General features: G+C 72.3%; 44 protein-coding genes (2 of these 44 running past the window's edge). 15 read left to right on the top strand and 29 right to left on the bottom strand.

Features of this window, described 5'->3' with window-relative positions; translation table 11 throughout:
• Positions 1-337 carry the beginning of an RICIN domain-containing protein gene (locus AB0L00_RS18525; RefSeq protein ID WP_364435266.1) on the bottom strand. 1,889 nt of this gene lie to the left of the window's left edge, so only the first 337 of its 2,226 coding nucleotides appear in the window; the start codon lies at positions 335-337; its stop codon lies off the left edge, out of view.
• Positions 338-945: 608 nt separating this feature from the next.
• On the opposite strand from AB0L00_RS18525, the gene AB0L00_RS18520 reads away from it, so the two are divergent.
• Both AB0L00_RS18520 and AB0L00_RS18515 read left to right on the top strand, forming a co-directional pair.
• Positions 946-1,956, top strand: coding sequence for a LacI family DNA-binding transcriptional regulator (locus AB0L00_RS18520; protein WP_364435263.1), 1,011 nt, complete (start codon positions 946-948; stop codon positions 1,954-1,956).
• A gap of 166 nt (positions 1,957-2,122) precedes the next feature.
• Entirely contained in the window at positions 2,123-2,947 is an 825-nt protein-coding gene (locus AB0L00_RS18515; protein ID WP_364435260.1) for a polysaccharide lyase family 7 protein, read from the top strand.
• 19 nt (positions 2,948-2,966) lie between these two features.
• On the opposite strand, the gene AB0L00_RS18510 is transcribed toward AB0L00_RS18515, so the two are convergent.
• Genes AB0L00_RS18510 through AB0L00_RS18500 form a run of 3 tightly spaced genes read right to left on the bottom strand, consistent with a single transcriptional unit; the run spans position 2,967 to position 5,607 of the window.
• On the bottom strand, positions 2,967-3,626 hold the full coding sequence (locus AB0L00_RS18510) for a response regulator transcription factor (RefSeq protein WP_364435257.1): 660 nt from the start codon (positions 3,624-3,626) through the stop codon (positions 2,967-2,969).
• The gene (locus AB0L00_RS18505; RefSeq protein WP_364435254.1) at positions 3,623-4,777 is read right to left on the bottom strand and encodes a histidine kinase; all 1,155 of its coding nucleotides are present in this window, start codon (positions 4,775-4,777) and stop codon (positions 3,623-3,625) included. Before AB0L00_RS18505 ends, AB0L00_RS18510 begins: the two co-directional genes overlap by 4 nt.
• Positions 4,774-5,607, bottom strand: a complete 834-nt coding sequence (locus AB0L00_RS18500; RefSeq protein ID WP_364435251.1) for a type II CAAX endopeptidase family protein — start codon at positions 5,605-5,607, stop codon at positions 4,774-4,776. Before AB0L00_RS18500 ends, AB0L00_RS18505 begins: the two co-directional genes overlap by 4 nt.
• Positions 5,608-5,809: 202 nt before the next feature.
• On the opposite strand from AB0L00_RS18500, the gene AB0L00_RS18495 reads away from it, so the two are divergent.
• Positions 5,810-6,157, top strand: a complete 348-nt coding sequence (locus tag AB0L00_RS18495) for a hypothetical protein (protein ID WP_364435248.1) — start codon at positions 5,810-5,812, stop codon at positions 6,155-6,157.
• Between the two features lie 488 nt (positions 6,158-6,645).
• On the opposite strand, the gene AB0L00_RS18490 is transcribed toward AB0L00_RS18495, so the two are convergent.
• On the bottom strand, positions 6,646-9,768 hold the full coding sequence (locus AB0L00_RS18490; RefSeq protein WP_364435246.1) for a tetratricopeptide repeat protein: 3,123 nt from the start codon (positions 9,766-9,768) through the stop codon (positions 6,646-6,648).
• A 228-nt stretch (positions 9,769-9,996) separates the two neighbouring features.
• Between AB0L00_RS18490 and AB0L00_RS18485 the strand changes: the two genes are divergently transcribed.
• On the top strand, positions 9,997-10,206 hold the full coding sequence (locus tag AB0L00_RS18485) for a DUF397 domain-containing protein (RefSeq protein ID WP_364435243.1): 210 nt from the start codon (positions 9,997-9,999) through the stop codon (positions 10,204-10,206).
• 80 nt (positions 10,207-10,286) lie between these two features.
• On the opposite strand, the gene AB0L00_RS18480 is transcribed toward AB0L00_RS18485, so the two are convergent.
• A complete protein-coding gene (locus tag AB0L00_RS18480; RefSeq protein ID WP_364435240.1) occupies positions 10,287-11,162 on the bottom strand; it encodes a helix-turn-helix transcriptional regulator in 876 nt (291 codons plus the stop codon).
• A 234-nt stretch (positions 11,163-11,396) separates the two neighbouring features.
• Here AB0L00_RS18480 and AB0L00_RS18475 point away from each other — a divergent pair, with 234 nt between their 5' ends.
• Positions 11,397-12,041 carry a hypothetical protein gene (locus AB0L00_RS18475; RefSeq protein ID WP_364435237.1) on the top strand — a complete coding sequence of 215 codons (645 nt, stop codon included), beginning with the start codon at positions 11,397-11,399 and terminating at the stop codon, positions 12,039-12,041.
• Positions 12,042-12,212: 171 nt separating this feature from the next.
• Here AB0L00_RS18475 and AB0L00_RS18470 read toward each other — a convergent pair whose 3' ends face one another.
• From AB0L00_RS18470 to AB0L00_RS18450, 5 genes are all read right to left on the bottom strand, one after another.
• The gene (locus AB0L00_RS18470; RefSeq protein WP_364435234.1) at positions 12,213-13,892 is read right to left on the bottom strand and encodes a helicase-related protein; all 1,680 of its coding nucleotides are present in this window, start codon (positions 13,890-13,892) and stop codon (positions 12,213-12,215) included.
• Positions 13,893-14,028: 136 nt separating this feature from the next.
• On the bottom strand, positions 14,029-15,186 hold the full coding sequence (locus tag AB0L00_RS18465; protein ID WP_364435232.1) for a hypothetical protein: 1,158 nt from the start codon (positions 15,184-15,186) through the stop codon (positions 14,029-14,031).
• A gap of 79 nt (positions 15,187-15,265) precedes the next feature.
• Entirely contained in the window at positions 15,266-15,910 is a 645-nt protein-coding gene (locus AB0L00_RS18460; RefSeq protein WP_364435229.1) for a bifunctional 4-hydroxy-2-oxoglutarate aldolase/2-dehydro-3-deoxy-phosphogluconate aldolase, read from the bottom strand.
• 39 nt (positions 15,911-15,949) lie between these two features.
• Positions 15,950-17,497, bottom strand: coding sequence for a D-aminoacylase (locus AB0L00_RS18455; protein WP_364435227.1), 1,548 nt, complete (start codon positions 17,495-17,497; stop codon positions 15,950-15,952).
• Positions 17,498-17,572: 75 nt separating this feature from the next.
• Positions 17,573-21,499 (bottom strand): nidogen-like domain-containing protein, encoded by a 3,927-nt coding sequence (locus AB0L00_RS18450; protein ID WP_364435225.1) that lies wholly within the window; start codon positions 21,497-21,499, stop codon positions 17,573-17,575.
• Positions 21,500-21,901: 402 nt separating this feature from the next.
• On the opposite strand from AB0L00_RS18450, the gene AB0L00_RS18445 reads away from it, so the two are divergent.
• Positions 21,902-24,373, top strand: a complete 2,472-nt coding sequence (locus AB0L00_RS18445; RefSeq protein ID WP_364435223.1) for a hypothetical protein — start codon at positions 21,902-21,904, stop codon at positions 24,371-24,373.
• A 65-nt stretch (positions 24,374-24,438) separates the two neighbouring features.
• On the opposite strand, the gene AB0L00_RS18440 is transcribed toward AB0L00_RS18445, so the two are convergent.
• Positions 24,439-25,152: a TIGR03943 family protein gene (locus AB0L00_RS18440; RefSeq protein WP_364435221.1), complete on the bottom strand. Its 714-nt coding sequence runs from the start codon at positions 25,150-25,152 to the stop codon at positions 24,439-24,441.
• Positions 25,149-25,907 carry a permease gene (locus AB0L00_RS18435; RefSeq protein ID WP_364435218.1) on the bottom strand — a complete coding sequence of 253 codons (759 nt, stop codon included), beginning with the start codon at positions 25,905-25,907 and terminating at the stop codon, positions 25,149-25,151. Before AB0L00_RS18435 ends, AB0L00_RS18440 begins: the two co-directional genes overlap by 4 nt.
• Positions 25,908-26,025: 118 nt before the next feature.
• Here AB0L00_RS18435 and AB0L00_RS18430 point away from each other — a divergent pair, with 118 nt between their 5' ends.
• On the top strand, positions 26,026-26,379 hold the full coding sequence (locus AB0L00_RS18430; protein ID WP_364435215.1) for an SCO5389 family protein: 354 nt from the start codon (positions 26,026-26,028) through the stop codon (positions 26,377-26,379).
• A 32-nt stretch (positions 26,380-26,411) separates the two neighbouring features.
• Here AB0L00_RS18430 and AB0L00_RS18425 read toward each other — a convergent pair whose 3' ends face one another.
• Genes AB0L00_RS18425 through AB0L00_RS18395 form a run of 7 tightly spaced genes read right to left on the bottom strand, consistent with a single transcriptional unit; the run spans position 26,412 to position 35,712 of the window.
• Entirely contained in the window at positions 26,412-27,452 is a 1,041-nt protein-coding gene (locus AB0L00_RS18425; RefSeq protein ID WP_364435213.1) for a hypothetical protein, read from the bottom strand.
• Positions 27,445-28,071 carry a GAF domain-containing protein gene (locus AB0L00_RS18420; protein WP_364435211.1) on the bottom strand — a complete coding sequence of 209 codons (627 nt, stop codon included), beginning with the start codon at positions 28,069-28,071 and terminating at the stop codon, positions 27,445-27,447. Before AB0L00_RS18420 ends, AB0L00_RS18425 begins: the two co-directional genes overlap by 8 nt.
• The gene (locus AB0L00_RS18415) at positions 28,061-28,933 is read right to left on the bottom strand and encodes a S8 family serine peptidase (RefSeq protein WP_364435208.1); all 873 of its coding nucleotides are present in this window, start codon (positions 28,931-28,933) and stop codon (positions 28,061-28,063) included. The genes AB0L00_RS18420 and AB0L00_RS18415 overlap by 11 nt, the downstream gene beginning before the upstream one ends.
• The gene (locus AB0L00_RS18410; RefSeq protein WP_364435205.1) at positions 28,930-32,196 is read right to left on the bottom strand and encodes an adenylate/guanylate cyclase domain-containing protein; all 3,267 of its coding nucleotides are present in this window, start codon (positions 32,194-32,196) and stop codon (positions 28,930-28,932) included. The genes AB0L00_RS18415 and AB0L00_RS18410 overlap by 4 nt, the downstream gene beginning before the upstream one ends.
• Positions 32,193-33,614 carry an MFS transporter gene (locus tag AB0L00_RS18405; protein WP_364435202.1) on the bottom strand — a complete coding sequence of 474 codons (1,422 nt, stop codon included), beginning with the start codon at positions 33,612-33,614 and terminating at the stop codon, positions 32,193-32,195. The genes AB0L00_RS18410 and AB0L00_RS18405 overlap by 4 nt, the downstream gene beginning before the upstream one ends.
• Complete coding sequence (locus tag AB0L00_RS18400; RefSeq protein ID WP_364435200.1) at positions 33,614-34,525, bottom strand: hypothetical protein; 912 nt, start codon at positions 34,523-34,525, stop codon at positions 33,614-33,616. Before AB0L00_RS18400 ends, AB0L00_RS18405 begins: the two co-directional genes overlap by 1 nt.
• A 2-nt stretch (positions 34,526-34,527) precedes the next feature.
• A complete protein-coding gene (locus tag AB0L00_RS18395; protein ID WP_364435197.1) occupies positions 34,528-35,712 on the bottom strand; it encodes a radical SAM protein in 1,185 nt (394 codons plus the stop codon).
• A gap of 203 nt (positions 35,713-35,915) precedes the next feature.
• Here AB0L00_RS18395 and AB0L00_RS18390 point away from each other — a divergent pair, with 203 nt between their 5' ends.
• Positions 35,916-37,046, top strand: a complete 1,131-nt coding sequence (locus AB0L00_RS18390) for a YcaO-like family protein (protein WP_364435194.1) — start codon at positions 35,916-35,918, stop codon at positions 37,044-37,046.
• Between the two features lie 61 nt (positions 37,047-37,107).
• A complete protein-coding gene (locus AB0L00_RS18385; protein ID WP_364435191.1) occupies positions 37,108-38,478 on the top strand; it encodes a TfuA-like protein in 1,371 nt (456 codons plus the stop codon).
• Here AB0L00_RS18385 and AB0L00_RS18380 read toward each other — a convergent pair.
• The 9 genes from AB0L00_RS18380 to AB0L00_RS18340 all read right to left on the bottom strand — a co-directional run bounded on the left by AB0L00_RS18380 (position 38,418) and on the right by AB0L00_RS18340 (position 46,014).
• Positions 38,418-39,116, bottom strand: a complete 699-nt coding sequence (locus tag AB0L00_RS18380) for a hypothetical protein (protein ID WP_364435188.1) — start codon at positions 39,114-39,116, stop codon at positions 38,418-38,420. The genes AB0L00_RS18385 and AB0L00_RS18380 overlap by 61 nt on opposite strands.
• 1 nt (position 39,117) lies before the next feature.
• Entirely contained in the window at positions 39,118-40,482 is a 1,365-nt protein-coding gene (locus AB0L00_RS18375) for a hypothetical protein (protein WP_364435185.1), read from the bottom strand.
• The gene (locus tag AB0L00_RS18370) at positions 40,479-42,755 is read right to left on the bottom strand and encodes a prolyl oligopeptidase family serine peptidase (RefSeq protein ID WP_364435183.1); all 2,277 of its coding nucleotides are present in this window, start codon (positions 42,753-42,755) and stop codon (positions 40,479-40,481) included. Before AB0L00_RS18370 ends, AB0L00_RS18375 begins: the two co-directional genes overlap by 4 nt.
• A 127-nt stretch (positions 42,756-42,882) precedes the next feature.
• The gene (locus tag AB0L00_RS18365) at positions 42,883-43,005 is read right to left on the bottom strand and encodes a hypothetical protein (protein WP_345351306.1); all 123 of its coding nucleotides are present in this window, start codon (positions 43,003-43,005) and stop codon (positions 42,883-42,885) included.
• A 238-nt stretch (positions 43,006-43,243) separates the two neighbouring features.
• Entirely contained in the window at positions 43,244-43,372 is a 129-nt protein-coding gene (locus AB0L00_RS18360) for a hypothetical protein (RefSeq protein ID WP_364435180.1), read from the bottom strand.
• A 113-nt stretch (positions 43,373-43,485) separates the two neighbouring features.
• The gene (locus AB0L00_RS18355; protein ID WP_364435178.1) at positions 43,486-43,629 is read right to left on the bottom strand and encodes a hypothetical protein; all 144 of its coding nucleotides are present in this window, start codon (positions 43,627-43,629) and stop codon (positions 43,486-43,488) included.
• Between the two features lie 25 nt (positions 43,630-43,654).
• Complete coding sequence (locus AB0L00_RS18350) at positions 43,655-45,451, bottom strand: BTAD domain-containing putative transcriptional regulator (protein WP_364435175.1); 1,797 nt, start codon at positions 45,449-45,451, stop codon at positions 43,655-43,657.
• A 1-nt stretch (position 45,452) separates the two neighbouring features.
• Positions 45,453-45,644 (bottom strand): aroma-sacti cluster domain-containing protein, encoded by a 192-nt coding sequence (locus AB0L00_RS18345; protein WP_364435173.1) that lies wholly within the window; start codon positions 45,642-45,644, stop codon positions 45,453-45,455.
• Complete coding sequence (locus AB0L00_RS18340; RefSeq protein ID WP_364435170.1) at positions 45,634-46,014, bottom strand: helix-turn-helix transcriptional regulator; 381 nt, start codon at positions 46,012-46,014, stop codon at positions 45,634-45,636. Before AB0L00_RS18340 ends, AB0L00_RS18345 begins: the two co-directional genes overlap by 11 nt.
• 864 nt (positions 46,015-46,878) lie before the next feature.
• Here AB0L00_RS18340 and AB0L00_RS18335 point away from each other — a divergent pair.
• From AB0L00_RS18335 to AB0L00_RS18310, 6 genes are all read left to right on the top strand, one after another.
• Positions 46,879-49,137 (top strand): vWA domain-containing protein, encoded by a 2,259-nt coding sequence (locus AB0L00_RS18335; RefSeq protein ID WP_364435168.1) that lies wholly within the window; start codon positions 46,879-46,881, stop codon positions 49,135-49,137.
• Between the two features lie 20 nt (positions 49,138-49,157).
• Entirely contained in the window at positions 49,158-52,277 is a 3,120-nt protein-coding gene (locus AB0L00_RS18330) for a tubulin-like doman-containing protein (protein WP_364435165.1), read from the top strand.
• 64 nt (positions 52,278-52,341) lie between these two features.
• Entirely contained in the window at positions 52,342-54,453 is a 2,112-nt protein-coding gene (locus AB0L00_RS18325) for a hypothetical protein (RefSeq protein ID WP_364435162.1), read from the top strand.
• A gap of 28 nt (positions 54,454-54,481) precedes the next feature.
• The gene (locus AB0L00_RS18320) at positions 54,482-55,546 is read left to right on the top strand and encodes a serine/threonine-protein kinase (RefSeq protein ID WP_364435159.1); all 1,065 of its coding nucleotides are present in this window, start codon (positions 54,482-54,484) and stop codon (positions 55,544-55,546) included.
• A complete protein-coding gene (locus tag AB0L00_RS18315; RefSeq protein ID WP_364435157.1) occupies positions 55,543-57,489 on the top strand; it encodes a hypothetical protein in 1,947 nt (648 codons plus the stop codon). Before AB0L00_RS18320 ends, AB0L00_RS18315 begins: the two co-directional genes overlap by 4 nt.
• 3 nt (positions 57,490-57,492) lie before the next feature.
• A protein-coding gene (locus tag AB0L00_RS18310) for a hypothetical protein (protein ID WP_364435155.1) crosses the window boundary here: on the top strand, positions 57,493-57,671 show its beginning. 1,663 nt of this gene lie beyond the right edge of the window; only the first 179 of its 1,842 coding nucleotides appear in the window; the start codon lies at positions 57,493-57,495; its stop codon lies beyond the right edge, outside the window.

Raw genomic sequence — 57,671 nt, 5'->3', positions numbered from 1 at the left:
TGGCGCCGTCGGCGGTCGAGGGGCCGTCGACGTCGATCGCGGGCTGCGACCCGTTGGAGTTGACGATCACGTAGTAGCCGGCGTCGGCGGCGGTCTTCAGCTGCCACTGCTGGGCGGTGCTGGCGTTGCAGGTGTACTGCTGCACGGCGGTGCCGTTGGCGGTTCCGGCCGCGGCGGCGTCGACGCACTTGCCGCTGTTGGCGCTGACGAAGGTGTAGGGCGTGTTGACCGAGATGGCCGCGGACGCGGGCGCTGCGGCAAGGGCGCACAGTGCGGCGGCCGCCAGCGCGGTCGCCGAGCTCAGCGCGAGCGTGCGCCTACCCGACAGATGTCGCATGGGGATTCCTTCGCTTCGAGGTGGATCGCGGGGATCGCAGCGGAGGCATGGCGGATTCCGTGGGCCCGGCGCGCGCCGGCAGGCACGTGCCGGGCCCCGTCGGGACGGTCCGGTTCCGGTTCGGTCCGTCCGTTGCCGCCGTCGAGGCACGGCGGGGCTCAGGGGTGGGTCAGGCGGAGAGGCTCCGGCCGCGGTGAGCCGTGCGAGGGGATGTGAAGGCGTTACCGCGCGGCAACGGGTGACCTGGTCGAGGCATGCCGGAGCTCCCTGTTCGAGACGGCCCGTCGCGCCAGGCGGACGCCGGCGTCGGCGGGGACGGTCGGGGCCGGACCCCGTCACTGCGTGACGGTCCTCGAAGGTCCGATACGTGCGGTGCCACCGCCGACTACCGACCCGGACGTCGCAGCGGCGGCAACTGGAAGGAAACACCGAACGCAACAACGTGTCAATCAGATGACGGATCTTTTTTCTCGGCGTGAAGAAAGTAGTGTCCTCCTCCTGGACACAGCTCTCGCGCCCTCGGATCATGGGTTAGAGGTGGCATGGGGCCCTCGACTCCCCTCGGGAAAGGAGGCCGCATGTAACGGGCGATGAAAGAGGATCAGCCTGTGCGACAGCGAGCAACCGTCCGGCAGGTCGCCGAGGAGACCGGGCTGTCGATCGCCACCGTCTCCCGCGTGCTCAACGGCCAGGACAACGTCGCCCCGCGCACCCGTGAAGTGGTACTGGAGGCGGCCGGGAGGCTCGGCCGCCGACCGCCGCACCGGCGCTCGCCCGTCATCTACGTCCGTTGCCCGTACGTCCTGAGCGACTACTTCGGCCTCATCGTCTCCTCGATCGCCGAAGCCGCCGCCACCCAGCGGCTGGAAGTGCTCCTCAACGCCGGCGAGTCCGCCCAGCGCACCGACGCGCTGCGCGGCCTGCCCGCACGATCCGGGGTCGGCGGGGCCATCCTCATCCTGCCGCCCGAACCCGCCGACGACCTCGTCCGGCTGCGCGACAGCGGCTTCCCCTTCGTCGTCGTCGACCCCCGCACGACTCCCCCGCGCGACATCGCGGCGGTCTCGGCCGCCCACTTCACCGGGGCCCGCGCGCTCATGTCCCATCTGGTCACCCTCGGACACCGCCGCGTCGGCATCATCGCCGGCCCGCGCGACTGGCTGGTCACCGACGCCCGCACCGCCGGTCATCTCGCCGCACTCGCCGACGTCGGCGTCCTGCCCACCCCGGACCTCATGCGGCACGTCCCCGAGCCCACCGTCGACCACGGCCACCGGGCCGCCGGCGAACTGCTCGACCGGCCCGACCCGCCCACGGCACTGGTCGGCTTCAACGACAAGATGGCCGTCGGCGCCCTGCGCGCCGCCGCCGAGCGCGGCCTGCGGGTGCCGGACGACCTCTCGATCGCCGGCTTCGACGACATCGACCTCAGCCGCGCGACGCACCCGCAGTTGACCACCGTCCGGCAGCCGCTGGCCGAGATGGGCCGCATGGCCGTCACGCTCTACACCCGACTGCTCGACCAGCACGAGCACGAGGCACTCCACGTCGAGCTCGCGACCGAGCTCATCGTCCGCTCCTCCACCGGCCCCGCCGTTGTTCGGGGTCCCGTGGGGTGAGCCCGGCAGTTACTGTTAACTACCTTTACAAAATCTGACCGCGTACTTACCATGGCGTCATCGCCCGAGTCTGACCCCCGTCAGGAGACCGATCCGGCTGCGTTCCCGGTCGCCTTCGGAGCTCCGCGCCGCCGGACAGGCGTGCGCACCGTGAAGGAGAACGCGCGTGACAGCAGCGAACGGCACGACGCGGCGTATCCGGAAGATGATCACCGCGGTCGGCGCCATGGTGATCGCGGCGGCCCTGTCCGGTGTCGTCGGCACCGCGACGGCCCGTACCGCGGCCGCCTCCTCCACCGCGCTCGATCCGAGCGTCCCACCGGGCGGCAACTTCGACCTGTCGGTGTGGGAGCTCCAGCTCCCGATCGGGTCGCCCGGCTCTCCGACCACGATCCCGCCCTCACAGTTGAAGGGCGCGGGCGGGTACACGAACCCCGCGTACTTCTGGACCGACAAGAACGACGGCTCGATGACCTTCTGGGACCCCGAGTCCGGGGTCACCACGCCGAACTCCAACTACCCGCGCTCCGAGCTCCGTGAGATGAACGCCGACGGCAGCGCCGCCGACTGGGCGCTGTCCGGCACCCACCGGCTGTCGGCGAGGCTGCGGATCGTCTCGGTGACCTCGAACGTCTGCGTCGGGCAGATCCACCTCGGCAGCGGCGGCTCCTCGACCAAACCGCTGCTCGAGCTCTACTACCACAGCAACGGGGACATCGTCCTCGGCCTGGAGAACTCCCCCGACGGCGGGCAGACCCTCCACACCCTGGCCAACGTGGCGCTCGGCACCCAGTGGAGCTACGTCATCGCGATCGTCGGCGGCCGGATCCAGATCACCGTCAACGGCAGCACGACCAGCTACCCGATCGCCTCCGGCTTCGGCTCCTACCACCAGTATTTCAAGGCCGGCGACTACAACCAGTCCGCGTCGGACAGCACCAGCAAGGGCGCGAAGGTGAAGTTCTACGCCCTGACCGTGGCGCACGGCTGACCGCATGAGAACTCGGTGATCAGGTCACCAGGCCGTTGCGGTAGGCGTAGACCACCGCCTGCACGCGGTCCCGCAGGTCGAGTTTGGTGAGGATGCGCGACACGTACGTCTTGACGGTCTCCTGGCTGATCACCAGCGTCGCGGCGATCTCGCTGTTGGACAGGCCGCTCGCGATGAGGCGCAGAACCTCCAGTTCGCGCCGGGTGAGCGGAACACCGTCCGGCGTGCCCTCGGCGGGACGGATCCGCGCCGCGTACCTGCCGACGAGCTGCCGGGTCACCTCGGGCGCCAGCAGCGCGGCACCGGTCGCGACGGTGCGGATGCCGTTCAGCAGTTGCGCCGGTGGGGCGTCCTTGAGCAGGAACCCGCTCGCCCCCGCGCGCAGCGCCTCGTACACGTACTCGTCCAGGTTGAACGTCGTCACCACGAGCACCTTGACGGGATCGGCCACCCCGGGCCCGGCCAGCAGGCGGGTCGCCTCGATGCCGTCGAGCACCGGCATCCGTACGTCCATCACCACCAGGTCCGGACTCAGCCGGCGGGCGAGGTCGACCGCGGCGCGCCCGTCCCCGCACTCGCCCACCACCTCCAGATCGGGTTGCGCATCGATGATCGTCGCGAACCCCGTACGGATCAGCGCCTGGTCGTCGCAGACCAGGACCCGAACCGGCGCGGTCACGACGGGCTCCCAGCGGGGATGCGCGCCCGGACGACGAAGCCGCCGCCCGCCCGCCGGTCCGCGCTGAACTCACCGCCCAGGGCGTCGACCCGCTCGCGGAGACCGGCGAGGCCCCGCCCGCTCCCGCCGGGAGAGCCGGCCCGCGAGCCGGAACCATCGGTGCTGACCTGCACGGTGATCTCTCTTTCGCCATAGCGCACATGGACGCCGGTACGGCTCCCGTGGGCGTACTTGAGGGCGTTCGTCAGGGCCTCCTGCACGACCCGATAGGCCACGAACTCCGCGCTGCCGGCCGACTCCGCCGGACTGCCCTCCTCGGTGAACTCCACCGGCTGTCCGGCACTGCGCGTCTGCTCCACGAGCGTGTGAAGTTCGCCGACGGACGGCGTCCTGCCGTCGGTGTCGTGGTCGGGGTTGAGCAGGTCGAGCAGGTGCCGCAGGTCGGTGATGGCCCGCCGCCCGGTGTCGCTGACGGCGCTCAGGGTCGCGTCGAGGCGATCCGGTGCGGCGGTCAGATAGCGCGCCGCCTCGGCCTGCACGACCATCGCCGTCACGTGGTGGGTCACGACGTCGTGGAGTTCGCGGGCGATGCGGGTGCGTTCGGCGGCGCGGGTGGCCTCGGCGACGTGGCGGCGGCGTTCGGCCTCGGCGGCCCGGGTGGCCCGCAGCCAGGACCCGACGCCCCATGCGAAGACCAGCACCAGGTAGAACGTCATGTACTCGCCCGGCCCCTCGGTCCCGCCGAGCCGGCCGAGCGCGACCGCCAGCGGCACGTACGCCGCGGAGAGCAGCACCACGGCGACGCGCCGGTGGCGCTCCAGATGGGCGCCCGCGCTCACCAGCGCGAAGGCCAGTGCCGCGCCCGTGAACGTGTGGTAAGCGCGGAGCTGGTCGAGGGCGAAACCGAGCGAGACCAGGGTGAGACAGGCGGTCGGCCACCGCCGGCGCACGGCGAGCGGGAGACACTCGAGGGCGATGACGACGACGGTCAGCGCGTCGGAGGGGCGGGTCGGCAGGCCGCCGACCTGGGTCTGCTGGTCGCGGAACGCCGGCAGGAACGCCAGGGCGACCATCAGCAGCGCGAACGGGAGATCCCGGACCGTGACGTCACGCCGCCGCCACAGGTCCGGGACGCGCCGGAGGTCGATCACTGGGCGAGCGTAGCGGTCGCGGCGGCGCGGGCGCGGCGCCGGAGAGGGACCAGGTTGCCGCGCCGGTGGGCCAGCCACATGAACACGATCGTCAGCAGCGCGCCGAACAGGACCGAGTACACACTCGCCTCCGGCCCGAACTTGCCGCCGCTGAGCAGGGCCTGGCCCGACGTCACACCGTGCAGCAGCCCCTCCGTCTTGCCGTTGCCGGAGACCTCGGTGCCGAAGATGCCGGCCTCCGCGAAGTTCCAGCCGAAGTGCAGGCCGATCGGCACCCACAGGTTGCGGGTGGCGGCGTAGCAGGCGGCGAGCATGCCGCCGGCCTCGATGGCGATGGCGATGGCGCCCCACAGGCTGGCGTCCTTGTTCAACAGGTGCGACAGGCCGAAGAGCAGGCCGGTCAGTGTCAGCGCCACCCAGGTGCCGGTGCGTTCCTCGACGATCCGGAACAGGACGCCGCGGAACAGCAGCTCCTCCGTCACGGCGGCGGCGGCCATGAAGCCGAACAGCCCGAGCGCACCCATCACCGATCCCCAGCCGTCGACCCGGTAGTCGCCCAGGAAGACGAGGTTCACGATGACGGCCGCGAACATCCCGACGCCGATCAGCAGCCCCCGGCCGACGGCGGCGACGGCGCCTTCCCTGGCCACCTCCACCGGCGCGCGGCGCTCGGACCACCGCACCACCCGGGCGTAGACCAGCACCGCGAGAACGGCCGTCACGAGACCGAGGATCAGACGCAGAGGCTCATTGTTCCCCACCGCGGCCACCGCTTGACCGCCCACGAACGCGACCAGCGCGACGGCCACGAGCTGCTTCAACAATCGCATGATGATTCCTTCGCGAGATTGCGCGGCCGGAGCGCCGCGGCGATGGCGAGAACGCTATGGATTCAGCGGTCTGCAAATCGTCACCGCGCGGTGGACATTCGCCGGTAGCTCGCATGGGGGACGCAGCGCGCTGTCCCCCGTGTGAGCTACGTGCGACGCCGGTGACGGCCCGGTCGTCCTGGCCGGGCACTCGCTGGGCGGAATGATCGCCGCCAGATACGCCCCCGGCCATCACCAGGTCAAGGGGCTCGTCCTGATGGACGCCACTTCACCGACGTCGGTCGCCGACATCACCCAGACGATCCCCGCGTCCGCCACCGGCCCGGCGGCCGAGCTGCGCGCCCAGACTCTCGCGGTGGACCGGGGCGAGAGCCCGGAGAAGCTCGTCATCACCGACGAGAAGGTGCGCTCTGCCGGGAACATCCCGGTGCAGGTGATCAAGCATGGCAAGCCGTACCTCGCGGCCTTTCCCAGTACGGTCCCGCCCTGGAGCGGGCGTGGACCGCAGGCGAGCACAAGTGGCTCGCGGTCTCCAGGCGCAGCAGGCTGAGCATCGCCGCCAACAGCGAGCACTACATCTACCTCGACCGGCCCGATGTCGCCGTCCAGGCCATCCAGCGCGTCACCGCCCAGGCCACGCACTGAGCGACCGCCCCCGCCTCGGTCGCAACCGCACACGGGGGACGTACAAGCGTGAGGGGTTCCGGCGCTACTTCGCCGGAACCCCTCACGAGCGCGTTCTCGCTACACCCGCACGCCTATCCGTGGAACGAATTCGGCATCCACTGAAGAGCACCCATCACGGTGGCGGCAACCAGAACGGCCTTCAATATCTTTTCATGCTTGAACATTCAAAATCTTTCTAATTCGGCGATTCGATCGCCCTTCGATCGAACTACCTCAACCCTAGACGATCACGCGGAACCTGAGGAGCGAAAATAGAAAAAAGATCGGACCGAAATCTCGTGTCCACCAGAGTGTTCTGCCACGCTGAATAGCCTCACCGCATACGTCGGCGAGGTGAGGTTGAAATGCTTATCAGTCGGCCAGGTCGATGATGTCCAGGCGAATCTTCACCGCTTCGATCTCTGGGACGATGTTCAGTTGTAAGAACAGGTCGTAAGCCTGGCGCCAGTAGATGCGTGCGGCGTCATGTCCCTTGGTCAGACTCGTCACGTGGCCGAGCCCGTTCAGCGCCTGAGCCTCGAGGTAGGGGTCGCCTATCTGCTGGGCCAACCGGCGGGCGGCTCGATAGTCATCGGTGGCGACCGGGTACTGGCCCGTGCAGACGCGTACGTCCGCGATGCCGAGCATCCCCCGGATCTTCTCGCTCGTGTTGTTGATCGTCCTGGCCACGGCCACCGCGGAGCGATGGCGGATCAGCGCCTCGTTGTACTGCTCCAGGCCGGTGAGCGCGAGCCCCATATTGTTCAGAACGTTCGACTCATTGATCCGGTCCCCGGTCGCCGAGAACTCGGCGAGGGCCTCGCCGTAGTACTTCAGGGCGGTGTCATGGCGGCCGCGATAGCGTGCCACGTCGCCGAGATTATTGTCCAGGATCGCCTTGTTACGCCGCCCCGTCAGAGTCCGATAGATGTCGCGCGACTTCTGATACAGCTCATAAGCGTCGCGATGGTAGCCGAGCAGCAGATGGGTATGGGCGAGGTTGCTCAGCGTCGTCGCCTCGCCGCGCACGTCGCCGATGGAGCGGAAGCTCTCAAGTGCGTCATGGAAGCTGCGCAGCGCTTCCTGATGCCGCCCGACCTGCGCCAGCATCATTCCGAGGTGATTGAGGCACTCCCCCTTCCCACGGGGGTACTCGGCGTCGCGATAGATATCGAGGGACTCGCCGAAATAGGCGAGCGCCTCCCGATAATTCGACGACGACCACGCCACCAGGCCTATCTGGTCCAGTGCGGCGGCTCTGAGGGCCGCCTCGCCCGTACGGTGCGCGATCTGCTCGGCCTTCGTGGCGTTCGCGAGCGCCTCTTCCATCCTTCCCAGCCTCCACTGCACGACCGCCAGGTCGAATTGCGCCTGGGCGGCGGCCTTGGGGAGCTCGAGTTCGAGGGCGACGTTCAGCGCACGTCGGTGCATCATCTCCGCCTCCTCCCACTGGGAGGCGGAGTCGAAGTAGCGGGCCACCGTCTTGGCATAGTCGATGGCGTGAGCGTTCCAGGCGTGATCAGCGGCGTACTGAATCAGGCGGACCAGGTTCTTCCGCTCGGCTGACAGCCAGTTCGTCGCCGCCTCCTCGTCCGCGAACGGCTCGACCGACACGGATCGGTCGGCGGCGGTCACCCCGGCACGGATGTGGTGCGGAAACAGCGTGCCGTCGGCCATGTCGGCCTTGAGCAGGTAGTAGTCGAGCACTCGCCCGACAGCACGCCGAACGTCGAACTCTGGATCCTCTCGGGCCGGAAGGGCCGTGGCGTACTGCCGGACCAGATCGTGGAGCTGGAACCTGCCCGCAGAAATCTCCTCGATCAGATAGTGGTCGGCGAAATCGGCGAGGCTTCGCTCGGCCTCACCCACCGGTATGCCGGCGAGGACGGCGACGGCAGCGGCCGTCAACTCGGCGACCGGGCTGATGCCCATGCGCCGGAAGATTCGCCGTTGCGTGACCGACAGGTCACGGTAGGAGAGGGCGAAGGTGGCCGCCAGTGCCGGATCCTGCAGGTCGGCGATGTTCTCGTGCGGCCCGCGCAGGTCCTCGGCCAGGGTCTCGATCGAGGAGACCTGTCGGTCGCGCCATCGCGTCGCGGCCAGGCGGATCGCCAGCGGCAATCCGCCGCACAGCCGCACCGCGCCGGCGACCGAGTCGGGCGCGACGACGGCCTCCGGGTCCGCGATCCGCGTGAACAGGGCGATGGCGTCCGCCATCGGCAGCACACCGAGTCGGTGGTGACGGCCGTTGATCCCGGCCAGGTGGCGGCGGCTGGTGATGATCACGCGGCAGTCGGAGGTGCCCGGCAGGAGTGGCCGAACCTGGTCCTCGTTGACGGCGTCATCGAGTACGACCATGGCCCGGCGCCCCTCCATCACGTCACGCCACAGCCTGACTCGTGCGGCCGTGTCCTGCGGAATGCTCGTGGGCGCGATGCCGGCCAACTGGAGAAGTTCGGACAGTGCGGCGGCCGGGCTCTCGGGTAGGTGGTGCGCGTCGTGGCCGTGCAGCGGCAGGAAGAAGCACCCGTCGGGGAAGTGATCGGCGAGGTCGTGGGCGGCCCTGACCGCGAGGGCCGTCTTCCCGACGCTGGGCATGCCCTCGATCAGCACCACATCGTCCGCCGTGCCTGTGCGGGCGGCCAGCGCGGCGAGTTCTTCGGCGCGCCCGGTGAACTCCGGCACCGGTGGCGGCAACTGGTCGAGCCCCGGTATCGGCTCCGACGCCGCACGGTGGGGCGCGGCGACCGCCGAATCGTGCTGCCGGATGCCGCGGAACAGAGCCTGAAGGCGAGGCGACGGTGCCGCACCGGCGTCCTCACGTAGCCGTCGGGCGGTGGTCTGGTAAAGCCCGAGCGCGTCGGCCTGCCGACCGCAGCGGTAATAGGCGATCATCAACTGTCCGACGAAGGATTCGTCCAGCGGATATCTTCCGATCAAGTTCACCAGGGAACCGACGATCTCGGCGTGGTTCCCGACGGCGAGCTCCATCTCGATCAGTTCACGGGTCATCGCTCGGTAGTCTCCGTCGAGACTCACCCGCATCTGGTCGACCCACTCACCGGAAATGCCGGTCAGCGGTTCCGCCCGCCACAGGTTCACGCCTTCGCGGAGCAGTTTGATCGCGTCTCGTGTGTTGCCGCTTTGCCGCCTGGAAATGGCCTGGTCGTGGAGCATCCGAGACCGGAAGAGGTCGACGTGCTCGGGAGACACCTCCAACGCGTACGCTCCGGGCGTCGCGGCCAGGCGAACGGCCTCGGCGACGCCGTACTTCTTGAACCTCCTGCGCAGACGCGACAGATCTGTCTGCAGGCTCTGCCGTACTTCAGCCGGTGGATTCCGTCCCCACACGCGATCGATCAAGGTCTCCACGGAGACCGGGCGCCCCTCGGCGAGCAAGAGAGCGGCGAGGAGCAGGCGCTCCTTGGCAGTCCCGAGATCCACCCGAATTCCGGTCAACCAGAATTCGATTGGCCCGAGCATCCGGAATTCCACCGGAACCCCCCACGCGTTTCTTCCCCTGTGACATTTACTTTTTCCTCCTTCTCTTACGTGAAACGGGGGGATGGCTGTCCAGCCTTGGTCAACGCGTCTTACCGGGTCTCTTCCCATCGCCGCATCACCGGTTCGCGGCCAGATTTCCGCCCCGTTTCCTGCCAGCGGCGTGTCCGATGGTCGACTCGCGAGGCGGTGAGGGATCGCCTCGATGAGAAAGGGGGCCCCATGAGCGAGGCCATGCAGGGGATGATGCCGGAGCCGGGCGAGTTCCAGAGCGCCTGCGACTACGGCGCGTGCGTGGAGGTCGCGATCACCGAGGTGGTGGCGGTCCGCGACTCGAAGGCCGGGCAGGACGGGCCGGTTCTGTGGTTCAGCCGCTCGGAGTGGGAGGCCTTCGTGGCCGCGGTGAAGGCCGGCCGATTCAGCGTCGGCTGACGCGCGCGCGGTCAGAACCCGGGCGCGGACGCCGACGATCCCTGGCGTCCGCTCCCGGGTCTGAACGGTCGGGACCATGCTCAGCTCTCGATGGTCCGCATCTGGGCCGTCAGCTCACGCAGGAACGCCTGCGCCTCGTCACCGAAGACCGCGGTCTTCCGCAGTGTCGACCAGCGGTTCTGATAGATCGCCACATCGTCGGCGTCGGTGACGGTAAGAGGGGCATGGTCGAGTTCGATCAGGACCAGGGCGTCGTCGCCGGCGTCCCCGTCGTCGAGGATCGAGAAGCCCTGGAGGTACGGCGCCTCCGCCTCGGCCGACAGGGGGATCAGCCCGACCGAGACATTGTCCAGCGTGCTCACCGTCGCGACCCGATCCAGCTGTGCGATCGCGAGCCGCGGCGGACCGGGACGCCACCGAAGTGCCGCCTCGGTGATGAGGAACTCGTATTCCCTGTCGCCTTCGTACAGAGCGAGCTGGCGGTCCAGTCTGGCGGCCACCGCGGCGGCGACGCTCGTCCCCGGAACGCTCGACTTGAACATCGCGAACACCCGCTGCGCGTAACCGGACGTCTGCAGCAGGCCGGGAACGAACGCCGGCTGGAAATTGCGTATGCGCTGGGCCGTCTCCTCGCGCTCGCGTATCTCGTCCTGAAGATGGGGCCGGCCCTCGAGCGCCGCCTGCCAGGCCTCCACGCCGGTGCGAGCGATCTCGTCGAGGGCGGCGAGCAGTCGCTCGGTCTCGTCGGACGCGCCGACCGCACGGGCCCAGGCGGTGATCTCCGCAGCGGACGGCTGGGCGGTGCCGGCCTCGATCCGCGACACCTTGGACTGGCTGATGCCGATCCGCTTCGCCAGATCCCTCCCGCTGACCCCGCTCATGTCGCGAAGGACGCGCAGTTCGCCGGCCAGTCGCCGTCGCTTGTCGTACACCGGGTCACGCCTGTCACCGGCCACGGCCATCACCTCAACCCGGGGTTCGACGTAGATTCAGCGCGATGCGAAGTATGTCACAGCAAGCTAGGGATGCCCTAGATGCTCGCGGGAGAGTCAACCACCCGACCGGGATCCCGTCAACGCGCGGACAGCTCGCCCGTCTCGGTATAACCTGCTCGTCGATCACCCTCCGTCGGACGCTCCCCGTCCGACGATGGTGATTCAGTTTGATTCAGATCGATTCGAAAGGACCTCGTGATTCCCCCTCTCCATCGAACTATCATCGCGATCGACGCCGAAGGATCGACCCGTCTGACCGACCCGGCCAAGGGGTACCTGCGCAGGGCGATGTACGACCTCTTCGAGCAGGCCCTGGCCGCGGGCGGGGTCACGGAGCCGTACCGTGACTCCTTCCTCGACCGGGGCGACGGCGTGCTCGCCCTGATCCACCCCGTCGACCAGGCTCCCAAGACGGTGCTACTCGACACCGTCGTCCCGACCCTGGGCACCCTCCTCGCCCAGCACAACCGGCGTCACCCCGAGCGGCAGTTCCGGCTGCGCGTGGTCGTGCACGCCGGGGAGGTGACCTTCGACGACAACGGGTGCTTCGGCGAAGCCCTCGACGTCGCGTTCCGGCTCCTGAACGCCGGCCCGGTGAAGCGGATACTGGGCGGCAGTGACGCCCCGATGGTGCTCGTGGTCTCCGACGACGTGTACCGCTGCGTCGTACGGCACGACTACGACGGCATCGACCCGAAGGCGTTCTGCCGGCTGATGCTGCCGCGTACCTCGCACCCGGTGCGTTCGGCATGGGTCCGGGTCATCGACGCGTCCAAGGGCGTCGCGGAGCGCCCTTACGACCCGGTCACGAGGCTCGAGGATTACCGGCGCCGCGCCTGATCATCCGTTCAGGCGCGACCGATGTGAGGGGCACCTCCAGGCCGGAGCCGGAGTGCCCCTCTCATCGGAGGATCCGAGTACGACGACGCTCTCTCAGGGCGGGTACGTCGGCCTCGCGGACGAGTCGCGGGAAGAGGGGGCGGCGGCCCGCGGACCGGCGCCCGAAAGTGCTCACCACGCGAATGGATCATCACCGTCGTACCAGTCGAACCTGGCGCGGTGGCAGGCGTCGCATCGCTGGAACCACGGGGCGCACGGCCGAGCGCACGATACGCAGAGCGACGCGTTGACGAGGGGTCTACGTTGGGCGACCAACTCGACGATGCGCCGGGACGCCGCTTCCTCTCCGGCCGCGGCCTCTTCGTGATCCACGCCGCCGACGGCCCCGAAGGACCGGCCCGCCGAACTCAGGTCGCGCATGACGGCGGCATGACGTTCCGCCTCGTCGAGGCTCATCCGGGAGATCACGGAGTCGGGACGAAGGATCGTCCGCAGAGAGCGGTCCGTCAGCACCGCGGCGGCTATCTCGGGAAAGGCGCCGCCCGCGTCCACGGGGAGGGTGATGAGCCGCCACACCGTGGGTCCGTCGCCGGGCCACGGAGCGTCCACTGCCACGGGGGCGCGGACCGTGGCACGGGCCGTCTCCCACATCGTGAGTAAGGTCTCGATCGACGCGGGACGCAACCAGGGATGGGCCGAGGCCTCGCGGCGAGCCGCCTTCCGCCAACCGCGCAGGGCATACGGGATCTCGGCCGGGGTGGGGTCGCCCAACTCACCCCAGTCCGGGCGAAGGCTCGCCTTGATGATCGAGAGGTCAGAGGGCGCGCCGTTCGCCACGGCGACGGCGGCACGCACGAGCCCGGCGTCCGGCGAGAACCCCGGGATGCCGCCGGCGTACGTCGCGACGAGGCCCTCCCCTGCGGCGAAGCCTCGCCGTCCGGCCCGTCCCGCGATCTGGGCCGCCTCCCACAGTCGCAGCCGACGGCGCTCCTTGCCGTCGAACTTGCCGGTCTCTGCGAAGGCCACCGCGCGCAGCGGCAGATTGACCCCGTGTCCGATGACGTCCGTTGTGACGATCACTTCGACCTCGCCGGTGACCAGCCGCTGGATCTGCTCCCGGCGCGCCCCGGGAGGCATGGCTCCGTACAGGACGGTGGCGCTGCGACCGTGGTCGATCAGCTCCCGGTGCAGGGCCAGCACCGCCCTGCGGCTGAACGCGACCACGGCCGAGCCGGCGGGGATCGTTCGAGGGCCGATCGCGGGTGCGTGGGTGAGCTCCGTACAGCGCGAATGCTGCACGATCTCGAGGTGACCCGCCTGGGCGAAGGCGGTGCGCAGCAGGGCGTCGGCTTCGGGGGCGGCCGTGACGTGGATGTAACGGTGGGAACCCGTCAGCAGGAGCCGGGTCCAGGCATGGCCTCGATCGCGATCGGCGAGCCAGTGCGCCTCATCGAGCACGAGCGCGTCGCCGCAGGTGCGCGCGGACTCGGCGGTACATGAGACGACGTCGGCCTGCGGGTTGATCCGCTCTTCACCGGTCACGAGACCGACGCGCTCGTCGGGGAGATGTGCGCGCAGCCTCTCGTAGACCTCTCGGGCGAGCATCCGCAGCGGAGCGGCGTACGTGCCCGACAACCCCAGTCGGGCCTGCGCGATGAGGAACTCGATCCCGTCGTGGGTCTTTCCGGAGTTGGTGGGCCCCAGGCGCAGGACCACCCGCTCCGGCGCTGTCGTCCGCGCCGCGAGGCGGACCCGGGCCCGTGCCGCCGCCTCCCGCTCCAGGCCGCGCAGCCTACGTGACTCTTTCTGCCTGGCCTGACGCCGCTCCCGAGCGAGGTCCCGATCCGTCACGCTTCCTCCTTGCGGTCGAGTGATTACCCGCCGTGGTGAAGTTAGCGAGACGGACCGACAATTCTTCTCCCCCGCCTCCGCGATCACGGGACATGCCGCCCCGCTGAGCGCCCGGCCGGGCGGCGCGCCGCGTGGTTCAGGTCAGGACCGACAGGCGGTCCAGGACGCCGTACGGCTGCAGCCCGTAGGCGTAGAAGTCGACCGCGTCGGCCACCGACGCGACCGAGCCGATCTTGGTGGCCAGGTCGGCCGCCGAGGTGGTGTCCGGCGGGCCCGGGCGCAGCAGCGCGCGCAGTTCCCGGTCCGGTCCGAGGGCGGCGCGGTAGGCCTCCAGGTCGGTGGTGACGCGACCGGTGTCGCGTGCGTACGCGGTGACGGCGTAGCCGTGGGCGACACCCGCGACGGCGGCGGGGTCGATGCCGATCCGCCACGCGTCTGACGCCGAGGGGCCGCCCGCCGGCCGGCCGTCCGCGTACCCCTTCACCGCGCCCGTGAGGTCGAGGAAGATCAGTCGGGACCCCTCCGCGGCGACGGTCTCGGCGACCTCGGCGACGAGCGAGGTGACCGTCGCCCGGCGGGCCATCGCGAACTCCACGATCGCCGCCGGCAAACCGGTCTCCGCCTGCCGCGCCGCGCCGCCCTCGAACGCCTCCTCCACCAGGCGCGTGGCCTCCGCCCGTGCCGCCTCGGCGCCCTCGACGCGCCGGCAGTGCGGGCAGAAGCACAGGCCGAGGGCGTACTCGGCGACCGGGCCGAGTTCGACGAAGGACCGTTCGTGGTGGTAGCCGTGGCCGAAGAACCCGAAGTGCAGCGACTCCGCGACGACGCCGTCGACGCCGTACCGGGCCAGGGAGCGGGCCAGCGCCACGGCGTACGCGCGGACGTCGGGGTTCGACGGGCACAGGTCGGCCGGGGCCGCGCGGTCGCCGAAGCAGTTCTCCTGCGTCACGTCGGGGTGCGCCAGGCCGATCGTGGTGTTGTGCAGGAAGACGCCCCACGCGTACAGGGACGCGCCGCGAGAGCGGGTCAGCGCCCGGAGCGATCGGAGCGGGTCGTCCTCCGCGCCGGCCTGCACCGGCGGCGCCAGCCGCCCGAACAGGTCGCCGGGCGGGAAGTGCACGCCGTCGTGCCGGAAGGTCACCCGGGACGCGCCGTGCGGGGTGACGTCACGGGCCCGGTGGTAGGCCGCCGCGACGGTCAGCCCGGTGCAGCCGTAGCCGAGGACCCGGTCGAGGACCGGTGCGGCGCCCTCTCCGCGCAGGTCCTCGACGAAGGTGTAGACGGTGGAGTCCATCAGCCCTTGTCCACCACGAAGTCGATCGGCCCTACTCCGGCAGTGCGGACGAAGCCGCCCACCCGGTCTCCCCGGACGGTCACCCGCGTGCTCCCGCGACGGCCGCGACGAGGCGGCGGGCACGGTCGGCCAGGGCGTCCAGCGACCCGCCGTCGAGCGCGTCGCCGAGGAGGGGACCGCCGACGCCGACCGCGATGGCGCCGGCCCTGATGTAGTCGCCGGCCACGTCGATGCCGATGCCGCCGGTGGGCAGGAGCGGCACGTCACGGAACGGCCCGCGCACATCGCGCAGGTAGCCGGGGCCGAACGCACCCGCCGGGAAGACCTTCACGGCGGACGCCCCGAGCTCCCAGGCCGCGCCGATCTCGGTGGGCGTGAGGGCGCCCGGGTAGTAGCCCAGACCGTGCGCGGCGGCGCGCTCGGCGACGACCGGGCGGGCGTCGGGCGCGACGACGAACGACGCGCCTGCGTCGGCGGCCGCGTCGACCTGCGCGGTGGTGAGCACGGTGCCCGCGCCGAGCTCGACGTCGTCGGGCAGCCGGCGGCGCGCGGCCCGAAGGGAGTCCAGCGCTCCGGGGGTGTTGAGGGTCACCTCCAGGCAGCGCACGCCGGCGGCGGCGAGCGTGTCGAGCACCGCGTCCGTCCGGTCCCCGCTGCTGCCCCGCACGATGGCGACGACACCGCCGGCGAGCAGCACCGGGCCGGGGCCGACTCTGGTGGTCATGAAGGTTCGGTTTCCTTCCGCAGAGGAGACGGAGATCGGTCAGTTCGGGGTGAGGGCGCGGCCGGGCAGCGCGCCGGTCAGGGCTCCCCCGGCCAGCACGGGTACCCCGCCCACCAGGACGTGGTCGACGCCGTCGGCGGGCGTACGCGGGGACTCGTAGGTCGAGCGGTCGGTGACCGTACGGGGGTCGAGGACGACGAGGTCGGCCGCGAAGCCCCGGCGGACGACGCCCCGGTCCAGCAGGCGGAATCGCCGCGCGGCGTGCGCCGACATGTGGACCGCCGCCTGGTCCCAGGTCCAGTCGCCGAGCTCGCGCACGTGCCGGGCCAGGAGCCGGGCGAAGGCGCCCCAGCCGCGCGGGTGCGGATGCCCGCCCTGGTAGATGGCGTCGGAGCCGGTGGTCTGCGCCGGGTGCCGCAGCAGGGCCCGTACCGACTCCTCGGTGTTGGTCGGCGGCTGCCCGAACACGCAGCCGGCCTCCAGGCGGGTCGCCACGAGCAGGTCGCAGCAGAACTGACCCGGGGAGCGGCCCGCCCGTTCGGCGGCCTCGGGCAGCGTCAGGCCCTCGGTCCAGCGCAGGTCGTCGGCCGGCACGTGCGACAGCGTGATGCGCGGCCACAGGTCGGCCGTCCACTCGCTCTCCAGCCGCCGGCGTACGGCGGGGTCGGCCAGCGCCTCCAGGGTCGCGTCCAGGTCGGCGACGGGAAGCCGGTCGGGCAGGGTGACGAGCGTGAGGGTGCTGGAACCGCGCAGGTACGGGTAGTTGTCGAAGGTCAGGTCGACGCCCTCGGCCCGCGCGTCGTCCACCATCGCGATCAGGTGTTCGCGGGGGCCGTGATAGTGCGAGACGTGCGGCGCGACCCCGCCGGCCCGCGCGATCCGCAGCACCTCGGCCATCCCGTCGCCGGCCTTGGCCTCGTACCCCCGCATGTGCGTCACGTAGGGCAGGCCGGCGGTGGCGACCGGCGCGCAGAGCGCGGCCAGCTCGTCGGCGTCGGCGTACGCGCCGGGGAAGTACTCCAGGCCGGTGGACAGGCCCGCCGCGCCCTCTTCCAAGCCGCGTTCGACCTGGCGGAGCATGGCGGCCAGTTCGTCGGCGTCGGGCGCGCGGCGGGCGGCGCCGAGCGCGTTGCGCCGGATCGTCCCGTGCGGGAGCAGGTAGACGGTGTGGAGGGGAAGACGGCGGTCGTAGCCGGCGAGGAGGCCGGCGACGGTCACCGGGCCGTCGTCGAGTCCGGGATGCCGCCCGTTGACCGGGGCGAAGTACCGCGAGACGTACGCCAGCGTCGCCGGGTCGGCCGGGGCGAAGGAGACGCCGTCCTGGCCGAGCACGAAGGTGGTGACGCCCTGGCGGAGCGCGGCGAGCTGGACCTCGGGGTCGAAGACGGCCGCGTCGCCGTGGACGTGAGTGTCGATGAAGCCGGGCATGACGTACCGGCCGGTCGCGTCGATCTCGGTCGCCGCACTCGCCCCGGGCAGCGGGCCGACCTCAGTGATCCGGTCGCCGGAGATCGCGACGTCGGCCCGGAAGGCGGGCGCGCCGGTCCCGTCGACCACCCATCCACCACGGATCACCACGTCGGCCATGATTCACACCGTACTTCGCGACACCGAACGGTGCCCGGCCCGCCGGCGCGTGCGGACCGGACACCGTCGTCCAGGTCAGGAACGGATCGGATAGACGTGGACGCCGACCTGATCGCTGCCGGTCGACGTGTGCGACAGGCCGTTCGGCGACGTGTCGAGGAAGGATCCCGGGACGCGGGATCCGGGGACCTCGAGGAACGTGCCCGGCTCGCCGGACCCGTTGGCGTAACCGACACCCGCCGAGGTGCCGCCGAGACCGCCCCGGCCGCCGCTGAGGTCGCCGCTCTCCCAGCGCAGCCGCCGGTACCGGAACACGATGTCGAACGCGCCGTCGCCGGCGTCGCCCCGGTCGACGAGGTAGAGATCGAACGAGTTCAACGGGTCGGCGTGGGCGTCGTAGTAGCCGACCCCGTCGTACAGGACGCAGAACGCCCGCCGCCCCTGCACCATGCCCATCCCGTACCGGACCGGCTGGGTTCCCGGAGCCCGCGTGTCGACGTCGGCCCACCACGGCGCGATGATCGGTTCCGTCAGGTCCTTGAAGGGCTCGGGGGTGAAGTCCGAGAACGGCCTGTCGCCGAAGCTGACGTTGCCGTTGTTGTTCACCCAGAGCTCGGAGAACCGCCGCCCCTTGAAGTTCAGCGTGAACGGCAGGCTCACCTTAGGACCCGACTGGTCGTCGTTCGGCACGACGCGGTTCGCGTCGCAGCTCACGTCGGCCTGGTCGCCGTCGGCCTGGAACTCGTACCGGCCGGTGAAACCGCCCGAGTCGAAGATCCGGACCTGGTATCGCCCTGACTCGCGGAGCCCCGTGAAGCCCACCGAACCGCATCCCGGGCCGCGGGTACGGCCGAGCGGCCGGCCGCTGGGCGCGACCAGGGTGATCACGAAGGTGCCGGCACCGGGACAGGTGCCCGGCGTGGTGATCCGCACCGACTGCCCGGCCCTCAGGTCGACCAGGTAGCGATCGGTGACGTACGGCTTGTCCAGCGAGCCCGACACCCGCCGGCCGAGCTGGAGGTCGGCGGTGTCCTCGACGGGGCCGCCGAGCGCGGTGAGGTCGACGGTGGACCGCATCCGCTGGGCGACGACCGCCGCGTTGTCGGCGAACCGCCGGTCACCGGTGAGGGCGACGTCCAGGACGCACTGCTCCAGCGCGGCACCGGGCGCCACGCCCTTGTCCCGGCACTCCTTCTCCGCCGCGGCCCGGTCGGCCGCCGGGAGCCCGGACACCGACGCCCGCTGCGGCGGCTCGATCGGCAGCGCGCCGTCCGGTGGGATCGTGCTGCGGAAGAACGACGCGCTCCCCTGGACCCGCCAGCTCGCGCCGAACGTCCCGTACAGCTGCCGGAGGTCGAGCGGATCCTTGACCGGCGTGCCGTCCCGGGCGGTGAGGTCGTCGTTCGGATCGCTGTTCGCGTTGCCCAACAGGCCCCGGATCTTCCCCCAGCGGCTCTTCGCCGGCGTCAGGAACGCGTTGTCGGCGATCCAGCGGCCGGCCATCAGCTCGGTGCCGTCCGGCCACCGGACCACCGCGCCGCGCACCTTGCCGAACGTCAGCACGGCGCCGCCAGGGAGCTTGGTCGTGGCCCCATCCTTGAGGGGCAGCCGCCTGCCGTCGAGGGTGGCCACCTGTGGGTCGAGCGGCTCCGACGTCGTGTCGTCGCCGAAGGCGATCACCGAGTTGCCCACCCGCGCGGCCACGCCGCGGTTGACCGACATCGACGACGACCTGTGCGGCAGCCGGGTGTACCGCCCCTGGACCAGGAAGTCGTCGGTCGTCGACTCGGCCAGGACATAGTCGCCCGCGCCCTGGAAATCGAGCGAGCCGCCGTCGAAGGTGACGAAGTGCGGGTCGCCGTACGATCCGCCGGTCGCCGGTGGCAGCGGCCCGTCGTCCCGGGTGGTGCCGCCGTCGCTACCGCCACCGCCGCCGGGCACGCCGCCCGGCGGCAGTTCGCACTTGTCGGGGTCTGCGGCGGCGCTTCTGCCGCCCGCGAGCTGAGGCTGGGGGCAGTTCTGACACGCGTCACCGATCCCGTCGCCGTTCCGGTCGGCCTGGTCCGGATTGGGGTCGACGGGGCAGTTGTCGAGTTTGAATGACGCCCCCGCCCACGGTTGGGCATCCGGAATTCCGTCCTTGTCCCTGTCATTTCGGGGGTAGATCGCGGTGATGTTCCACTTTTCCTTCTTGAGCTTTGTCTCGGTGCGGAAAAGGTACGGTTTTCCGGCCACTTCGCCGGGGCGGCCGCCCGGCTGAGGAGTCGCCTCGAGCTGGCTGAGCAGGATCGTGCCACCGATCTGAGCGGCGATCCCACCGGGGTTGCCGTCGCAGAAGTCGATCGAGTCGAGTACCTCGAGGCTCGGCTCGACCTCGAGGTCCACCCGTTTCAGCACGCCCCGGTCGTCCGCCGTGGGGATGAACCGCATCGGTCCGGAGTAGTTCCGCTGGTCAGGGAAGGTCGTCGGCCCGGGGGGCAGGGTGACCTGCCCGGGCCCACCCGCGATGATCCCGGGAACCCGCATCACGTTCGCCCAGGTGATGTCGACCGACCGGCCGACCTGGCCGTAGTCGGAGAACCGCTTGGTCGTGGGCGTCTGCGGTGCCGCGAGGGGCGGGGGCGCGGCACTGATCGCGTTGATCAGGTCGCTCATCACCTCCTTGGTCGCCACCGCGGTCTCCGGCGCGTCGCGGAACTGCGCGAGCGCGCCGGCGTCGGTGACCTCGGTCCGGTTGTGCGTGCGCTGCCCGCCCGCGACGAACTCCTCGATCATGTTCGCCGAGGTCTGGCTGCCGTCCGGCGGAGAACCGCTCGTGGCCATCAGGAAGGGGATCAAGGTCCGGCGCAGGTCCGACCTGGCGAGCCAGACGTCGGACGCCTTGAGCGGCTTGCACCAGGCGGCCGGGGTCTCCGGCAGCGTGGCCCGTACCTCCAGCCCCCGCAGCCGGTCGACCTGGAACACCACGTCCTTCCCGACGACCTTGGTACGCGGCGTCGTGACGGTCAGGTGATCGGGATCGAAACCCTTGATCACCGTCTTGGCCGGTTCGAGCCCGATCACGCCGGGCTCGACGGCCACGGTGATCGGCTTGGCGAAGCGCAGGCCGTTCGGTGACAGATCGAGTACGCCGGTGCCGAACACCTCCTTCATCCCGGCGGCCCGCAGCGGCGTCAGGTTCAGGCGGGTCGGCCTGCGCACCGCGCCGGCCGGTACGGTCACCCGCCAGCCCTTCCCGGCGTACGAACCGCCGCGCGGACCGACTCGTACGGGCTCGGCGAGGCTCTGCACGGGCGTGTCGATGGCCTGGCCGCGCCCGGCGGACATGGTGGCGACGGTCAGACCGCCGAGGCGTCCGGGTGCGCGGACCGAGACGGCGACGCCGCCGTCGGGCAGTCCCGTGAGGGTGTACCGGCCGCTGCCGTCGGTCCTGGCGGTCCGTGACCCGTAGCTCGCCACGGCGCCGGCGACCGGCCGGTGCGTGGCGGCGTCGAGCACCCGGCCGGTCACCTGGCCGTGGGCCTTGCCCGACCGCTGCTCGACGGTCAGTCGCTTGGCCGACCGCCGTTTGCCGGAGTACGCCGTGACCGTCAGGTGGTTACGGCGAGAGGGGCGCAGCAGCACCTCCACCGAGAACGTGCCTCCCCGCCCGGCGATGGCCATGGCCGGCAGGACGCCTCCGCGGACCGTCACCACGCTCCGCGGGGCGGCGTGCCCGCGCAGCAGGACGCCGGCGGACCGAGTCTTGCGTGGCGCGGACACCGTGAGCCCTCCGGATCCGCCGGCGGTCGCCCGCGCCGGGGAGCCCGTGGCGGGCCGGGTGACGGACGCCGCCTCGGCGGCGACCGGCGCCAGGCCGAGCGTCATGGCGATCGTCGCCGTGATCGCCGTCGCCCGGATGGTCGCCCGCCGGGCGTTCGAGGGCCGGACGCGCACCCGGGGCACCGGCCCACGCCGCCCCGAGCGATACCGCCGCCAGAACGCGATTAATTGATTGCTCATTAGTAAATCCCCTTATTCTCGCGTGAGCCACTAATATCCGCTTAAGCGGACATCCAAGGCTGCGATGTCCTGCTTAGTTCATCAACAGCACGAAAGCGCCGACACTAGTCGGCGTCATGGGCTTCGGCCAGAAAAAACGCCGCTTATCTCCAGGTGAATTCTTGCGCAGCTTCCGACATATCTGATACCGACCCATTTACCGGTCTTAATCCACCCGGCCAAGCTCACCGACCGTGAGCTCCTCGACCCGATCGTTCGGGCGCGGATGCGGACGCTGGACGCCGATGCGAACCTTCCGGCCTGCCCGCGCGTCTTTATCAGGCACGACGGCAAGATCACGCACCCGACCGGCGCTCTCTCCTTGTCCGTCTTTCCTGGTTACGAAGCCGAGGAGGTCGCGCTGTGTCCCGTGAGCCCGACGACGCACGGAACGAGGCCGCTGGGACGCCGCAACGGGAGGATCCCGGCCCCGGCACCGAACCACAGGAGGAGCCGGACACCGGCTCAGCAGGCGTCGCGGATGCCGACGCCAGGTCCGACGCGCCCGCCTCCGGCCAGGAGGACTCCGCGCCGTCGGAACCCGTACGCGCGTCCGAGCCGGAGTCCGAAGCGACGGCCGAGCTCGGCCGGCCGGCCGCGGCGTTCAGCGGCGAGGCGGCGGAGAAGGACGAGACCGACGCCGACGCCGTGGCCGAGCAGCGGGACGACCAAGAGGTGCCGGAGCCGTCGGCCGAATCCGCCGAAACCGGTGACGCCGAGGCCGGCGAACAGCCCGCGGCCGACGAGGACGAACCGCTCGAAGTCGAGGCCGACGACGATACGGCGGTCTCCGCTGACGCACGGTCCGAGCAGGCGGACGAGCCTGAGGGACCCGAGCCCGGCGACGAGCCCGAGGTCGAGCACGAGCCCGAAGACGAACACGAGGTCGAGCCCGAAGACGAGCCCGACCCCGAAGACAAGCCCGAATCCGGAGACGAGCCCGAACCCGACCCTGGGCACGGGCCTTCCGTCGACGAGAGAGACGGGGCGGCCCGGGAGGAGGGGAGTACGCCGACCGCGGCGTTCCAGCTTCCGCGCACGGTGCGGGTGCCCGCCGTGTCCAGCGATCTCACGGTCATGGACATGCCTCGCCCGACGGTTCCGAGGGAACGGCCGCGCCCCGAACGTTCCGTCTTCGAACCGGCCCCCCGGCCGAGTTCGGGAGGCACCCGCGAGGAGACGGAGCCGGCCGTGCCACCGCGTGACAGGGGCGCGAACACCGCGCTCACCCGTCCCGCTCCGGACCGCGAAGGATCCGCGCCGGGCACCGAGACGCCCGGGTGGTTCGCGCCCGCGCAGGGCCCCTCCTCCTACGCCTCCCCCACGGCTCCACGGACGGTCGAGGAGCCGCTTCCCGTACGCCGCCCGCCCACCCGTGGGAGTCTCGCGGACACGACCCAGCGGGACGGCCTGCCCATGCCCACCCGGCTCCCGGCCCCTGCGGCGGGTCCGCCCGCCCCCGCCCCTGCTCCGGCCCCCGCGGCGGGCCCGCACGCGCCCGCTCCGCTCCCGGCTCCCACGGCGGCGTACGCACCGCTCCCGCCGCTGGCGCTGCCGTCCCCGTCGGCGGCTCCGCCGCAGGCCGTACGGCCGCCTGTGGCCGAGGCTCCGGCCCAGGCCCCCGAGGCGGAGCCGCGACGCAAGCGGCGGCGCACCGGCTGGATCGTCACCGTGGCCGTGCTGATGCTGCTGGCGCTGGTCGTGACCGGACAGCTGGTACGGCCGACGCCCCGGCCCGCGCTACGTCTCACCCTGGCGGCCACCCGGCACACCTTCGGCGGTGCCGCCCCCGACCTGCCCTGGCCGCAGCAGGGGCAGGCGACCTTGTCCGTCGACGGGCTGGGAACGATGGGGTCGTACGGCGGGCAGACACCGATCCCCACCGCCAGCGTGGCCAAGGTGATGACCGCGTACGTCTTCCTGAACGACCATCCGCTGGCATCGGGCACGGACGGTCCCACGTACCGGATCTCCAGCGAGGAGGCCGCCCAACTGCCGGCGCGCAAGGAGCGGGGCGAGTCGCTCGTCGAGGTCGTCGCGGGACAGGCGTTCACCGAGCGCAAGGCGCTGGAGGCGCTGCTGCTCGTGTCGGCGAACAACATCGCGCACGAACTGGCCCGCTGGGACGTGGGCGACGAGCAGGCGTTCGTCGCGAAGATGAACGCGACCGCGCGGTCGCTGGGGATGACCGGCACCACCTACACCGATCCGAGCGGGTACGACTCGACCACCGTCAGCACGGCCGCCGACCAGGTCAAACTGCTGACCGCCGCGATGCGGATCCCGGCGTTCGCCGAGGTGGTGAACCACCACACCTACGTGCCCAACGACGGGCGTCCGTCGCGTACCGCCGGCAACGCCCTGCTCGGGCGCTACGGGGTGGTCGGCGGCAAGACCGGCTACACCGACGCGGCGGGCGGCAACTTCGTCTTCGCCGTCCGCAAGCGGAAGGGGAACGTGACGACGACGATCGTCGGCGCGGTCATGGGGCAGCGGTCGCCCAGCGCGATGGGCGCGATCGAGGCCGCGCAGCCGCTGATCATCGCCGCGGAGAAGGCGCTGACCTCGGTCACGCTGGCCCGTACGGGTGCGGAGGTCGCGCTGGTCGACGACGGCCTGGGCGGACACACCCCGCTGCGGGCCACCGCCCCCGTGACGGTGGTCGGCTGGGGCGGTCTCACCGTTCCGGTCCGCGTCACCGGCGCCCCGCCGCGCCAGGCCTCCGCCGGCGCGTGCGTCGGCGCGGTGCAGGCGGGCGCCGCGGCCACTCCCCTCGTCGCCGACCGGGGGCTGAACCCGCCGTCCCTCCTCAAGCGGCTCCTGCGCCTCGCCTAGAACAGGCCGCCGGGTGAGCGGCCGAACGCGGGCCGCGCGTATGGCGGATCCTCCATGGTCCGTGCCTACTCGTAGGGGTCGGCGGGTTCGGTGACGCGCCCCTGATCGGTCGCGGTCAGCCGGGGCAGGGCGACGCCGTCGAGGTGCGCCCAGGTCGGTGACCACGTACCGGTGACCCGCGTCCAAGTGCCAGGACGCGGCGCGGGCGCGTTGCCGATGACGACGCGCATCGGGACGGCGTCGGCCGCGCAGCAGGTCATGCGGAGGCGGACCAGTTGCCACCGGCCGGGGCCGGCCGGGCGGGCGAAGCCGGTCAGGGTGACCTGGCGTCCGGTCAAAGTGTCGTGCCCGGCCTTGGCCTGGAACGCGCGGGCGGTGAACTCGGTCAGGGAGATCCGGGCCGGACCGCCGGCCGGCAGCGTGGTGAGACGGTGCCCGGCCGGCGGCGGGGCCCGGTCGGTCGCGCGTACCGCGGTGAAGGAGCCCAGGGCCGCGGGCGCGACCACGGCGATCACGAGCGGCGGGAGGAGGAGCAGCCAGGCGGCCCGTGGCCCGTGACCGTGATCATCGGTTCCGCGGTCGGCGGCTCCGCGGTCGGCGTGGCGCCACGTGGCGGCGATGCCGCGCGCCCCGAGCCCGCACAGCACGGCGCCGGTGGTGATCAGCGGGATCCGGAAGCCGGGACGGACGTAGTGCAGGTACTCGTGCCCGGCCAGCGTGATCCACAGGAGCGCCCCACCGGCCGCGAGGAGAGCGACGTTCTGGGCGGCCGTTCTCACAGCAGCACCCGGCCGACGACGACGCTCGCGGCAACGGCCAGGGCGAAGGTCATGGGGATGAAGCGTGCCGCGAAACGGTGCCCGAAAGTGCCGGCCTGCAACGCGATGAGCTTGAGGTCCACCATCGGGCCGACCACGAGAAAGGCCAACTTCGCCGTCGCCGAGAACTGGGTCAGGCTCGTGGCGACGAACGCGTCGGCCTCCGAGCAGATCGACATCACCACGGCCAGCATCGCGAGGACGGCGACCGACAGCCACGGGGCGGCCGCGACGGCCGCGGTCCAGGACGGTGGCACCGTGACGTTCAGGGCGGCGGCGATCGCGGCGCCGATCACGAGCAGGCCGCCGGTGTGCAGCAGGTCGTGCCGCATCGCCGCGGCGAACGCGGCCCGGCGGGTGTCCTGCGCGAGGCGCGGGCGGCGCGGGATCCGCAGCCATTCCGTACGGCCGAACCGCAGCCACAGCCACCCGGCCGCCACCGCGACCAGCAGCGATGCCACGAACCGGGCCACGACCATCTCCGGATGACCGCGGAAGGCCACGGCCGTGGCCACCAGGACCACCGGGTTGATCGCCGGCGAGGACAGCAGGAAGGCCAGCGCGGCGGCGGGCGTCATGCCACGGGCCATCAGCCCGCCCGCGACCGGAACCGACGCGCATTCGCATCCGGGCAGCAGGGCACCGGCGGCGCCGGCGACCGGTACCGCGAGGGCACCGCGACGCGGCAACGCGCGCCGCCAGAACGTCTCGGGCACCAACGTCGAGATCAACGGTGGCCCGCACGTCAGCTGTCTTCGGCTGCGCAGTCGGGGCACCGACCGAAGATCTCCACGGTGTGGTCCACGTCGGTGAAGCCCGCTTCGGCGGCGACGCGTGCGGCCCAGCGCTCGATCGCGCGTCCTTCGACCTCGACGCTGCGCCCGCACCTCGCTGCCCTACGGCTGGGAGGTCGTCAGCGGTCTCGTCGACCGGCTGCGGGACGGCGACGGCGAGTTCGCCGACAACCAGACCCCGCCGCCGGACGAGGCCGCGCGTGGCCAGCTCCTGCGGATGATGGCCAGCGACGCCATGCGCGCCGCCCTCGAGGACCACTTCGGCGTACGGCTGGCCTTCCAGAACTGCCACCGCGTCGCCGTCTTCCGCCCCGGCGCCGGCCGCGCGTACCGGGAGTTCATCGGCGCCCGCGCCCAGATCCTCAACCAGAGCCCCGAACTGGTCGACTGCTGAGGCACCGGGCCGACCCGCACCCGGTACGCGCGTCATCGGGTGCGAGTCGGGCGGGCGAGGAAGCCGAGGAGGTCGAAGGAGCCGGCCAGTGCTTCGCGGTGCAGGTCGGTGAGCATGCGGGTCACCGCGGTCGTGACCGCGGTGACGCCGGCCCTCTCCTCCGCCCAGCGCCAGTCGCCGTCCGGGTTGGCCTCCAGGAAGACCGGGACGCCGTCGCGGAGGAGGAAGTCGAACGCGCCGTAGCGGAGTGACATCGCGGCGGCGAGACGCGTGGTCGCGGACAGCACCGCCGCGGGCGGTTCGGCGGACCGGACCTCGACCCGGTCCGCCGCGGTCCACGGATCGGCGGGCGACTCCTTGCCGACCTCGAATCCGTGCACCTGCCCGGCCACGTAGTAGACCCGCCACTCGGCCTCGTGCTCGACGTACTCCTGCACGAGGACGGGCGGGCCGGGGCAGGGGCGGCCGGGCAGGGCGGCCCGCTCGACGATCGTGGGGAAGATCCCGCTCAGCCGCCCCGGCGCCGCCTCGACGAAGTGCCGGTGGACGGCCTTCACGACCAGCCGCGGGCACGTGAACGCGTCCCGCGCGCGGGACGGGTCGGTGGTCAGCATCGTCCGCGGCACCGCGACCTCGTGGCGGCGGGCGAGGCGCAACTGGGACAGCGGCCCCGGCCCGTACGGCCCGATGCCGGTCGGGGAGATCGCCGCCAGCTCGCCGGCCGCGGCCTGCCAGGAGTCCTGGAGGAACATCCGGTGCGCCGGGTCGCCGCCGTCATCGATCGCGCGTACCGCGAAGTGCCTGGTCCAGGTCACGGTCGGAACGATCCAGCGGCCCCGCACGCAGGCGGCGCGGCCGTCCGTGTCGACCACCAGGCCGGCGGCGGTCAGTTCGTCAGAGTTCAGCCGGAGCACGCGGACCCCCGCGCCGGCGAGCAGGTCCTGCACCGAGTCCAGGGCGGCGTCGCAGGAGCGGCTGAGGAGCAGGACGCACGGTACGGGCCGTGGCCGGACGTCGAGGACGCGGGCGGGTTCGGAGAGCTGGTCGAAGAAGGCCGCGACGCCGTCAGGCATCGCCGTCGGCCAGCAGTTCGTCGGCCATGACCAGGAGCTTGGTCACCGTGGCGGTCACGTGCTCGGGCGCCGTGGGGAGCCGTTCGGCCACGCGGCGCAGCAGCGGCAGGTCGAACTCCGGGCTCCCCACGGGCGGAGCCGTGTCCCGTACCTGGACGAGCAGTTCCAGGACACTGGCCATCTCGGTCGCCAGGAGGCCGAGCGAGTTCATGTCGCCGAGGTCGCAGCGCGGGCGGCTGTCGCGGTCCAGCACCTCGAGCACGCCGATGCACTCGCCATCCGCGATCAGCGGCGCGGCCATGATGCTGCGCGGCACGTAACCGGTGGACTCGGCGGCTGCCCGGGCGAACATCGGGTTCTCCGACACGTCGTCGACGACGAGCGGCTGGCCGCCCATCACGGCCCAGCCGGCGATTCCCGTGCCGGCCGGGAAGCGGGTCCCCGGCAGGTGCTCGTCGCCCTCCCCCGCGACCGCCTCGAAGACCAGCTCTCCGGTCGCCTGGTCCACCAGCAGCACGGACGTGGCGGCGGCGCCGAAGATGCTGCGGGCCACCTCCACGAAGGACTGGAGCAGCCTCTGCTGCGTCAGGTCGGCGCTCTCCGGCAGGTCAGTCGACATGCGCGCCTCCAGTGGGTTCGGCGACGTTCTCGGCGGCCGAGTAGAGGACGGACTTGAGCTGGAACGGGGTGAGCGAACGGTGCTTGCTGAGAATGAGCGCGCTGATGCCCGCGATGTGCGGGGTCGCGAAGCTGTTGCCGGTGCTGAGGATCTCCCGGCCGCCGCTCCAGGCCACGCGAACCCGCACTCCGCGCGCGTAGAACTCGACCGGCGGCGACGGGTTGTAGTAGTAGGTCATCGGGTCCGGCCCGTCGTGGCTGGCCACCGAGATGACCGCCGCGAACGGCCACGGATAGCTGCGTACCGGCATGTTGTGGGCGGACGCGACGATGACGCAACGCCGGAAGTACGCGCGGTCCGACAGCTCGCGCAGCGCGTCGCAGAACTGCGGCTTCGTCGTCGACAGGCTCATGTTGATGATGTCGTAGCCCTCGTCGATCGCCCAGCCCAGCCCCGCCAGGAGGGCGGCGCCCGTGCCGTGCCTGCCGCCCGCCAGGACACGTACGGAGGTGAGCGACACGGCGGGGGCGATGGACCGGATCACGCTCGCGCACGCCGTGCCGTGACCCGCCTCGTCGCGGGGTTCGGTCGGCACGACGACCGGCCCGTCCTCTCCGGGGACCACGTCCATGGCACGGTCCAGCCCGCCGACGAGGGGATGCGACGCGTCCACGCCGCTGTCGAGCACGCACACCCGGACCCCGGAGCCGTCGGCGTCCCCCCAGGCCCACTCCCGGGTCACGGACCCGATCGGACTGACCTCGAAGCGTTCCTCGGGTACGGCGGACGCCGGCATGCTCCAGGCCGGCACGCCCGGGAAGTGGTCCCGCGGCGGCTTCCGCCACGGCGGAAGGTCGATCATGGGGCCTCCTCCGTCGGCCTCATGACCACGGTGCCGTGCGGGGCATCCCCCGGTTCGCCGGTCCGCAGCCACGCGCGCACCCGGTCGGCCGGCAGCGTGACGCCCTTCGCCTCGAACCTGCGCAGGGCCGCGGTGCCCTCGAGCATCGCCTGGTCCGTCTGGCCGGCCGCTCTGAGCACGATCGCGAGGTCGAGGAGCGTCTCCCCGGCGAGGCAGAGGTCGTCGGCGTCGATGCTGAGGTCCCGGGCGGCCGTCGCCGCCGTCACCGCCTCACCGTGCCGCCCCTGCGCGGACGCGATCCGGCCGCGCAGCGCGGCCGAGCCGATCCGCGCGCGCAGGCTCGTCAGCCCGCCCTCCCGCTCGACCCGGTCCAGCGCGGACGCCGCGGCGGTGAACTGGTTCTGGTGGAAGAGCTCCCGGGCGATCGCGACCTCGGTGGTCTGGGCGTCGACGGTGTTCCGGGTCGCGCGCAGCACGCTCAGGCTCTGGCGGTACCGCGCCTCGGCCGCGTCGTGCGCGCCGGCCAGCGACTCGACGAAGCCGTGCGCGTCCATGACCGCCGCGGCGGCGAGGTCGACGTGCAGGTCGCGGGAGTACGCCAACGCGTCCGCGAGCGTACGCCGCGCGCCGTCGATGTCGCCGGTGAGCGCCTCCAGGTGCGCCCGGGTCACCAGGACCGGGACGAGCAGGGCGCGGTTGGCGGCGAACCGGTCGGTCAGCATGGCGCACAGGTCCAGTCCCGGAACGGCCGGGGTCCGCGTCCACTGCGCCAGTTCGCAGATGGCGCAGAGCAGCCGGTCCTCCTCGTACCGGTCCCCCATGGCGCGCGCCTGTGTCAGACCGAGCCGCAGCGACGCCTCCGCCGACGCGGCCCGTTCGGTCAGCAGGTCCAGGTAGGAGAGGAGCTGCCGCAGCCGGCACCAGCTGAGGTGGTCCTCGGGGTCGTGCTCCAGGGCCGCGGCGATCAGGGCCGCGTCCGCGGTGACCGTCTCCGCCGGCGCCCGGCCGAGGCGGAGCATGACGATGCCGCGCTGGATCGCGCACGTGGCCGAGTTGCGCCGATCGTCCGGCAGCGCGGCCTCGGCGGCGGCCAGCGCGCTCAGGCACCGCGCCTCGTCCCACAGCCACAGTCCGGCGTCGCAGATGTGCAGCGCGAGCGGGGTGTGCCTCGCGTCGCCGGCCGGGAGCAGGTCGCGGCCGCGCTCCAGCAGTTGGACCGCCGCCGGCAGGTCCTTGCGGTTCAGCGCGTTCATGCCCTCCGCGATCAGGGTGTTCGCCGCCGTCTCCGCCAGCGGCGGCAGGCTCGGGCTGCCCGGCCGCAGCTCCCGGCGCAACCGGCAGGCGGCCTCGACGTGGTACGCCAGGGCCATCGCGTCCTGCGAATGCCGTCCGGACAGCCATTCGGCCAGGAGGTCGTGCCAGTGCGCGCGCCGCGTCTTGGGCGTGAAGTCGTACGCGGTGTCGCGCAACAGCGCCTGGGCGAACCGGAACGTGCCGGCCGGGCCGCGCTGGAAGACCCGCCGCCGGACCAGCCGCGCCAGCAGCTCGTCGGTCACGGCGGCGCCGATCCCGTCCGCGTCGGCCATCACCTGGAGCAGGTCCCGGGTGAACTCCCGCCCGATGACCGCGGCGATCTCCAGCAGCCTGCGTTCGGTGGCGGGCAGCCGGTCCAGCCGCGCGCCCAGCATCGCCTGGATCGTGGGCGGCGTCTGGGCGCCGGGGGCGGTCTCGGCCAGGACGTCCACCAGCAGCTCGGCGAACAGCGGATTCCCGTCGCACTGCGCGGCGACGCGGCCGTACACGTCCTGGTACTCCTGCGGGTACACGTCGCTCTGCAGGACCAGGCGGCCGACCAGCTCCGCGCTCTGCTCGTAGGTCAGCTCGCCGAGCTCCAGCGTCATCGCGCACGGCTTCCCGCCGCCCCAGGCCGGGCGGACGTCCAGCAGCTCGGTACGGGCGACGCACAGCAGCAGGACGGGGACGTCGTCCAGCCAGGTCGTGATCTCGTCGATGAGGTCCAGGAGGGTCGCCTCCGCCCAGTGCAGATCCTCCCAGACCAGGATCACGGGACGTTCCCGGCTGAGGACGTCGAGCAGGTGCCGTACCGCCCAGGCGATGTCCTCGACCCCGACCTGGCCGGTGTCCCCGCCCCGGCCGACCTCCTCGTCCCGGCCGTCGGCTCCGTCCCGGACCACGTTCTCGCCGCGATCGGTCTCCTCGTCCTGGCCGGGGTCCGCGTCCTCACCGACGACCGTGGTCAGGGTCCGCGCGGCCAAGCGGTGTGCCCTCCGGGCCGCCGGATCGGCGGCCCCGTCGAGGAGCCGGGTGATCGCCCGCCACCCTCCGGGGTACGAGCCGAGCATCTCCGCCAGCGGCTTGTACGTGATGCCCCGGCCGTACGCCGAGCAGCGCCCGAACAGCACGGTCACCTCGTCGTCCGCCAGCGTGGCGAGGAACTCCTGGACCAGCCGCGACTTGCCGAGCCCGGGTACGCCGAGCACCGTGGCCAGGCAGACCTGCCGTCTCTGCCTGGCACGCCGGAAGACGTGCCGCAGTTCGTCCAGTTCGTCGTCGCGGCCGATGAACGGCGTCGCCGGCGCGGGCCGGTCCTCGCGTGGGACCGCGTCGGTGACCCGCCAGGCCGGAACCGGGCGGGCCTTGCCCTTCAGCCGCAGCGGCGGGACGGGATCGATACCGACCCTGCCGCGGACCATGGCGGCGGTATCGGCGCAGAGCAGGATCTCCCCCGGCTGGGCGGCGGTCTGCAGCCGGCTCGCGGTGTTGACCGAGTCGCCGATGACGCGGAAGTCCTCGCCGGGCATCGTGATCACCACGACGTCCCCGGTGCAGATCCCGGCCCGCGCCTCCAGCCTCACCTGGTAGTGAGCGCTCAGCTCGGCACTGACGTCCTCCAGCGCCGCGAGTGCCCCGGCGGCGGCGCGTGCCGCGCGGACCGCGTCGTCCTCGTGGGCGACGGTGGCGCCGAAGGCGGCGAGGATCGCGTCGCCGATGAACTTCTCCACCGCCCCGCCGTGCTCGGCGATGCACGCTCCGCAGGCCTCGAAGTAGCGGTCCATGATCTGCCGCAACGGCTCGGGGTCCAGCCGTTCCGCGAGCGCGGTGGAACCGACGATGTCCAGGAACAGCATGGACACCTTCTTCCGCGTCTCCTGCTGCGCCGTCCCGGCCGCCAGCGGGGCGCCGCAGCCCGCGCAGAACCGATCCGACTCGCCGGTGTGCCGTCCGCAGGCGGGGCAGCTCACCGAGTGCCACCCGGCGTCCGGGCGGCGCGCGCCGCGTCGGGTCCGGGCACCGCGTCGGGCGCCGGTGTCGCCTCGGGTGCCGATGTCGCCTCGGGCTCGGAGGCCGGTTCCGGCTCGGAGACCGGTTCCGGCTCCGAAGTGGGGAGGGCGATGCTTGCGTAGACACCGGCGAGCATGACGAGTACGCCGGCCAGCGCGAAGATCGTGTCGATGGGGCCGAACCGCAGGCCGGCCGCCGAGCCCGCGAAGTTTCGCAGGCCGGAGCCGGCGAGCCAGCCGGCCGCGAGCGCGCCCAGCATCGACGCCAGCCGCGTGGCGGGATAGAACACGGCCATCACCCGGCCCGTGTACTCCCGGGTCGCCGCGTCGAGCAGCATCGGCGACATCGCGGCGTTCAGCATGGTGAGCGGGACCGCGAAGGCGAAGATCGAGGCGACGCCGCCGACGAAGCCGCCCTGGCGCGAGTAGACGACCAGCATCAGGCCGCTGACCAGCAGGCCGATCCAGGTGGTCCGGCGCGCCCCGATCCACCCCACCACCCGGCCGGAGCACAGCGCGCCGGCGACGCCGCCGAGGCCCATCGCCATGCCGAGATAGCCGTACAGGTGCGCGGACGAGTGCAGGTTCCCCGTCACGAAGAAGACGTTCAGGGTGTTCAAGGAGCCGGTACCGACCTGGCCGATCACGGCGAGCGCCAGCAGCGCCATCAGGAACCGGTTGCCGGCGAAGAAGCGCAACCCGGCCACGAACTCCTGACGCAGCCCCATTCGCCCGGACTCCGCGGTCCTGCGCGGCACGTCGTCCGGCCCCGGCGCGACCGACCGGATGGCGACGTACGACACGGCGTACGACAGCGCGTTCAACAGCAGCGCCCACTGCAGTCCGACGCTGAACAGCAGTGGCGCGGCGAGCGGCGGCCCGATGATCCAGGCCGTCTGCGCGGTCGCCTGGGCGATGCCGGCCGCCCGGGCCCGGTCGGCTTCTCCGGTCACGTGGTCCCCGATGACCGCGAACCGCGCCGGGATGAAGAACTGGCCGGCGGCGTTCAGCGTGAACACGGTCACGTAGATGAGGCCGAGCCACACCCCGACCGGGAGAACGTGGGCGGGCAGGAACGAGATGACGGTCAGCAGGGCCACCAGCGCGCCGCGGATCACCTCCGTACGGAGCATGACGCCGCGCCTGCTCCACCGGTCGACGAACACCCCCGCGAGCGGGCCGACGAGCAGCACCGCGCCGCCGGTCGCGACCATGACGCCGCTGACCGCCTCCGGGCCCCACGGTCGCCCCTTGGCCAGGACGGCCGCCACCCACAACACCAGAGTGGTGCTGAAGACGGCGTCCCCCACCGACGAGACGACCTGCCCGACCCACAGCCGGGTGTAGGCGGGGTTGATCAGCGTCAGCCGACGGGCCATCAGGGGCGCGCCGAGGTGAGCATCAACGACATGAGGGCCGTGACGATCGTCGTGTGGTACGCCTTCCGGAAGGCCTCGGCCGCCGAGACGGGGGCCGTCGGGAGGAGCGCCGCCGATCGGGCGGGGATCGCGCCGTCGGAGGCCTGAGCCCGTACAAGGCACTCGACGGCGGCGACTCCCGACGGCGTGTCCAGCGGGTCGTGGCCCAGGCAGAACCGCGTCATGACGAGTTCGCCGACCAGGTCCCACCGGTCGTGCTCGACGCAGTGGTCCAGCATCCGGCGGGCGAGGTCGTCGGTCCGCTCCAGCGCGTAGGCCGGCCCCGGCTTCTGGCGGCCGAAGTCGCTGAGGAAGAAGCTCGAGTGCGTGAGGGCGTACGCATCCTCGGTGGACAGCGGTGCGCCGTCCGAGGCCGCCGTGCCCACCAAAGTCACCAGGGGACTCAGCGCGACGAGTTCCTCGTACGGTTCGACGTCGTGCTCGGCGCCGGCCTTGTCCGCGTAGAAGCGGGTCTCCAGCCGCTGGTACGGCGACTGACCGCGCGCGGAGAGGTGGCCGTCGGCGACCAGCCGCGCGATCGTGGCCCGGCACAGCCGGTCGTCGATCCCGGTGGGCGCCAGCGCGGCGTAGATCAGTCCGTACCGGGGGGCGTACTCGGGCTGGGAGTCGATGAGCCGCTGGAACTCGCGGCTCTGCCAGAGGGCCCGGATGAGCGCGGCGCCTTCGCTCAGCCGGTCGTCCCGTGCGTCGAACCGGCTCTGGCAGTGACAGAGCAGCGCGAGTTCGAGCACGGCCTTCACCGGTCCGTGCGTCGCCGACCGGGCGCTCGCGGACCACGGGTCGAAGAACTCCAGGTTGTGCCCCAGCCAGTCGAGCGTTCCCTCGGCCAGTCGGTCAAGAGTCGACGGCATGGTCACAGGCGCCCCATCTCGTCCAGGGAATCGAGCAGGGCCGCGTCCACGGCGTCATGGAAGTCCGCGAGCGTCCGACCGTCCTCGCCGTACCGGTACAGGTCCTCGCACGCGATCCAACGTTCCCCGGTCACGGCGGCGGGCAGGTACCCCTCGGTGACCGTGCCGACCTTCCAGTCGGGTTTGCCCGCGGTCTCCCAGCAGCTCGACAGCGTCCCGTCCGCGCTCACCACGGCGCCGTACCGGCCCGCGTGACCGCAGGTGTTGCACTGCCGGCGCGCCTGCGGGCGGGCCACGGTGAAGCCCAGCTCGAGGGCCCGGCGGTGCCACCGGGTGAAGGACGCCGCCAGCTCGCCCGTGTGCAGCAGGTCGTTCCCGTATCCGACGCCGACGTCCCCGACCCGGGCGAAGTAGATCGTGCACCGGGCGGGGTCGAGCGCCGCCGAGAGACGTCCGATCAGCGCGTCGATCCCCCGGTGGTTGTGGTGGGAGACGTTGACCCGCAGGAGCCAGCGGATCGTCGACGCCTCGGACGCGCGGGCGATGTTGCGAACGATGGTGTCGAAGGTCCCGCCGTGCGACCGCCGTACGCGGATCCGGTCGTGGTCCGCGCGGTCACCGTCGAAGGTGACCTGGATCGTGTCGAGCCCGAGGCCGGACAGCTCCCGGGCCAGCCGCGGGGTCAGCAGGGTCGCGTTGGAGATCATCCAGGCGCGCGCCAGACCGTAGTCCGCGGCACGGGCCAGCAGTTCGAGGCAGCCGCGCGCGTTGAGCAGGGGCTCCCCGCCGAACAGCAGGATCGTGAGCCTCTCCAGCTCGGCCGCCGCCATCCGCCGGCCGGCGAACTCCAGGATCGACGTGATGGTCTCCGACGTCAGCCGCGCGTGGGTGATCCGCGGCGGGCGGGTGCCGCCCGCCGTGTCCTGGCCGACGTTCTGGAAGCAGTAGCCACAGCCCAGATTGCAGTCGGTGCTCGTCAGGACGGTCAGCGAGTAGCCCTTCCTCGGCGCGGTGGAGAGCAGCCCGCGCTCGTCCAGCTGCCGTTCCGTGCCCGGCCGCAGCGTGCCGTCGGGAGCCAGGTGTCCGGGGCGGAGGCGTGCCACTCCGCCGGGGCCGAGAAACCACCAGTTCCGCTCTCCCTTGAGGAGTCGCGCACCGCTCTCCCGGTCGGCCTCGTCCAGGTCCACTGCACCCTCCCCGGCCGGACACGGCGTTCGTCACGCCCGGCAATCCGAAGCTAGGGATTCGCGGTATGAGGACGATTGGTCACCGGTTCGAAACCGGTATGACCGCAGCGTGCGGGCGTCCGCGGCGACGCGCTGGCCCGAAGGTCGCATGGAGCCGTTCCGGCCGGCAGGTGACCATGGTCTCCGGCTATCGAGGAGTGATGATGCCGGACACCATCGCCTACCGGACCGGCACCTATCGGACCGCCGACCCGGAGGAGACCTGGGAGCGGGTACACCGGGGGCTGTCACGCTTCGGCATCACCCGAGTCGCCGACATCACCCGGCTGGACGACATCGGGCTGCCGGTCCACGTGGCGTACCGGCCCGCCGGCCTCACCTACGCGGTCAGCATCGGCACCGGCGACACGGCCGCGCAGTCCCGGGTCAGCGCGGTCATGGAGAGCATCGAGACCTGGCACGCGGAGAACCTCACCCTGCCGACGGCCGCCCGGGCCCCCGCCGCGGCGCTCGACCTCGGCTACGACGTCCGGGCGCTGAATCTGGCTCCGCGGTCCCCGCTGACCTCCTCCGTGGTGCTGGACTGGGTGAGCGGGCGCGGCCTGCTGACCGGCCGCGAGATTCTCGCCCCCGTCGACTGCATCCGGCTGGACTGCACCAGGGCGCACGACTGGGCCACGGTGTTCTTCTGGCCGACCAGCGCGGGCCTCGCGACCGGGAACACGGAGGCCGAGGCCGTACTCCACGCCCTGCACGAACTCGTCGAACGGGCGACCGTGGCCGCCCTCCGTGACGCGCCGCTCGCGCGGCGCCGCCACGTGGATCCGGACAGCTGTTCCGACCCGGTGACGCGACGGATCCTGGACGCGCTGCGGGCGGCGGCCTGCTCCGTCCTGGTCCGCGACATCACCGGGCCGGCCGGGCTGCCGTGCTACGCCGCGACCGTCTGGTCCGAGGACGTCCCCATCCGGTGCGCCGGGTACGCGTGTCACGTGGATCCGTCGATCGCACTGGGCCGGGCGATGGCGGAGGCCGTGCTGACCCGGCTGGCCGTGATCTCCGGGGCGCGCGACGACATCGACGGCGAGGTGTACTACGAGATGTCCGCGCCGCCCGAGCCCGTCGATCCCGTCCCCATCCCCGGCGAGGTCGCCTGGGCCGACGACGGCGACCTCGGCTCGGTGATCCGGCACTGCGCGTCCCGGGTGGCCGCGGTGACCGGCTGCGAGCCGTTCGTGGTCCGGCTGGACCACGAGGACATCGGCATCCCCGCCGTCAAGGTCATCGCCCCCGGCATGAGCGTCACGCACGCCGGACCGGAGATACCGCGATGAGCCGGGCGACGACCGGCGGTACGGCGACGAGCCGGACGCACGTTCGACCGGAGGTACGGGCGTGAGACGGTACGTGGTGTTCGTCGGGCCGTCGCTGCCGCGCGCGGAGGTCGCCGCGCTGCTGCCGGACGCGGAGATCCGGCCGCCGGTACGCCACGGCGACCTGCTGCGCCTGGACGTCGGCGCCGAAGACGCCGTCCTGATCATCGACGGGCTCTTCCTCCAGACCGCGTCGGTCCGGCACCGGGAGATCATGTACCTGCTGCAGCGCGGGGTCACCGTGGCCGGCGGCTCCAGCATGGGGGCGCTGCGCGCGGCGGAACTGTGGCCGTACGGCATGCGCGGCTTCGGGGAGATCTTCCGGCTCTACCGGGACGGTGAGATCGACGGGGACGACGAGGTGGCGATCGTGCACGGCACGGCCGAGGACGGCCACCGCGCCTACAGCGACCCCCTGGTCGGCATCCGGATCGCGCTCCGCGACGCGGCGGCGGCCGGCGCCATCGGCCAGGACGACGCGCGGCTGATGGTCGACCTGGCCGTCGCCATGCCGTTCCGGTCCCGTGGCTTCCGCGCGCTGGAGACGGTCGCCCGCGGTCACCTGCCGGCTCACGTGATCGAGGCGTTCCGGTCCTGGCGGTCGGCGCACGCCCCGGACGCCAAGGCGGCCGACGCCCGGCTGCTGCTGGCGGCCGCCGCGGCCGGCGACCCGGAGTTGCGCCCGGCCGGCCTCGGCGACCGGGCGGTCCGCAACGTGCACACGTGGGACTTCGAGATGTGGGAGCACCGCTACCACGGCGCCGAGGCCGACGGCGCGTGGGTGGCCGACGTCGACGCTGCCACCGCACTCCGCCTGGTCCATCCCGCGTTCCCGGATCTGCACCGCCGTCAGGTCCTGGCCAGGGTCGCCGGCCTCGACCCGGACCACCCGGCGCTGGCCGAGCACGCCGTCGCCGTCGCGCGGGCGCGCGGACTCGAACCGCCGCGGCGGGACGGCTGGCTGACCGAGCGGGACCTCGCGGGATCCGCGGACGAGGCGCTCGCCACCCTGCTGGTGCGCGCGTTCGGTGTGACGCATGGCAGGGCGTGGACCAAGTGGGACCTGCCACCGGAGCTACGGACCCCGGCGGCGATGGTCTGGGGCCGCGAGGTCGTCGCCGCCGCGCGGCGATGCCGTGAACGGTTGCTCGGTCCCGTGCCCGACGGAGGGCCGCGCCGGCGGTTCCGCGCGGAGGTCGCCGACCGGGTGATCGCCAGGGAGTGGGGCTGTGACCCTGGCGGCCTGACGGTTCACGCCTGGGATCGGGGCATCGCCGATCTCGCCGCGCTCCGGCGGCTCGCCGAGCCGTTCGTCGCCCTGCTGAAGAGCCGTCAGGCGGGTGACGCCGAGATGATCAGTGACGCCAGCGCCGTCACGAGCGTCGCCTGGTAGGCCTTGCGGAACAGCATGACCGGCGTCGCGGACTCGTCCACCCGGTCGGTGGACGATCGGCCGGGCATCGCGCCGTCGGGCCGCTGCGCCCGCGCGAGCAGTCGTAGGCCGGCCGCTCCCGACGGCGTGCGCGCCGGGTCGGCGCCGAGGCAGAACTGCGCGAGCAGGAGCTTGCCGACGAGATCCCACTCTCCGCGCCGCACGCTGTGCTCCGTCAGCTCCTCCACGACGCGCAGCGCCCGCTCCCGTTCCTCGGAGGTCAGGCCGGAGTCGCGGAAGCCGAAGTCGCTGAGGTAGAAGACGGTGTGCGTGACGTTGCACACGTCCAGGTCGGCCACCGGCAGCGCTCGCCGGGCCAGCAGGCTGGCCTCGTACAGCTCCCGGTACGACTCGATCAGATGGGGCGCTCCGGCGAGATCGGCGTAGTACCGCGTCTCCAGGCGCAGGTACGGCGACTTACGGTTCGGTGCGAGGTAGCCGTCGGCCGCCAGCCGGGCGAGCACGGCCCGGTGCGGGCCCTCCGGGGCGGGCGCCAGCCCGGCGTACATCACCTGGAACTGCCGCGCGTAGCGCGGATCGAGGGCGAGGAGCCGGACGAATTCGGGGCTCCGCCAGACGCGTTCGACGAGGGCGGTCACCTCATCCAGGCCCGAGTCCCCCGGCCGGGCCTTCGCCCAGTGGTGACGCAGCTGCGCCAGTTGCAGGAAGGCCTTCGCTCGTGGGGTGGCCCGTATTTCCGTGCGCGCCGAGGCGGAGTCGAGATATCCCGCGTTGAGCCGTATCCAGCGCAACGCGCTCGCCGACAGTGCGGCCGGTTCCGCCGACTCGACCGATCGAGTGTCCATGCTCTCGCCTCTCGCCTCCGTGAGCCACCTGTTCGATGACGTCGGCCGCGCGGGCCGCGCCGTTCGCCGCGGCCAGCCTGCGGCCGAGCTCGCCGGCACGTCTCCGCAGCACCGGGTCCCGCCAGGCCGACGCCAGCAGCGCCGACGGCTCCGGCGTCGGCACGCCCGGGACCCGTACGGCCACGCCGGCCCGGACGCACGCGCCCGCCAGCAGCGGCTGCTCGGAGCCGTTGGGCGAGACGCCGAGCGGCCGCCCGCGCAGCAGCGCCGCCAGCACCGGTGCCGACGTGCCGCTGGTCAGCACCAGCCCGGCCCGGTCGATGAGCGGCCCCATCCACCGCTTCCGTACGAGCAGGATGTCGGCGCCGGGGTCGGGGCGCGGATCCGTCGACCGGCCCTGCTCGACCACGGCCTGGAACGGACCGCCGGTGAAGGCGGCGTTCAGGGCCGGCCACTTGTCGGCGCCGCCGAAGAAACGGCCCAGGTGCGCGTATACGACGGGCTTGCCGGACCTGTGCAGGTGGGCCTCGATCGCGGCAAGGTCGGCCGCGTCCGCCGCCGGCTCCCAGGCCAGCGGCCCGACGTGGTGCACCCGCTCGGGCAGCACCGCGCCCGGGTACTCCAGCGCGGGATCGCCGCGGAGCAGGAGCGCGTCGCCGAGCAGCGGGTCCTTCCTGGGCCCGCGCGCGGCCAGGCCGGCCTGCTCGCGTACGGCGGCGTAGAGTCGCATCGACTCGCCGGTCCGGTTCTCCCGGGTCCGGCCCAGGGGCGGTTCGCCCTCGCCGCCGGCGCGGTACGTCCACAGGTGGACCGAGAGCCCGACCACCGCCACCGGGATGTCCAGCACCTCGGCCGCGAGCAGAGCACCGTTGCACAGCACCGAGGTGACCAGCAGGTCGGCGCCCGCCTGCGTGGCGGCGCGCAGCGTCGCCCGGTACTGCGCGAGGCCGGTGGGGCCCCACCACGTCGCGGAGAATCCACGTCGCCCGCCGAAGTCCTCCGCCGCCGCGAACGGCAGCCCGGCCTCGGCCGCGATCGGGGCCGCCGCGGCCCGGCCCAGCACGCTGACGATGTGTCCTCGGTGGCGCAGCTCCAGGCCGGCCGCGATCGTCGGGTAGAGATAGCCTCCGTCGCTGAGCGGGCAGAGCAGGATCCTCATGACGCGGCCGGGTGGTCGAGCGCCTCGCGGCCCTCCTGGCCGAGTGCGGCGGAGTTCCCGCGGCCGGGCGCTTCGTGGCCCGGGTGGCCGGGCGCGGCAAGGCCGACGTCGCCGGGCGCGTCGAAGCCGGCGTCGCCGGGCGCGTCGAAGGCGGCGTGGGCGGGCGCGTCAAGGCCGACGTGGGCGGCGAGGAAGGCCAGGGTCTCCCCGTGCAGCGCGACCGTACGGGACGTGGCGCGGTCCCCGTGGCCCACCCCGCGTTCGAGCCGGAGCAGCACCGGCCCGCCGGACGAGGCGTGCTGCAGCGCGGCGCACATCTTGCGCGCGTGCAGTGGATCGGTCCTGGTGTCCCCGTCGGCGACGGTGAACAGCACCGGCGGGTACGCCGTGCCCGAGATGACGCGGTGATAAGGGGAGTAGCCGAGCAGCGTGCGCAGCTGCGCCGGATCGCTCGCGCTGCCGTACTCGGGCACCCAGCTCGGCCCCAGCCCGGACAGCTCGTAGCGGACCATGTCCAGCAGCGGTGACATGCACACGACGGCGGCGTACTTGTCCGGACGCTGGGTGAGCGCCGCGCCCACCAGCAGCCCGCCGTTGGAGCCGCCCATGACCGCGAGCCGACCGGGCCGGGTCCAGCCGGTCGCGACCAGGTGGTCGGCGGCCGCGGCGAAGTCGTCGAACGTGTTCTGCTTGTACTCCCGGCTGCCGGCGCGGTGCCACGGTTCGCCCTCCTCGCCGCCGCCGCGCAGGCACGCCCAGGCGAACACTCCGCCGGCCCTGACCCAGGCGAGGACCCGAGGGGTGTACCGGGGTGACATCGACGCGGCGAAGCCCCCGTACCCGGTGAGCAGGGTCGGCCGCGGCGTGTCCGGGCGACCGGCCGCGGAGATCACGAACATCCGTACGGTCGTCCCGTCGCGGGACTGGAAGGCGACCTGCCGAGACGCGACACCCTCCACTCCCGGCCCCGGGGCCGACCCGCCCGGTGCCCAGGGCGTGACCCGGCCGGTGCGCCCGTCATAGCGGAGGACGTACGGTGGCGTGGCGAAGTCGGTGTAGGTGAACCACGCCTCATGGCCCCCGCCCGGCCGTACCGAGAAGAGGCCGACCGAGCCCGTACCGGGCAGCGCGATGGTGTCCATCCGGCGGCCGTCGGTCAGGTCGTGCACCGTCACCTCCGCCGCCGCGTGGCGCACCCAGGTGACCAGCCCGATGGGGTGGGCGAGTTCCGGGCCGGTCAGCAGAGCGAGGTCGGTGAGCACGGCGTCGGGGCGTTCGGCGATCACCTCGCGCCAGCCGTCGGGGCCACGGTCGAGGTCCGCCGGACGGCACGCGACGACGCGACCGTGCGCGGCACCGTGGTCGGTGCGCAGCCAGACCGTGTCGTACGGGCCGGTGCCGGACGCGATGTGCAGCCGGGTCCGGGCACGCGTGCCCTCCTGGACCGGCCGCAGCCCCGGGCGCTCCGGCGGACCGGCGGAAAGGTCGGCCAGGTGGACGTCGGTGGCCCGCCCGGTACCGGTCGTCGCGGTGACGGTGAGCCAGCGGCCGTCCGCCGTGACGGCCACGCTGTAGAACCGGGTCTTGTCCCACCCGTCGCCGAACACCACGACGTCCGCGTCCGGTGCGGCGCCGACGCGGTGCAGGCAGACCCGGCGGTGGTAACGCTCCTCGCCCGAACGCGTCCCGAGGTGCCGCACGTAGTAGAACATCGCGCCGCCGGGCAGCCAGCCGATCGAGGACCTCCGCACCCGATCGATCGGACCGTCGACGACCGACCCGGTGGCGACGTCGAGCACCCACAGGAGCGAGTCCTCGGTGCCGTCCCGAGAGATCTGGTACGCGAGCAGGTCGCCCTCGACGGACGGCTCCCAGGCGTCCAGCACGGTCCGTCCGGTCGGATCCAGGACGCACGGGTCGAGCAGCGTCCGCTCGCCCGCCTCGCCGTCGGCGACGAAGAGGGCCGGGTGATCCCGGTCGGCGCGTTGCCGCAGCCAGAAGGTCCGGCCGCCGCGCACCTTCGGCGTCAGCACCCGGTCGGTCGCGGTGCGGGCCGCGACCTCCGCCGTCCAGCGGTCCAGGCCGGGCCAGGTCTCGCGTTCCGCCTGGTAGAGAGTGTCCTGTTCGGCGCTCCACCGCGCCGTCCGGGGATCCTCGGGGTCCTCCAGCCAGCGGTACGGGTCGGGGACGCGCTGTCCGTGGAGCTCCTGCACCACGCCCTCGCGCGGCGCCTCCGGGTACCGGCGACGCGCTCGCGCGGTGGCCGCTTCCAATGACTGCTCCGTGATGGCGGGCTCCCTGGTGGCGGATCCGGGAACGACGGGCGGGTCATCCGGTCGCCGGCCGGCGGAGACCGCCGGCGGCGACGAATGTCCCGCCCGTCGTCACGTCGTGGAGTCGTCAGCCGTCGGTCTGGCTGCTGCCGTTGATGATGCAACCGGCGTTGAGCTCTTCGTCCTCGTCGCCGTGCGCGACGACCTCGATGTCCTCGGCCTCGGGTGCCTTGTCCTCAGGCTCGAGCATGGCATTCCTCCTCGCGTCGCATGGCGTCCGTTACGCCCCGACTGTCCACACGGTAGGAAGGCGCGGTATGGGGACGGCTTGCCGCCGGTTCGATAGTGGTAAACGGCGCGGGTTCCGAGGGGTGAGTTGAGCGGCGCGGGCCGTACGCGCGAAAGACGGGCGGGACATCCGATCTCCGGCGAAGTGGCTCGCCGGGAGGCTCGGATGGTCCCGCCCGTCTCAGATCCGCGCGACCAGGTCAGTTGATGACGCAGCCCGCGCCGGGGTCGGTGCTCTCCTCGGGCTCGGCGTCGCTGTGCGCGACGACCTCGACCTCTTCGGGCTCGGTCTCGGCGGGTGCGTGCGCGGTCTCCTCGGGCTCGGGCATGGGAGTCCCTCCTTGAACTGCACGGCGTCCGTTACGCCCTGGTAATTCGAAAGATAGGCCGACGCGGTATGGCGACGGCTGGTCACCGGTTCGATAGCGGTAAACAGGGAGGATCAGGAACCGTCAGGGCCGTCGTTCCCCAGGTCGAGGATGCAGCACCCGTCCGGGCCATCGGTGGGCCGGCCGTGCGCGACGACCTCGATCTCTTCGGACTCGGTCTCGGCGAGTCCCTGGACGTTCTCCTCGGGCTCGGGCATGGAATCCCTCCTTTCCGCGCGCTCTCTACGCCATTTCCGTCGAAGCGTAGGAACGAGCAGTATGGGATTGGCCGAGCGCCGGTTCGATATCGGTTAAGGGCGTGCTGCGCGCGGCCATCTCCCGGGCATAGGCATAAGGCAGCACGGGGATCTCATAACGGACGGTGTGCGCGAGCCGCTCCACGCGGGGGACGGTGATGATGCTGGCCTCCAGCAGGCTCTCCAGGACCCGTACCGCCGTGCCCTCGTCGGCGCCCAGCACGGCGGCGGCCTGTTGCAGGGTGAAGACCGGTTCGGGGAGCATGCCGAGCCGCGGCACCGCGCGGTGCGCCGGCTCGGGCAGTTCCCCGATGGCCTCGGCCAGCCGCGCCCGGATCGCCACGTCGCCCGCGGTCAGCTCGTCCAGCAGGGCCCGGGTGCCGGCCATCCGCGCGGCGTACTCCCGCAGTGGCACATGGTGCAGCAGCGCCAGGCGCTCGGCGACGAGCCGGACCCCGAGCGGCAGCCAGCCGGCCGCCGTGACGATCAGCTCCGCGGAGGGCCGGTCCGCGGTGACCCGCTCCGCGCCGATCAACCGTCCCAGGAGGCCCACCGCCTCGTGCATGGCGAAGGACGAGATCCAGAGCCGGTAGGCGGCGTCGAGGCCGGCGAGCCGGGACCGGGCGGTCACGATCACCGCGCTGTCCCCCGACTCCGGCAGCAGCGGCCGGACCTCGGACTCCCGCCGGGCGTCGTCGACGATCACCAGCGCCCGGCGACCGGCCAGCCAGAGTTGCCAGGCGCGCCGCGCCTCCGACGGCGATCCGGGCGGAGCCGCCGGCAGGAGCCGGGAAACCACGTCCTCGAGCGGGCGCGGGCTCCCGTCCTCACCGCGCAGCCGGACGAACACGCGGCCGTCCGGGAAGTGGTCACCGAGCCGATGGGCGACGTGCACCGCGATGGCGGTCTTGCCCGCGCCGAGCGGCCCGGTCACGACGGCCAGCCGGTTCCCTCCACTGGTCAGCGCGTCCGCCAGTTGCCCGGTGGCCGCCGCCCGGCCGGTGAACGTCGGCAGGTCCCAGGGCAGCAGGCTCGGTGGCACCGTACGGCGCGCCGGAGGCGCGGACGACGGCGACGCGGCCGGGCCCTGCTCGCACAACAGCGACTGGTAGAAGCCGGCCAGCGCCGGGCTCGGGGAGAGCCCGAGCTCGCGCGCCAGCGACTGGCGGAGCTCGTCGTAGACCGCCAGCGCCTCCGAGCGCCGTCCCGCCTGGCAGAGCGCGGTCATCTGGGTCATCCGCAGCCGCTCACGGAGCGGATGGCGCTGCGCGACCTCGCTGACGTGCTCGATCACCTTCGCTCCGCCACCCGCGGCGATCTCCCGCTCCGCCCAGTCCTCGAAGACGGCGAGGAAACGCTGCTCCAGCCGAAGCGCGGCGGCCTCGATGAGAGGCACCCCGCGGAACCCGTCGAGGACCGGCCCGTGCCACAGGCCGAGGGCGTCGGCCAGGGCGCCCGCCCGGGCCTGCTGCTCGAAGCCGAGTGAGTCGAGCTCGGCGGGGGTCGCGTGGAGCACGTATCCGCCGTTCCGGAAACTGATGCGCTCGGCGCCCCCGCCGACGAGCCGGCGCAGCGCGGAGACGTACACCTGGATGTTCTTGCGGGCCGTCCGCGGCGGCGCGTCGTCCCACAGCGCCTCCACCAGAGAGTCGAACGACACCAGTGAGTTCGCGTGGCAGAGCAGAGCGGCTAATACGATCTGCTGTTTCCGCGATCCGAGATCGACGGGGCGACCGTTCTCCAGCACCCGCAGGGAGCCGAGAATCCCGAAGCGAGGGCCCATCTCACGCGATCTTGATGACGAGGGAGTGTCCTTCGACTTCGGCGTCCGAGACGGCGTCCAAACGCTGTTTGACGGAGTTGAGGACGGCCACTTCCTGTTCGGTGAGCCCGGCGAGGACATCGCGTTGGGCGGTGGTCAGCAGATCGACCGGGTTTCCGGCCTGCCGGAGGGCGGCGAGCGCGTCAAAGGTCATGGTCCCCTCCTGTGTCGTATGCGGCCACATCGTCACCTGCGGCTCGGGCCGAATCCATGAGACCTTCGGGCCAGGAGGCGTCCATGGCCGTGGCCCACGAGCAGATCAGAGCGGACAGACCGGCCTGCAGCCGTGACCGGAGTTCCAGCTTCGTGAGAATGGCGGTGACGTACCGCTTGACGGTGCGTTCGCTGATCTTCAGCTCGCGCGCGATCGACCGGTTGTCGTAACCCAGGCCGAGCAATCGGAAGACCGTGCGTTCCCGGGGGGTGAGCGTCCGCGTCAGCAGCAGCGCCGCGGCCAGCGGTTGTGGCAGTTCGGGCCGCAGGGACGCTCCACAGCTCGGGCAGGCGGGCAGGGGGCCGGTCAACGGCCGTCGGGGCCGCGGGCGAGGATCTCCCACCGCCCGCGATTCGCCGGCTTCGAAATCTCGGAAGTAATGGCGTTCTTCGACGTGGTGGCCGTCCAGGTGTCGTTCACCCATGCGTTCGCGCCGACTAGCTGCGCGGACCGGGGGGCGGGTTCTCCATGGTCACACTTGTGCCTCCGTCCTGCCGATCAAACCGAACAAGATCGTTCCTCCCCACGGCCAATTGTCCGTCTAGTCCGTTATCTGACGTAAGACCGATTACAAGCCTTTCGGCGGCCAGTGGTGGCCATGGGCCCAGATCCCACCCCACCCCCAGGCGAAAGATCATCCAACGACACCGGCGGGTTCGGCCGCCGCCCGCCCGTCCAACGGCGGCCACGGGCACGGAAGATCGAGATCGGCACCCCGGTCCGGATTCACTCGAACACCGACCGATCGGTATACGAATCACCCTCGAAATCAAGATCAATTCCCCCGAATCCGAAGCCCCCGCACCAGCGATCCTTTACCCGCACCAGTACGGGTGGGCCGCTCACCAGGCCGAGCACCATGGACTCAACACTCACGAAGCTCCCGAATAAGGTTCTGCAAAATCGTCGGTCAGGGCAGCCCCCTATTCAGTTTCGGATGTCCGGATTAGAGCTTGATAACGAGGTCATCACTAGCAGGCTTACGTTTCGTAACCACGGCAATACGCAGGAACCAGGCGGACGTCATTCCGGTCGAATACCCCGACGCCTAATTGACGGCGAGCCAGGAACCAAGCAAAAGGATCATGGCATGAAATCAGGCGCATTCCGGCAAACCTGGCGCATTACCTGCTCACTGGCCGCCCTCGCCACAATGGGATTCCTCCTTGTTCTCATGGGGCCGGCCGAAGCCGCACCGGCGCCGCAGACGATCCCGCTGGACATGGTCGTGGCGGTGGACGAGTCCGGGAGTCTCTCCGCCGACGACGTGTCCCGGGAGATCGCGGCGACCTCGACCATCACGGAGGGCGTGCTCAATCCGCAGAGCCGCGTCACCGTGCTCGGCTTCGGCAGCGACAACGGCCAGGCCGGCCAGAACGCCGTGGACGCGGTCTGCCGGCCCACCGTCGTCGACGGCGCCGTCAGCATGCAGTACCTCGCCACCTGCGCCAAAGGCCTGCACCGGCGGACCGACGCGGAGGGGAACGACACCGACCACGTCGCCGCGCTCTCCCAATCCCTGTCGACGCTGCGCAGCGGCTCCCCGCCGAACGCGCTCAAGGTCATCTTCCTGTTGACCGACGGCCGGCTGGACGTCCACCGCAGCCCGTCCTACGGAAGCGGCGACGACAACGACCCGGAGGTCGCACGGCGGCGCAACGACGCCGCGAAGGCCCAGCTCAAGACGATGCTCGGGCAGGCGCAGCAGGACAACGCGCAGATCTGGCCGCTCGGCTTCGGCGCCGAGGCGACCCAGGCCGGACTGGACGCGTTCGCGGCCGGCGGGTCCCGGCAGGGCTGCGACGGCCGGAACGTCTCCCAGCCCACGGCCCGGATCGTCCACGACTCCCAGGACGTCAGCCGGTCGCTGTCCGAGGCGTACGCCGCGGCGGCCTGCATGGGCATGCACCAGACTCCTCCGCAGCCGCTCGGCCCGGGCGAGACGCGGAACCTGAGACTCGACATCCCGCTGATCGCCACCGACGGGACGATCACCGTCGACAAGGGTGATCCCCGCGTGCGGGCCGAGTTCATCGACCCCAAGGGCCGTACGGTCCCCACCAGCGGAAAGATCGACGACTCGACCTTCTCCCGCAGCGGCGGCAACGCCGCCGTCGAGGCGCTGCGCATCGTCAACCCGGTGAACGGCACCTGGACCGTCCGGCTGACCGCGCCGAAGAAGCTGGCCCGCCAGCTGGTCAGCGCGACCGCGTTCTGGCAGGGCGCCGTGCAGGCGACGATCGTGCCCGAGCCGCCCGTGGCGCGTGCCGGGCAGCGGGTCACGGTCCGGCTCTCGCTCGTCACCCGCCGCGGCGCCATCACCGACGAGAACGCGCTGCGCGGGCTGACCTTCTCGGTGACCGCCTCCGGGCCCGGTCCGTCGGCGCGCCAGGACATCGCGGTCCGCGACGACGGCCGGGCGCCCGACGACACCGCGCACGACGGCCGGTTCGCCGGCACGTTCACCGCGCCGCCCGGCGCGGGCGACGTCAGCCTCAGCGGGACCGTCTCGGGACCGGCCATCCGCGCCGAACGGGTCCCCGTCACCGTACGGGTCGACGCGAACGAACCGGTGCTGCGCGGGAACGTCCAGTTCGACGACCGCACCACCGTGCACCCCGGCGGCGTCGTCCACGGCAGGCTCACCCTGCGGAACGGCACCACCACCCCGCGGCGCGTACGGCTGGCGCTCGACGGCGCGCCCGACGCCCGCGCGGCGCTCTCCCCTGCCGGGGACATCGACATGCCGCCCGGGGACTCCACCAGGGACTTCAGCGTGGCGTTCGGGAAGGACGCCGGGCTCGGCGGCGCGTCGCTCACCGTCAAGGTGGTGGACGCCGCCGACCCCTCGGCCGTCTACGCCAACGGCCTGCTCACCGTCACCGTCAAGAACCCGCCCACGTGGTGGGACAAGGCCCGTCCGTACGTCGCGGGCGCGGTCGCGCTGCTCCTCCTGCTCGCGCTCATCCTGTGGCTGCGGCACCGGGCCTGGAAGCGCCGCGTCGGTGTGGCGGGCCTGCACGTGCGGCTCACCCACGAAGGCGAGCAGGTCGGACGGGAAGTCGCCGCGCCCCGCAAATGGTCGCAGGAGTTCCGGTTCACCCTCCACGACCCCGACGGATACGGCCCGACGCTGCGCCTTCCCCTGCCCGGTGACACCGGCTCGGTCTACGTCGCCCGTCGCAGGGGCGACGGCGCCGTCGCCCTCCGCACGCCCGGCGGTGAGGAGGCCGTGCTGCCGTTCGGTACGGAGAGCGAGCCGCTGGCGAGCGGTCACCGCATCGCCTTCCGGGACACCCGCAGGCCCCGCCGGTTCCGGTGGCCCTGGCGCCGGCCGAAGCCCCGGCCGGCCCCGCGTCCCGCCCCCGACCCCGATTCCCCGACGGGCCCGCGCCCGCCGCAGCCCACCCCCGACGACGACATCTGGTTCTGAACCCCCGGCCGGAGGATTTGATGAAGCTCTACCAACCCGTCCTGTTCGTCGGGCTCGGCGGCACCGGCTGCCAGATCGGAGCCGAACTCGAGCGCAGGTTCCGTGAGGAGATCTGCGGCCCGGACGGCAGCCTCTTCCAGCACAAGCGCGAGGACGCCCAGCGCTACCAGCTCCCCGCCTGCCTGCAGTTCGTCTACGCCGACGTGAACCAGGCCGAGCTGGACCGCATACCGCCGACCGTCGTACCCGGCGCCCAGCACATCCCGGCCGCGCAGGTCACGGCGCACTACGTCCGCGACCTGGTGCCCCAAGTGGACCTGTATCCCCAGGTGGCCGTGAATCTCCGGGCGGCGGCCGGTCCCGTCGTGCAGAACTGGCTCCCGCCGGCGCACGGCGAACCACGGGTGCTGGTGCGCAGCGGCGCCGGGCAGATGCCCACCGTCGGCCGCGCCGCGCTGTTCGAGACGTTCCGCTCGGGCCTCCGCCCCGCGGTCCGCGACCTCGACGACGCCATCGGCGCCCTGTCGGGCAACCAGGCCGCCACGGACCTGTACAAGCTCGCCGGCGCGAGCGGCGACCCGCAGGCGGTCGACGTCTTCGTGGCCTTCTCGGTCGCGGGCGGCACCGGCGCCGGGATCTTCTACGACTACCTGCACCTGATCGCCCAGCGGTTCCGGGGCCTGAGCCTCAAGCCCAAGATCTATCCGCTCGTGCTGATGCCCTCGGCGTTCAAGGAGGGCTCCGGCGGCGGCCGGCCCGCGGAGCTGAACGCCGGACGCGCCCTGCTCGACCTGTTCCGGCTGGTCGACCACCAGAACACGGCCGACGCCGTACGCGACCTGCCCGGTCTGGACCGCGGCCCGGCGGACCCCGACGAGATCGCGGTGCGCTACCCCGTGGACGGGCGGATCACGATGCTGCCGGGCACCGCCCAGACGGCGTTCCTCTTCTCCCGCCCGGTGGGCGCCGCCCCTGACGACCTGCGGCGCTCGGTCGTCTCCCTGATCATGTCGCTGGTCGGGACCGAACTGGGCGACCGGAGGGGCGACGACGGCGAGCAGCACCAGTCCTTCGCCGACAACTTCGTCAACTCGACGGGCCTGCGGCAGTCCCTCGCCGACAACGGCATCGGCTACCGCGGGGTGTCCACCTCACTCGTCACCTCCCTGACCACGCCCGTCGAGGAGCTGGCGGACGTGGTGGCGGGCCGCCTGCTCCGTGTCGGCATCGAGGAGCTGCAGCAGCCGACCCCGGGAGAGGAGTCGAACCGTTCCCTCATCGAGGAGTTCTTCACGCTCTCGCAGATCCACCGGGTCTTCGCCCGCCCGCAGCTCGAATTCGCCGAGCCGGAGCCGGCGGTCGGGGCGCGCGACGTCACCGCGGCGCTGAACGACCGCCTCGACGCCATGCGGGGCGCCCTGAGCGACCACAAGGTCCGGCTCGACCGCGAGGTCCCCGACATGGTGACCGCGTTCGATCCGGCACGGGCGATCGACGAGATGCTGCGCCGCCTCGACCCCTTCCGGGTCCGCCGAGTGATCTTCGGCCACGCCGCGCTGAACGGCACTCTCGACAAGGAGGGCGCCGCCGGGCTCATGCGGCAGCGCCAGGAGATGCCGCCGCCTCCGGAGGGGATGCGGGAGACCGCGCCGCCCATCCCGGCGCTGAAGGACCGCCCGCTCCGGGCGAAGGTGAAGTGGGCCGACGAGGAGCCGGTCGCCGCCCGGCAGCAGCAGGACGCCTGGTACCGCTGGCGCAACCGCTCGCTGTGGGCCGAGGTCTGGTCGACGCAGGCACTGCGCTGGGCGCGGGGGCTCGGTGTGGTCGAGGACGGGCTCCGCGGTCTCAACCAGGCACTGAGCGATCTGGCCCGGCAGGACCCCGACCGGTTCCGCGAGCGTTCGGAGTATCTGTACCGCCCCAGGGTCGGCGTCGCCTTCCACCTGCCGGCCGGCAACCTCGAGCAGTTCTACCAGAGCGTCGTCACGCGGCTCCGGGACCGCCTGCAGCTCCCCGCCGCCGCGACCGGCGCCGATCTCCTGCGCCATCTCATCGGTGAGGACGGCTGGCGCGAGGTCTACCGGCAGTCGCTGGACACGTCGCCGGAGCGGGCCGTGAACGACCTGCGCCAGCGGGTCAAGACGCTGGTGAAGACGTATCTGCGCGAGGAGACGCAGGGGCGTCCCACGTTGCTGCCGAAGCTGCGGGACCTGCTCAACCAGGCGGCGGGTCTGGAGTCGGACCGCCCGCGGTTCGGTGACGAGGAGATCGACGAGTTCAACGGCCGCCTCACCGGCCTGGTGCCGGCCAACTTCACCCCGCAGGGCAACGGCCCGCTCCGCATCCTGGTCTCCTACCCGGGCGGCAAGAACGGGATCGTCGAGGACCACCTGCGTACGTCGCTGCAACTGCCCTCGGGCCCCGGTGTGACCGTCGACTTCAGCAACACGACCGCCGAATCGATCTCCGTGGTCCTGTTCCGCTTCGGGATGGGCATCACCGACGTCCAGGAGGTCCGGCACGTGCTGCGCACCTGGGCGGCGGCGGTCCACGATCCCCGGCCCGACGACTACCTGCCCTGGCGGCAGCGGACCGGCTTCGACTTCGGCTACCTCGCCACCCGGGAGGAGCACCGGGTGCGGATCCTGCACCGCCTGCTCTGCACGATCTGGAACGGGGACCTGCGCGCCGAGGGCGACCCGGCCTCGCCGACGCGCGTGCACGTCACGCTCAACGAGGTCACCATGACCCTGGACCTGAGGCCGTTGGAGGACGCCTCCTCCTGGGGGAGCCTCGTCCAGTCGTACGAGCTGTGGACGCTCGCCGACAACGACGCCGCGGAGCGCGTCTTCTGCGGCCAGCTGATGCGGGCGACCCCCCATGGCGTCGGCGAGCGCGCGCATCCGCCCAGCAAGCTGTTCGAGCTCGTCGTGCAGCTCGCCGACGACCAGATCGACCGCATCGACCAGATGCTCGGCGAGATCAACCCGGCGAGCCGGGACCGTGCCCGGCTCCTGCGCGGGTTCTGGGCGCGCACGCTGCCGGCGGCGATGCGGCTCCCGTTCGACGTGCCGGCCACCCGCGAGCACCTGCGCGGCCTCTACGACGCCTTCCGGCGCGGGACAGGGGAAGGATCATGACGGAGCGCAGCGAGGGAACCAAGAGGCACAGCACCTTGGTCATGAGGCCGACGAAGGAGGTCTCATGACCGGCAAGGTCGTGCAGGTCGATCTGCGCGGCCGCTCCGCCGACGGGGCGGCGGAGCTCACGCGCGGGCTGCTGACCGGAGAGGACCACACCGACCTGACCCGCCTGCTCGTCATCGACGACACGGCGGCGCTGAACGCGCACCGCGCGGCGTACGAGTCGCTGCTGGTGTCCCGGTACACCGAACGCCTGCTGTGCGTCGCCGTGGGCCGTACCGACGCCGACCCGCCGCGGATCGAGCTGCCCGGTGTCCTCACCCAGACCGCCGGTGTGCTCTGGGTACCGGATCCGGCCGGGATCAACTGGCGGCTCTCGGCGGCGTCCGCCACCCGACGGGACCGGGCCGAGGGAACGGACACCGGGCTGACCCGCCTGGTGGAGGTCCTCAACCTGGACGACGTCTTCCAGCGGACGGTCGAGCTCATCGACAAGGTCCCCGGACGGGTCGCCAACCCCGGGCTGCGGCTCGCCGGCGTCGGTGGCGGGCGGGCGGAGTTCCTGCAGGCGCTCCTGGCGGCCGGGGAGCGCGCGCTGGCGTCCGGGACCGGCCGGGTGCCCGACCTGCCCGAGTCGACGGGCCGTGCTCCGGGCCCGCGGAACGTCCGGCTCAGGGGCGGCGGCGCGGTCCAGCAGTCGGCCGACCGCACGCGCGAGGCCGTGGCCGAGGCGCGCGGGCTGGCCGACGAGCTGACCGAACCCGGCGCCCTGTTCGCGGGCCCGGTGCCGGTCGAGCAGGCCATGGCGACGGCGGGCGAGCGTCTCGGGCTGCTCCGCGCGTCGCTGGAGGAGCTCTTCACCGCGGCGCACGGCACCACCGGCCTGGGCCCCGCGCAGCAGCAGGCCATCGACCGTGCCGGCGTCGTGCTCCCCGAGCCCGAGGACTTCGACGCGGCCAAGACCCGCAAGGTCGTCGACACGTACCTGGACGACGGGCTGCGACAGCGCACCCCCCTGCCGCAGCTGGTCGCGGGCCTGGACACGCGGATGGCGGGCCTGTTGCCCCGGGGCAGCCGGGAGCGCATCCCGGCGCTGCGCCGCGCCTGCCCGGACGAGCTGCCCGCAGGGCTCCGGGAACCGGCGCCCATGCCGGGTCCGGAGCCCTGGCTGCCCGTCGTCGGGCTGCTCACCGCGGCGCTGGCCGGCCTCACACCGTTCGGGCCGGTCAGCGGGCTGGTCATGGCCGTGCTCTGGACGCTGCTGGTGACGCTCACCGTGCTGCGCGGCCCGGGCGGCAGGTCCGAGGGCACGACCGGCGCGCTCGCCGCGAACGGTGTCGCCTCCACCGTCGGCGGGGTCGGCGTGGGATTGGTGGCACCGTCCCCCGCACCCGTCGTGTGGGCGCCGGCGGTCGTCGTCGGCCTCGTCGTCGCCGGATGGGCCGTGATCCGGTCCTGGCGGTCCAGGACCTCGGCGTGGATCGCCGAGTCGGGGATCGACGCGGCCGGGGAGGCGGTCGACGACCTCCTGTCCGTCGTGTCCGCGGCCGCGCTGGAGTGGTCGCAGACGGACGCACGGGTCGCCACCGCCGACGCCGTCGGCCGGATGACCGTCGCGTTGGACCACGTCGCGGAGGAGATCCAGGCGCAGGTCGAACGGGCGCGGATCGAGGCGCCCGGCCCGCTGCGCCCGGATCCGCGGATCGAGCACTACCTGGCCGACCTCGTGCGCGCGGCGATGGCGCCGAGGCTGCGCGGGCTCGCCGCGGACTCCGCCGACCGGCACGGCGAGGAGGCGCGGCGCACCGCCGCCGAGCGGTTCGCGGCCTGGCACGAGCACGTCGCGGAGCACGGACCGCTCGCCGCTCCGCCCTTCGCGACCGAACCCCCGCCGGAGACGTCCGGCACGCCCCGGGACGAGCTGCCGGACCTGGCCGTGGCCGTCGCGTACGACCCCGGCTCCGTGATGTGGCAGCTCTGCGCGGCCGATGACCTGTCGGTCCTCGACCCGGGCTCGACGCCGCCACCGGTCGTGCGCTTCGCCCCGCGGCACGGCCGGACGGCCGGGTCGGACGCGCTCCCTCCGGACACGGTCTGGGTGACATCGGCGCGCCATGCCGGGCTGCTCCGCCTGGTACCGGTCCGCCCCGGTCTGACCGCTCAGCGCTGGTGAGCCCGTACGGGCAGGAGGAGACACACCGATGACGCGATCGGAAGAGACGCTGCGGTTCCAGCGGCCCGACGGCACCACGGTCGAGGCCGTCGTCGCCGAACGCCGCGACGATCCGCTGCCGCCCTCGGCACCCCTGACGGCCTGCCGCCTCGTCCTGGAGTACGCCGACGGGACCCGGCAGGACGTCCGCCACATCGCCCCACCGGACCGCGGTGCCGGCGGCACCCGCGTCGGGCCCGACCGTGAGCTGGACGCCGCCTACGCCGCGCTGGACAACGAGATCCTGGCGGGGGTGCGGCTCAGCCGGTTCCGCGAACCGCACCCCCACCCGCCCTCCGTCTCCCGCCTGGTCGGCTACGACGCCGACGGCGTCCGGCCGTACGCGCTGCTGGAGCCCTACCGCGGCAGATGTGTCGGCGCCGGCAGCAGGATCCTGCCCGGCGAGCGGGCGCGCTTCCAGGAGAGCCTGCTCACCGGGCTCCGGTGGATCGGCGCGGCGGGGATCGCGCACCGGGCCCTCGGCCCGGACTCGGTCCACTGGGACGGTTCGGAGGCCCAGATCACCGACTTCACGTCGGCGGCGCCGCTGGGCGTGCCCCGCGAGGTGGCGGGCGCACCGCCGTGGCAGGCGCCCGAACAGCGGCCGGGCGGCACCGCCGGCACGGTGACCGACCGGGACGACGTCTGGGCGGCGGGTCGGCTGATCTTCTTCGTGATCACCGGGACCGAGCCGACCGGCCCCGACCGGCTCGCGGACGACCCCGAACTGGCCCGTGTGCTCGCCGGCGTCTTCGGTCCCCCGGAACATCGCCCGGCGGTCCGGGAACTGCTCGCCCGGATCGGCGTCGCCGATCCGATCCCCCGGATCCCGCCGCCCGACGCCGCGCTGCAGCGCGGCCGGGACGACTTCTACACCCACCGGGCGTACAAGCATCCGGAGACGGCCGCCCGCCCCGTCCCGGAGGCGCCGCGCACCGCCGGACCGTCCGCACCGTCCTGGACGCCACCGTCCGGTCCGGTCCCGAACCCGGCGCCGACCGGATGGGTCCCGGCCGCACCGGCGCGGCGGCGGAAGAGGAGGTTCGGGCGATGACCGTCCTCCATCAGGTCGCCTACACGTGGCGGGAGAAGCACTCCGGGTGGGCCTTCGGGCCGCGGGCCGCGACCCTCCCCGACCGGGCCGTGCTGAGGTGGACCGAGAGGCTCGGCGACTGGCTGCGCACCGATCCGAACGGCTCGACCGGCTACAACCACTTCTACGGCGTCTTCCGGAACGAGGCCGTGTTCGTCCGCCGTATCCAGCGGCACAAGGTGCGCAGTGCCAAGGCGTGGCTGCTGATCGGCCCGCCGACCACGCTGACGCCTCGCCTCGCGCTCGAACTACGCGAGTGGAGCTGGCTCGAGGGCGGCGACGGGAGGCTCCTGCCGCTCGGTCCCGACGTGACCGCCGCGCACCGCCGCGACCTGCAGGCCGAGGCGCGGCATCCGGAAGTGCTGGAACGGCTGGTCGCGCTCATGTCCCGGTTCCTGTCCGGCGCGGGTGGCTCGATCGTGCTCCCCCCGACCGAGTTGGCCTACCCCCTGCTGTGGGGATTCCAGGAGATCGTCGGCGGTTTCGCCGTCGACGAGCCGTCGGTGGACCGCCGGCAGCTCGCGTTCGAGACGTTCGACGACCGTACGCGGCCGCCCTTCCACCCCGGCCTCTTCGTGCGGTTCCGCAAGGGAGCGCCGGACCTCGGTACGGACCACGCCCACGACGACATCGCCCGCCTCCTGGTCGCCGACTTCGCGCGCAAGATCGACGGCGCCATCCCGATGCCCGGTGTCTCCCACCCCGGCGGCGGGGCGACCGAGCCCACCGTGCCGGACGCCGCCGCCCGGCCCGCGTCACCCGAGGCGCCGGTTCCCGAGCCGGCCGCCGCCACTCGCCCTCCCGGCCGACCGGCCGCACGTACGACATCCGGAGCACCCATGCCCCCTCCCACGCCGAGCCGATCGGCGGACGCACCGGCCCGCGGACGCGAGGTGATCTGCCCGATCTGCCTGTCGACGCTGGCCTGGAACGACCTTCCCCTCTACCGCTACAACCCGGATATCGGCGACTACACCGGACTGGACCTCCCCGCCGACGCGAGCGCACCCCAGCGGGCGGTCGCGCTCCGCACGGCGTTCGTCCGCTGCACCGACCCACGGGAACAGGGCTCTTCGCACTACCTGCCGTTCGCGTACGGGATGCACGGGCCGCCGGCGGTGTTCGGATTCGTGGGCGCGACGAGATCGGGAAAGACCCACCTGCTCACGGCCATGATCGGGCAGTTGGAGAAACGGGGACTGGGCCTCGGGGTCCGGCACGCGGCCCTCGACAAGGCCCGGCACCAGGCCTTCCTCAACGAGCAGGTCAGTCCGTTCTTCAACCGGTCCGAGGTGATCGAGCAGACCCGGGCCGGGACCGTCGGCCTCGTCGACTCCTTCCTCGTCAGCGAGGAGGGCCGCGAGGCACGGCCGGTCGCGCTGTTCGACGTCGCCGGCGGTGACCTGCTGGAGATCGAGTCGGCCCGGCGCTTCCTCGACGTCGCGGACGGCCTGATCTTCGTGGTGAACGCCGCCGAGATCGGGCACGACGAGCTCGGCGACCGCACGTTCGGCACCGTGCTCGAACTCCTCCAGGGTTCCGGCCGGCTGCCCGAGGTCAGCGCGGCGGTCGTGCTGAACAAGGCGGACCTGGTCCGCTTCGACGAGCCGATCGTCCGGTGGTTCCGGAGCCCCGACCAGGTGCTCGACGCGGAGGCCTCGCTGCGGGAGAGCGCCGACGTGTACGCCTACCTCCACTCCCGCGGCGCCGACGCGTGGACCCGCCCGTACCGGGAGTGCCGCAAGGCGACGTTGCACGTGGTCTCGGCCGCGGGGTCCGACGCCGTGGTCGACAAGACCTTCGTCCGCGGGGTGACGTCCCGGCGGGTGCTCAATCCGCTGCTCGCGCTCATGGCCATGACCGGTCTGCTGACCTCCCCCGAAGCCCAGAAGATCGGAGTCTGAGCGATGAACCAGGACTCATCGGCCCCGGCGCACCAGATCGAGTTCCGCTGGCGGCCGAGCCAGGACTTCGGGCCGATCGCCTGGTCGCCGATCGACTCGCAGTTCCTCAGCGACTGCCACGTGATGCTGGGCAAGATGGCGGCGCCGCCGGCGGGCGTTGTCCACGGGCACCGCAGCCTGGT

This window comes from Actinoallomurus sp. NPDC052308, assembly GCF_040679195.1.
GTDB classification, from domain to species: Bacteria; Actinomycetota; Actinomycetes; order Streptosporangiales; family Streptosporangiaceae; genus Actinoallomurus; species Actinoallomurus liliacearum.
Note: the sequence above shows the minus strand (reverse complement) of the source record. Positions and strands in the feature narration are given on the sequence as shown.

Excerpts from the sequence above, each read along its gene's own strand:
- AB0L00_RS18345 (WP_364435173.1), bottom strand. The coding sequence starts at position 45,644 with ATGACCTTTGACGCGCTCGCCGCCCTCCGGCAGGCCGGAAACCCGGTC.
- AB0L00_RS18360 (WP_364435180.1), bottom strand. The coding sequence starts at position 43,372 with ATGCCCGAGCCCGAGGAGACCGCGCACGCACCCGCCGAGACCGAGCCC.
- AB0L00_RS18405 (WP_364435202.1), bottom strand. The coding sequence starts at position 33,614 with ATGGCCCGTCGGCTGACGCTGATCAACCCCGCCTACACCCGGCTGTGG.
- AB0L00_RS18325 (WP_364435162.1), top strand. The coding sequence starts at position 52,342 with ATGACCGGCAAGGTCGTGCAGGTCGATCTGCGCGGCCGCTCCGCCGAC.
- AB0L00_RS18355 (WP_364435178.1), bottom strand. The coding sequence starts at position 43,629 with ATGCCCGAGCCCGAGGAGAACGTCCAGGGACTCGCCGAGACCGAGTCC.
- AB0L00_RS18365 (WP_345351306.1), bottom strand. The coding sequence starts at position 43,005 with ATGCTCGAGCCTGAGGACAAGGCACCCGAGGCCGAGGACATCGAGGTC.
- AB0L00_RS18400 (WP_364435200.1), bottom strand. The coding sequence starts at position 34,525 with ATGCCGTCGACTCTTGACCGACTGGCCGAGGGAACGCTCGACTGGCTG.
- AB0L00_RS18465 (WP_364435232.1), bottom strand. The coding sequence starts at position 15,186 with ATGGACTCCACCGTCTACACCTTCGTCGAGGACCTGCGCGGAGAGGGC.
- AB0L00_RS18335 (WP_364435168.1), top strand. The coding sequence starts at position 46,879 with ATGGGGCCGGCCGAAGCCGCACCGGCGCCGCAGACGATCCCGCTGGAC.
- AB0L00_RS18375 (WP_364435185.1), bottom strand. The coding sequence starts at position 40,482 with ATGAGGATCCTGCTCTGCCCGCTCAGCGACGGAGGCTATCTCTACCCG.
- AB0L00_RS18320 (WP_364435159.1), top strand. The coding sequence starts at position 54,482 with ATGACGCGATCGGAAGAGACGCTGCGGTTCCAGCGGCCCGACGGCACC.
- AB0L00_RS18455 (WP_364435227.1), bottom strand. The coding sequence starts at position 17,497 with ATGGCCGACGTGGTGATCCGTGGTGGATGGGTGGTCGACGGGACCGGC.
- AB0L00_RS18485 (WP_364435243.1), top strand. The coding sequence starts at position 9,997 with ATGAGCGAGGCCATGCAGGGGATGATGCCGGAGCCGGGCGAGTTCCAG.
- AB0L00_RS18350 (WP_364435175.1), bottom strand. The coding sequence starts at position 45,451 with ATGGGCCCTCGCTTCGGGATTCTCGGCTCCCTGCGGGTGCTGGAGAAC.
- AB0L00_RS18330 (WP_364435165.1), top strand. The coding sequence starts at position 49,158 with ATGAAGCTCTACCAACCCGTCCTGTTCGTCGGGCTCGGCGGCACCGGC.
- AB0L00_RS18500 (WP_364435251.1), bottom strand. The coding sequence starts at position 5,607 with ATGCGATTGTTGAAGCAGCTCGTGGCCGTCGCGCTGGTCGCGTTCGTG.
- AB0L00_RS18420 (WP_364435211.1), bottom strand. The coding sequence starts at position 28,071 with ATGTCGACTGACCTGCCGGAGAGCGCCGACCTGACGCAGCAGAGGCTG.
- AB0L00_RS18315 (WP_364435157.1), top strand. The coding sequence starts at position 55,543 with ATGACCGTCCTCCATCAGGTCGCCTACACGTGGCGGGAGAAGCACTCC.
- AB0L00_RS18460 (WP_364435229.1), bottom strand. The coding sequence starts at position 15,910 with ATGACCACCAGAGTCGGCCCCGGCCCGGTGCTGCTCGCCGGCGGTGTC.
- AB0L00_RS18425 (WP_364435213.1), bottom strand. The coding sequence starts at position 27,452 with ATGCCTGACGGCGTCGCGGCCTTCTTCGACCAGCTCTCCGAACCCGCC.
- AB0L00_RS18495 (WP_364435248.1), top strand. The coding sequence starts at position 5,810 with ATGATCGCCGCCAGATACGCCCCCGGCCATCACCAGGTCAAGGGGCTC.
- AB0L00_RS18415 (WP_364435208.1), bottom strand. The coding sequence starts at position 28,933 with ATGATCGACCTTCCGCCGTGGCGGAAGCCGCCGCGGGACCACTTCCCG.
- AB0L00_RS18390 (WP_364435194.1), top strand. The coding sequence starts at position 35,916 with ATGCCGGACACCATCGCCTACCGGACCGGCACCTATCGGACCGCCGAC.
- AB0L00_RS18450 (WP_364435225.1), bottom strand. The coding sequence starts at position 21,499 with ATGAGCAATCAATTAATCGCGTTCTGGCGGCGGTATCGCTCGGGGCGG.